This window comes from Cupriavidus oxalaticus (genome assembly GCF_016894385.1).
Lineage (GTDB): Bacteria > Pseudomonadota > Gammaproteobacteria > Burkholderiales > Burkholderiaceae > Cupriavidus > Cupriavidus oxalaticus.
Window position 1 is genome coordinate 334,633 of sequence record NZ_CP069812.1, and the last position, 55,978, is coordinate 390,610.

52 protein-coding genes (1 of these 52 cut by a window edge) are annotated in these 55,978 nt (G+C 67.5%); 37 read left to right on the forward strand and 15 right to left on the reverse strand.

Annotated elements, in window-relative coordinates; all coding sequences use genetic code 11:
* The 5 genes from JTE92_RS13905 to JTE92_RS13925 all read right to left on the reverse strand — a co-directional run.
* Positions 1-16, reverse strand: the start of a protein-coding gene (locus JTE92_RS13905; RefSeq protein WP_063236683.1) for an RNA polymerase factor sigma-54. Its footprint begins 1,463 nt before the window's first position; 16 of the gene's 1,479 nt are visible here — the first part of the coding sequence; the start codon lies at positions 14-16; its stop codon lies off the left edge, out of view.
* Between the two features lie 155 nt (positions 17-171).
* A complete protein-coding gene (lptB, locus tag JTE92_RS13910) occupies positions 172-972 on the reverse strand; it encodes an LPS export ABC transporter ATP-binding protein (protein ID WP_063236684.1) in 801 nt (266 codons plus the stop codon).
* A gap of 54 nt (positions 973-1,026) precedes the next feature.
* Positions 1,027-1,674 (reverse strand): lipopolysaccharide transport periplasmic protein LptA, encoded by a 648-nt coding sequence (gene lptA / locus JTE92_RS13915; protein WP_063236685.1) that lies wholly within the window; start codon positions 1,672-1,674, stop codon positions 1,027-1,029.
* Between the two features lie 120 nt (positions 1,675-1,794).
* Entirely contained in the window at positions 1,795-2,424 is a 630-nt protein-coding gene (gene lptC, locus JTE92_RS13920; RefSeq protein ID WP_063236686.1) for an LPS export ABC transporter periplasmic protein LptC, read from the reverse strand.
* 43 nt (positions 2,425-2,467) lie between these two features.
* The gene (locus JTE92_RS13925; protein WP_063236752.1) at positions 2,468-3,451 is read right to left on the reverse strand and encodes a KpsF/GutQ family sugar-phosphate isomerase; all 984 of its coding nucleotides are present in this window, start codon (positions 3,449-3,451) and stop codon (positions 2,468-2,470) included.
* Positions 3,452-3,624: 173 nt separating this feature from the next.
* Between JTE92_RS13925 and JTE92_RS13930 the strand changes: the two genes are divergently transcribed.
* Complete coding sequence (locus tag JTE92_RS13930) at positions 3,625-5,604, forward strand: monovalent cation:proton antiporter family protein (RefSeq protein ID WP_063236687.1); 1,980 nt, start codon at positions 3,625-3,627, stop codon at positions 5,602-5,604.
* Positions 5,605-5,648: 44 nt separating this feature from the next.
* Here JTE92_RS13930 and JTE92_RS13935 read toward each other — a convergent pair whose 3' ends face one another.
* Entirely contained in the window at positions 5,649-6,044 is a 396-nt protein-coding gene (locus JTE92_RS13935; protein ID WP_063236688.1) for a ribbon-helix-helix domain-containing protein, read from the reverse strand.
* 86 nt (positions 6,045-6,130) lie between these two features.
* Positions 6,131-6,709, reverse strand: coding sequence for a DJ-1/PfpI family protein (locus JTE92_RS13940; protein ID WP_063236689.1), 579 nt, complete (start codon positions 6,707-6,709; stop codon positions 6,131-6,133).
* 154 nt (positions 6,710-6,863) lie between these two features.
* Here JTE92_RS13940 and JTE92_RS13945 point away from each other — a divergent pair, with 154 nt between their 5' ends.
* The 3 genes from JTE92_RS13945 to JTE92_RS13955 all read left to right on the forward strand — a co-directional run bounded on the left by JTE92_RS13945 (position 6,864) and on the right by JTE92_RS13955 (position 9,966).
* Positions 6,864-7,436 carry an adenine phosphoribosyltransferase gene (locus JTE92_RS13945; RefSeq protein ID WP_063236690.1) on the forward strand — a complete coding sequence of 191 codons (573 nt, stop codon included), beginning with the start codon at positions 6,864-6,866 and terminating at the stop codon, positions 7,434-7,436.
* A gap of 70 nt (positions 7,437-7,506) precedes the next feature.
* Positions 7,507-8,118, forward strand: a complete 612-nt coding sequence (locus JTE92_RS13950) for a LysE family translocator (protein ID WP_063236691.1) — start codon at positions 7,507-7,509, stop codon at positions 8,116-8,118.
* A gap of 168 nt (positions 8,119-8,286) precedes the next feature.
* Positions 8,287-9,966 carry a Na/Pi cotransporter family protein gene (locus JTE92_RS13955; protein WP_063236692.1) on the forward strand — a complete coding sequence of 560 codons (1,680 nt, stop codon included), beginning with the start codon at positions 8,287-8,289 and terminating at the stop codon, positions 9,964-9,966.
* 9 nt (positions 9,967-9,975) lie between these two features.
* Here JTE92_RS13955 and JTE92_RS13960 read toward each other — a convergent pair whose 3' ends face one another.
* Positions 9,976-10,461, reverse strand: a complete 486-nt coding sequence (locus JTE92_RS13960; RefSeq protein ID WP_012351676.1) for an adenosine-specific kinase — start codon at positions 10,459-10,461, stop codon at positions 9,976-9,978.
* A gap of 114 nt (positions 10,462-10,575) precedes the next feature.
* Between JTE92_RS13960 and JTE92_RS13965 the strand changes: the two genes are divergently transcribed.
* Complete coding sequence (locus tag JTE92_RS13965; protein ID WP_063236693.1) at positions 10,576-11,166, forward strand: histidine phosphatase family protein; 591 nt, start codon at positions 10,576-10,578, stop codon at positions 11,164-11,166.
* A 27-nt stretch (positions 11,167-11,193) separates the two neighbouring features.
* Here the strand turns inward: JTE92_RS13965 and uvrA are convergent, their stop codons facing one another.
* Positions 11,194-14,058: an excinuclease ABC subunit UvrA gene (uvrA, locus tag JTE92_RS13970; RefSeq protein ID WP_063236694.1), complete on the reverse strand. Its 2,865-nt coding sequence runs from the start codon at positions 14,056-14,058 to the stop codon at positions 11,194-11,196.
* A 380-nt stretch (positions 14,059-14,438) separates the two neighbouring features.
* On the opposite strand from uvrA, the gene JTE92_RS13975 reads away from it, so the two are divergent.
* From JTE92_RS13975 to JTE92_RS30435, 3 genes are all read left to right on the forward strand, one after another.
* Positions 14,439-15,689, forward strand: a complete 1,251-nt coding sequence (locus tag JTE92_RS13975) for an MFS transporter (protein WP_063236695.1) — start codon at positions 14,439-14,441, stop codon at positions 15,687-15,689.
* 263 nt (positions 15,690-15,952) lie between these two features.
* On the forward strand, positions 15,953-16,507 hold the full coding sequence (locus tag JTE92_RS13980; RefSeq protein WP_063236696.1) for a single-stranded DNA-binding protein: 555 nt from the start codon (positions 15,953-15,955) through the stop codon (positions 16,505-16,507).
* A gap of 190 nt (positions 16,508-16,697) precedes the next feature.
* Positions 16,698-16,805, forward strand: a complete 108-nt coding sequence (locus tag JTE92_RS30435) for a hypothetical protein (RefSeq protein ID WP_232353340.1) — start codon at positions 16,698-16,700, stop codon at positions 16,803-16,805.
* Positions 16,806-16,840: 35 nt separating this feature from the next.
* Here JTE92_RS30435 and JTE92_RS13990 read toward each other — a convergent pair whose 3' ends face one another.
* On the reverse strand, positions 16,841-17,659 hold the full coding sequence (locus JTE92_RS13990; RefSeq protein WP_063236697.1) for an IclR family transcriptional regulator domain-containing protein: 819 nt from the start codon (positions 17,657-17,659) through the stop codon (positions 16,841-16,843).
* 134 nt (positions 17,660-17,793) lie between these two features.
* On the opposite strand from JTE92_RS13990, the gene JTE92_RS13995 reads away from it, so the two are divergent.
* The 13 genes from JTE92_RS13995 to JTE92_RS14055 all read left to right on the forward strand — a co-directional run bounded on the left by JTE92_RS13995 (position 17,794) and on the right by JTE92_RS14055 (position 34,492).
* Complete coding sequence (locus tag JTE92_RS13995; protein WP_116386745.1) at positions 17,794-18,780, forward strand: Bug family tripartite tricarboxylate transporter substrate binding protein; 987 nt, start codon at positions 17,794-17,796, stop codon at positions 18,778-18,780.
* A 50-nt stretch (positions 18,781-18,830) separates the two neighbouring features.
* On the forward strand, positions 18,831-19,745 hold the full coding sequence (locus tag JTE92_RS14000; RefSeq protein WP_063236698.1) for an SDR family NAD(P)-dependent oxidoreductase: 915 nt from the start codon (positions 18,831-18,833) through the stop codon (positions 19,743-19,745).
* Positions 19,746-19,764: 19 nt separating this feature from the next.
* Complete coding sequence (locus JTE92_RS14005) at positions 19,765-20,664, forward strand: MaoC/PaaZ C-terminal domain-containing protein (protein ID WP_063236699.1); 900 nt, start codon at positions 19,765-19,767, stop codon at positions 20,662-20,664.
* Positions 20,651-22,192, forward strand: coding sequence for an acyl-CoA synthetase (locus tag JTE92_RS14010; RefSeq protein ID WP_063236700.1), 1,542 nt, complete (start codon positions 20,651-20,653; stop codon positions 22,190-22,192). Before JTE92_RS14005 ends, JTE92_RS14010 begins: the two co-directional genes overlap by 14 nt.
* A gap of 14 nt (positions 22,193-22,206) precedes the next feature.
* Positions 22,207-23,367 (forward strand): acyl-CoA dehydrogenase family protein, encoded by a 1,161-nt coding sequence (locus tag JTE92_RS14015; protein WP_063236701.1) that lies wholly within the window; start codon positions 22,207-22,209, stop codon positions 23,365-23,367.
* An 8-nt stretch (positions 23,368-23,375) separates the two neighbouring features.
* Positions 23,376-24,536: an acetyl-CoA acetyltransferase gene (locus JTE92_RS14020; protein WP_063236702.1), complete on the forward strand. Its 1,161-nt coding sequence runs from the start codon at positions 23,376-23,378 to the stop codon at positions 24,534-24,536.
* Positions 24,537-24,539: 3 nt separating this feature from the next.
* Positions 24,540-24,950, forward strand: coding sequence for a Zn-ribbon domain-containing OB-fold protein (locus tag JTE92_RS14025; protein ID WP_063236703.1), 411 nt, complete (start codon positions 24,540-24,542; stop codon positions 24,948-24,950).
* A 56-nt stretch (positions 24,951-25,006) separates the two neighbouring features.
* Positions 25,007-26,122 carry a CaiB/BaiF CoA transferase family protein gene (locus JTE92_RS14030; protein WP_063236704.1) on the forward strand — a complete coding sequence of 372 codons (1,116 nt, stop codon included), beginning with the start codon at positions 25,007-25,009 and terminating at the stop codon, positions 26,120-26,122.
* A gap of 408 nt (positions 26,123-26,530) precedes the next feature.
* Positions 26,531-28,084: an acyl-CoA carboxylase subunit beta gene (locus JTE92_RS14035; protein WP_232353212.1), complete on the forward strand. Its 1,554-nt coding sequence runs from the start codon at positions 26,531-26,533 to the stop codon at positions 28,082-28,084.
* Positions 28,085-28,173: 89 nt separating this feature from the next.
* Positions 28,174-29,340: an acyl-CoA dehydrogenase family protein gene (locus JTE92_RS14040; RefSeq protein ID WP_063236705.1), complete on the forward strand. Its 1,167-nt coding sequence runs from the start codon at positions 28,174-28,176 to the stop codon at positions 29,338-29,340.
* A gap of 15 nt (positions 29,341-29,355) precedes the next feature.
* Positions 29,356-31,458: an acetyl/propionyl/methylcrotonyl-CoA carboxylase subunit alpha gene (locus JTE92_RS14045; RefSeq protein WP_063236706.1), complete on the forward strand. Its 2,103-nt coding sequence runs from the start codon at positions 29,356-29,358 to the stop codon at positions 31,456-31,458.
* A gap of 80 nt (positions 31,459-31,538) precedes the next feature.
* A complete protein-coding gene (locus JTE92_RS14050) occupies positions 31,539-33,392 on the forward strand; it encodes an acyclic terpene utilization AtuA family protein (RefSeq protein ID WP_063236707.1) in 1,854 nt (617 codons plus the stop codon).
* Between the two features lie 128 nt (positions 33,393-33,520).
* The gene (locus JTE92_RS14055; protein ID WP_232353214.1) at positions 33,521-34,492 is read left to right on the forward strand and encodes a Bug family tripartite tricarboxylate transporter substrate binding protein; all 972 of its coding nucleotides are present in this window, start codon (positions 33,521-33,523) and stop codon (positions 34,490-34,492) included.
* A 14-nt stretch (positions 34,493-34,506) separates the two neighbouring features.
* Here JTE92_RS14055 and JTE92_RS14060 read toward each other — a convergent pair whose 3' ends face one another.
* Positions 34,507-35,361, reverse strand: a complete 855-nt coding sequence (locus tag JTE92_RS14060; protein WP_063236709.1) for a LysR substrate-binding domain-containing protein — start codon at positions 35,359-35,361, stop codon at positions 34,507-34,509.
* 71 nt (positions 35,362-35,432) lie between these two features.
* On the opposite strand from JTE92_RS14060, the gene JTE92_RS14065 reads away from it, so the two are divergent.
* Positions 35,433-36,332, forward strand: a complete 900-nt coding sequence (locus JTE92_RS14065; protein ID WP_084254414.1) for an enoyl-CoA hydratase/isomerase family protein — start codon at positions 35,433-35,435, stop codon at positions 36,330-36,332.
* Positions 36,333-36,373: 41 nt separating this feature from the next.
* Positions 36,374-37,567, forward strand: a complete 1,194-nt coding sequence (locus JTE92_RS14070; protein ID WP_063236710.1) for a CaiB/BaiF CoA transferase family protein — start codon at positions 36,374-36,376, stop codon at positions 37,565-37,567.
* 77 nt (positions 37,568-37,644) lie between these two features.
* Here JTE92_RS14070 and JTE92_RS14075 read toward each other — a convergent pair whose 3' ends face one another.
* Positions 37,645-38,571 (reverse strand): LysR family transcriptional regulator, encoded by a 927-nt coding sequence (locus JTE92_RS14075; protein WP_063236711.1) that lies wholly within the window; start codon positions 38,569-38,571, stop codon positions 37,645-37,647.
* A gap of 102 nt (positions 38,572-38,673) precedes the next feature.
* On the opposite strand from JTE92_RS14075, the gene JTE92_RS14080 reads away from it, so the two are divergent.
* The 4 genes from JTE92_RS14080 to JTE92_RS14095 all read left to right on the forward strand — a co-directional run bounded on the left by JTE92_RS14080 (position 38,674) and on the right by JTE92_RS14095 (position 43,374).
* The gene (locus tag JTE92_RS14080; protein WP_063236712.1) at positions 38,674-39,648 is read left to right on the forward strand and encodes a tripartite tricarboxylate transporter substrate binding protein; all 975 of its coding nucleotides are present in this window, start codon (positions 38,674-38,676) and stop codon (positions 39,646-39,648) included.
* 39 nt (positions 39,649-39,687) lie between these two features.
* Positions 39,688-41,106 carry a 3-isopropylmalate dehydratase large subunit gene (gene leuC, locus JTE92_RS14085; RefSeq protein WP_063236713.1) on the forward strand — a complete coding sequence of 473 codons (1,419 nt, stop codon included), beginning with the start codon at positions 39,688-39,690 and terminating at the stop codon, positions 41,104-41,106.
* The gene (leuD, locus tag JTE92_RS14090; protein WP_063236714.1) at positions 41,099-41,743 is read left to right on the forward strand and encodes a 3-isopropylmalate dehydratase small subunit; all 645 of its coding nucleotides are present in this window, start codon (positions 41,099-41,101) and stop codon (positions 41,741-41,743) included. Before leuC ends, leuD begins: the two co-directional genes overlap by 8 nt.
* Positions 41,744-41,892: 149 nt before the next feature.
* On the forward strand, positions 41,893-43,374 hold the full coding sequence (locus tag JTE92_RS14095) for an ATP-binding protein (RefSeq protein ID WP_063236715.1): 1,482 nt from the start codon (positions 41,893-41,895) through the stop codon (positions 43,372-43,374).
* 95 nt (positions 43,375-43,469) lie between these two features.
* Here the strand turns inward: JTE92_RS14095 and JTE92_RS14100 are convergent, their stop codons facing one another.
* Positions 43,470-44,651, reverse strand: coding sequence for a GGDEF domain-containing protein (locus JTE92_RS14100; RefSeq protein ID WP_063236716.1), 1,182 nt, complete (start codon positions 44,649-44,651; stop codon positions 43,470-43,472).
* 358 nt (positions 44,652-45,009) lie between these two features.
* Here JTE92_RS14100 and JTE92_RS14105 point away from each other — a divergent pair, with 358 nt between their 5' ends.
* The gene (locus JTE92_RS14105; RefSeq protein ID WP_063236717.1) at positions 45,010-45,354 is read left to right on the forward strand and encodes an RcnB family protein; all 345 of its coding nucleotides are present in this window, start codon (positions 45,010-45,012) and stop codon (positions 45,352-45,354) included.
* Between the two features lie 93 nt (positions 45,355-45,447).
* Here the strand turns inward: JTE92_RS14105 and JTE92_RS14110 are convergent, their stop codons facing one another.
* A complete protein-coding gene (locus tag JTE92_RS14110; protein WP_063236718.1) occupies positions 45,448-45,696 on the reverse strand; it encodes a PA2433 domain-containing protein in 249 nt (82 codons plus the stop codon).
* Between the two features lie 182 nt (positions 45,697-45,878).
* Here JTE92_RS14110 and JTE92_RS14115 point away from each other — a divergent pair, with 182 nt between their 5' ends.
* The 3 genes from JTE92_RS14115 (at position 45,879) to JTE92_RS14125 (ending at position 48,187) form a co-directional block, all read left to right on the forward strand.
* Positions 45,879-46,373 (forward strand): ion channel, encoded by a 495-nt coding sequence (locus JTE92_RS14115; protein WP_063236719.1) that lies wholly within the window; start codon positions 45,879-45,881, stop codon positions 46,371-46,373.
* Between the two features lie 128 nt (positions 46,374-46,501).
* A complete protein-coding gene (locus JTE92_RS14120; protein ID WP_063236720.1) occupies positions 46,502-46,855 on the forward strand; it encodes a hypothetical protein in 354 nt (117 codons plus the stop codon).
* Between the two features lie 327 nt (positions 46,856-47,182).
* Positions 47,183-48,187, forward strand: coding sequence for a transporter substrate-binding domain-containing protein (locus tag JTE92_RS14125; protein WP_084254408.1), 1,005 nt, complete (start codon positions 47,183-47,185; stop codon positions 48,185-48,187).
* Positions 48,188-48,192: 5 nt separating this feature from the next.
* On the opposite strand, the gene JTE92_RS14130 is transcribed toward JTE92_RS14125, so the two are convergent.
* Positions 48,193-49,125, reverse strand: coding sequence for a MurR/RpiR family transcriptional regulator (locus JTE92_RS14130; protein ID WP_063236721.1), 933 nt, complete (start codon positions 49,123-49,125; stop codon positions 48,193-48,195).
* A 294-nt stretch (positions 49,126-49,419) separates the two neighbouring features.
* Between JTE92_RS14130 and JTE92_RS14135 the strand changes: the two genes are divergently transcribed.
* The 6 genes from JTE92_RS14135 to JTE92_RS14160 are packed head-to-tail and all read left to right on the forward strand — an operon-like array spanning position 49,420 to position 55,973.
* On the forward strand, positions 49,420-49,938 hold the full coding sequence (locus JTE92_RS14135) for a type IV pilin protein (protein ID WP_084254409.1): 519 nt from the start codon (positions 49,420-49,422) through the stop codon (positions 49,936-49,938).
* A gap of 2 nt (positions 49,939-49,940) precedes the next feature.
* Positions 49,941-50,438: a GspH/FimT family pseudopilin gene (locus tag JTE92_RS14140; RefSeq protein WP_063236723.1), complete on the forward strand. Its 498-nt coding sequence runs from the start codon at positions 49,941-49,943 to the stop codon at positions 50,436-50,438.
* Positions 50,435-51,064: a type IV pilus modification protein PilV gene (gene pilV / locus JTE92_RS14145; RefSeq protein WP_063236724.1), complete on the forward strand. Its 630-nt coding sequence runs from the start codon at positions 50,435-50,437 to the stop codon at positions 51,062-51,064. Before JTE92_RS14140 ends, pilV begins: the two co-directional genes overlap by 4 nt.
* A complete protein-coding gene (locus JTE92_RS14150; RefSeq protein ID WP_063236725.1) occupies positions 51,061-52,107 on the forward strand; it encodes a PilW family protein in 1,047 nt (348 codons plus the stop codon). The genes pilV and JTE92_RS14150 overlap by 4 nt, the downstream gene beginning before the upstream one ends.
* 23 nt (positions 52,108-52,130) lie before the next feature.
* Entirely contained in the window at positions 52,131-52,682 is a 552-nt protein-coding gene (locus tag JTE92_RS14155) for a pilus assembly PilX family protein (RefSeq protein ID WP_063236726.1), read from the forward strand.
* A 48-nt stretch (positions 52,683-52,730) separates the two neighbouring features.
* Positions 52,731-55,973, forward strand: coding sequence for a pilus assembly protein (locus tag JTE92_RS14160; protein ID WP_063236727.1), 3,243 nt, complete (start codon positions 52,731-52,733; stop codon positions 55,971-55,973).
* Positions 55,974-55,978 lie beyond the last annotated feature (5 nt).

The following is a 55,978-nucleotide window of genomic DNA, read 5'->3' on the forward strand; positions in this document are numbered from 1 at the left end:
GTAGCGACGGTTTCATGCGACCTATTTTATGCGCATCTTTCCGTCGTTGGAACGGAAATTGCTATCGATGTCGCGGCTTGATCGACGCCGGCAGTGGGCTGGCCCATATCGAGATCATGGGGCCGAAAGCGGGGAGAATCAATGGCCTGCCGCTGCGGGCAGGCGGGTACATCACATGCGGAAGTTTTCGCCCAGGTAGACGCGCCGCACCGATTCGTTGGCGATGATCTCTTCGGGCTGCCCGGCGGCCAGCACGGTGCCTTCGCTGATGATGTACGCGTGGTCGCAGATGCCAAGCGTTTCGCGCACGTTGTGGTCGGTGATCAGCACGCCGATGTTGCGCGCCTTCAGGAAGCTGACGATGCGCTGGATCTCGCCCACTGCGATCGGGTCCACGCCGGCGAACGGTTCATCCAGCAGGATGAAGCGCGGCGACGAGGCCAGCGCGCGCGCGATTTCCACGCGGCGGCGTTCGCCGCCGGACAGCGACAGCGCGGGGTTGTTGCGCAGGTGCGCAATCTGCAGGTCGTCGAGCAGCGCGTCGAGCCTGCGGTCGATCTCGGCCTTGGCCAGCGGTTTGCCGTTTTCCACCTGCAGCTCCAGCACGGCGCGGATGTTTTCCTCGACGTTGAGCTTGCGGAAGACCGATGCTTCCTGCGGCAGGTAGGACAGGCCCATGCGCGCGCGCTCGTGGATCGGCAGGCCGCTGATGTGGTCGCCGTCGAGCACGATATCGCCCTCGTCCAGGTTCACCAGCCCCACGATCATGTAGAACGAGGTGGTCTTGCCCGCGCCGTTGGGGCCGAGCAGGCCGACCACTTCGCCGCTCTTTACGTCCAGCGAGACATCCTTGACCACGGTGCGCGAGCCGTAGCGCTTCTTCAGGTGGCGCACGACCAGCGTGCTGCCGCCTTCGAGGACGGCCGTGGCTTGGACGGAGGGCTTTTCGGCGATGGTGGCGGTATCGGTCATTGGCACAGTCTGGCGTTCAGCGTTTCAGGCGAGGCAGCGAGCCCCCGCCCGGCGTCAGGGTTTGTTGGCGGGCGCGGGCGCCGGCTTCAGGTCCAGCGGCGAGCCGCTGGCCGAACCCTGCGCATTCGGGTCCTGCCGCGGCGACAGCACCGCGCGCACGCGGCCCGACGGATTGGCGGCCGAGGTGTTGTCGCCGCCGCCGGCAGCCGTGTAGAACTCCTTGCGGCTGTCGTAGGTCAGCACCGCGCCGCGGATCTCGTCGAGCATCTTGGCGCCCTGCAGGCGCGCCATGCGCGCATGGCCGATCAGCTTGGACAGCTCCTGCTTGCCGTCGTATTCGATGCGGTCGCCCCAGCCGTCGATGTACTCGTCGACGCCTTCGCGCTTCTGGCGGATATAGGCCTGCTTGCCCGGCTTGGAGGTGGCCACCGCGAACTGGTAGCCCTCGGGGTCGGTGCGCAGTTCGGCCGCATCCGACTTCAGGATCATCGTGCCCTTGGTCAGCACCACGTTGCCGGTCAGCGTATAGATCTGCTTGACGTCGTCGTAGCTGGCGTTGTCGGCCTCCAGCACCATCGGCTTGTCGCGGTCCGCGCGCTCGGCCAGCGCGGGCTGGGCCAGCAGCAGGCCGAAGGCCATGGCCGCGGCGAGCAGGGCCGGGGCGGCGTGTCGACGGGACGAAGTCGTCAGGGAAGCAGTCATGTTGGCAGCAGTGGCTAGAGGGCGTGGTGGTGCGGGTTATGCAGATCGGGCGGGTCGTGCGGGACGGGCAGGGCGCGCGGCGGCATGGCCGTTGCCGGCCGGGCGGCCGCGCGGACCGGGTCAGGGCCCCGGCGTACGGCCAGGGGATGGCCCGGTGACGATGGTGCCGCGAACGTTGCCGAGCAATTGTACTTCGCGGGTGACGTTGTTGAAGATCAGCCCGTTCGCGGTCATCACCGAGGGGCCGCGCGTCAGCTTCACCGGCTTGTCGGTCTTGACGATGTCGTCGTTGACCAGCAGCTGGAAATAGCTCGACGCGGCGGTCAGCTGCGGATCCTTGGACGGGTCGGCGCCTTGCTGGCGCAGGATATGACCGTTGCCGTACAGGTCGATCACAGAGCCTTCCGCATTCATGCGGCCCAGGTCGGCGCGTGCCGTCACCGGCGGCCTGTCCGGTTCGTAGGCGCGCAGTGCGGGGCGCGTGACCTCGTAGGTCTGGTCGTCCTCGAAGTGGACCATGCGCTCGCCCGTGAAGCGGATCTTGGTGCTGCCGTCCTGCGCCAGTTCCGTGGCCGAGAAGCGGTCCATGAAATAGTCCGGCTCGTGCTTCTTGGCCGCCTGCGTGTCCTGGCTTTCCCTGGGCGAGTTGATCTGCACCAGCCAGAAGGTGCTGCCGGCGACGATGGCCATCAGCAGCAGCGGCAGCAGCCGCATGACGATGCCACTGAGGGAGGCGATGAGTGCCTGCATGGTGTGCTTGTCGGTGTGCTTGTCGGTGCTTCTCGCGCCCCGTTCAGATAACCTTGGCGCGGGTCAGGTCGTGGATATGCAGCGCGCCGGCCAGGCGGCCGTCGTCGTCGACCACCAGCAACTGGTTGATGCGGTTGGCTTCCATGACCTGCACCGCCTCGACGGCGAGCTGGTTCTGGTTGACCACATGCGGGTTGCGGTGCATGACCTCGCCGATGGGAACGGTCTTCCAGTCGCGCGGGGTTTCCAGCAGGCGGCGCAGGTCGCCGTCGGTGAAGACGCCGATGGCATGGCCGTCGGGATCGACCACCGCGGTCATGGCCATGCCCTTGCGCGTGATTTCCATCAGCGCCTGGGCCAGCGGGGTGTTCTCGCGGACACTGGGGACTGCATTGCCGGTGCGCATGACGTCGTGCACATGGGTCAGCAGCTTGCGGCCGAGTGCGCCGCCCGGGTGCGAGCGGGCGAAGTCTTCCTCGCCGAAGCCGCGCGCGTCCAGCACCGCCACCGCCAGCGCATCGCCCAGCGCCAGCGCGGCGGTGGTGCTGGCCGTCGGTGCCAGGTTGAGCGGGCAGGCTTCCTTTTCCACGCCCGCGTCCAGGTGCGCGTCGGCCAGCTTGGCGAGGTTCGACTCAGGATTGCCGGTGACCGAGATCAGCCGCGCGCCGATGCGCTTGACGATCGGGATGATCGACAGCAGCTCGCCGGTCTCGCCGGAATTGGAGAAGGCGATCAGCACGTCGTCGCGCGTGACCATGCCCAGGTCGCCGTGGCTGGCCTCGGCCGGATGCACGAAGAACGCCGGGGTGCCGGTGGAGGCCAGCGTGGCCGCCACCTTGCGCCCGATATGGCCGGACTTGCCGATGCCGGAGACCACCACGCGCCCGCTGCATTGCAGGATCATCTGCACGGCGCGGGCAAAGTCGTCGGTCAGGCGGCCGGAAAGTGCGGAAACCGCATCGGCTTCGGTCTGGAGTGTGTCGCGGGCGAGCCGGAGTGCTCGATCCGCATCGAAATTGGCTATCATGGCGTCGAAGTATACCAACGAATGCGCTGGCGTCCGGGGCCGCCTCCAACTGCCCACGCGCCTGCCGCACTCACCGCGCCTGCCACGTTTCCCGGTCTGGTGCCCGTGCCGGGTCGGGCGCGCACCAGACCGCTCACCAGACCGCTCACCAGGCCGCTCACCCGACCATCCTGATGCATTCACCGCTGGAACTGACCCTGGTGCTGCTGGCCGCTGCCGTCTTCGGCGTGGTCGTTTTCCGCATGCTGCAGCTGCCGCCGATGCTTGGCTACCTCGCCGTTGGCATCCTGATCGGCCCGCATGCGCTGGGGCTGGCCAGCGACACCGCGCAGACCAAGTACCTGGCCGAGTTCGGCGTGGTGTTCCTGATGTTCTCGATCGGGCTGGAGTTCAGCCTGAGCAAGCTGCGCTCAATGAAGCGCCTGGTGTTCGGGCTGGGCGGCTCGCAGGTGGTGCTGTCGATGCTGTCGGTGGTGCCGGTCAGCTGGGCCTTCAACTGGCTGTTCCCGCTGTCGTGGCAGGCCTCGGTGGCGCTGGGCGGGGCGCTGGCGATGTCGTCCACGGCGATCGTCTCCAAGATGCTGTCCGAGCGCATGGAGCTGGAGAGCGAGCACGGCCGCAACATCATCAGCATCCTGCTGTTCCAGGACCTGGCGGTGGTGCCGCTGCTGATCGTGATCCCGGCGCTGTCGCGCGACCCCGGCGACCTGGTGGTGGCGCTGGGGCTGGCCACGGTCAAGATCGTGGTGGCGCTGGGCGCGATCTTCTTTCTCGGCCAGCGCCTGATGAGCCGCTGGTTCCACATCGTGGCGGCGCGCCGTTCGCAGGAACTGTTCATGCTGAACCTGCTGCTGGTGACGCTGGGCATGGCGGCGCTGACCGAGCGGCTGGGACTGTCGATGGCGCTGGGCGCGTTCCTGGCCGGCATGCTGATCTCCGAGACGCCGTACCGGCACCAGGTGGAAGAAGACATCAAGCCGTTCCGCGACGTGCTGCTGGGGCTGTTCTTCGTCACCATCGGCATGCTGCTCAATATCCGCGTGGTGCTGGACCACCTGTGGCTGGTGCTGGCGCTGCTGGTGGTGCCGATCCTGTTCAAGCTGGTGCTGATCGCGGTGCTGGCGCGGGTGTTCGGCTCGCGCCAGGGGGTGGCGATCCGTACCGGCCTGGGGCTGGCGCAGGCCGGCGAATTCGGCTTCGTGCTGCTGAACCAGATCGACGGCCTGAACCTGGTCGACCCGGTGCTGATCCAGGTGATCCTGGCCTCGATGCTGCTGTCGATGCTGGCCGCCCCGTTCCTGATCCAGTACAGCGACGCCATCGTGCTGCGTTTTGCCGCCAACGAATGGCTGATGCAGTCGCTGAACATGACCCGCATCGCCGCGCAGAGCCTGCAGACGGAAAAGCACGCCATCATCTGCGGCTTCGGCCGCAGCGGGCAGAACCTGGCGCACATGATGGAGCGCGAGGGCATCACCTATGTCGCGCTCGACCTCGATCCCGACCGCGTGCGCGAAGCCGCTGCCGCCGGCGACACCGTGGTCTACGGCGACGCCGGCCGGCGCGAGGCGCTGATCGCCGCCGGCATCCACCGCGCCGCGGCGCTGATCGTCACCTACGCCAACACGCCGTCGGCGCTCAAGGTGCTGCACCACGTGCAGGAACTGGCGCCGGCGCTGCCGGTGATCGTGCGCACCGTCGACGATTCGGAGCTGGACATCCTGCAAAAGGCCGGCGCCACCGAGGTGGTGCCCGAGATCATCGAGGGCAGCCTGATGCTGGCCTCGCACGCGCTGGTGCTGCTGGGCGTGCCGATGCGCCATGTGCTGCGCGGCGTGCAGGAGGCGCGCGACGCGCGCTACAGCCTGCTGCGCGGCTACTTCCACGGCAGCGACGACGATGAAGACATGGTCGAGCGCGATTCGGTGCGGCTGCATTCCGTGTCGCTGGGGCCGCAGTCCACCGCGGTCGGGCGGCGCCTGGGCATGCTCGGCCTGGAGCGGATCGGCGTGGAAGTGACCGCGGTGCGCCGGCGCGGCATCCGCGCCTTCGATCCGGAGCCCGAGACCGTGCTGGAACCGGGCGATATCGTCGTGCTGCGTGGCCAGCCGGAAGCATTGGAAGCCGCCGAGATGCGGATCCTGAACGGCTAGCCGCCGGGTCGGGGCAGCAGCCGGAGCATCAGTCGGGGTATCGATCAGTGGGAGTGGGAGAGCGCCTGCCGTGGGCGCGCTTCCACCCAGGACTCCGGCAGGTCGTTCAGCACCGCGCGCGCGTCCAGCGAGCGGATCGGCACCGACTGGTCCGCCGGGATCCGGCCCTCGCCCTGCAGCTTCAGGTAGCGCAGGCAGCACACCCGCAGGAAGGAGGAGAAGTTGCCCGCTACCGCTTCGCTGCCGCGGTGGGCGGTCAGCTCGTCATGCAGGCGCGTAATCAGCTGGTTGACGGTCATGCCGTCGCGCGTGGCCAGTTCTTCCAGCACTTCCCAGAACAGGCTCTCCAGGCGGATGCTGGTGGCCACGCCATGCAGCCGCAGCGACCGCGCCTGGGTCTGGTACGAGGCCGGGTTGGCGCGGATAAAGATCTCACACATCGAAGCTCTCCGTGCTGCGCCGCGAGCGGCGCGCGGGTGCATGCGGCGCCGCTCCGTGATGGCGCGGCGCCGCGTGGCGGAAGGCTCTAATGTACGATCCGCGTGCCCAGCACCGCAAGGAACTGCGCCAGCCATGCCGGGTGCGCGGGCCAGGCCGGCGCGGTGACCAGCTTGCCGTCGGTATGCGCCTGGTCGACCGGGATATCGACATAGGTGCCGCCGGCCAGCCTTACTTCCGGTGCGCATGCCGGGTAGGCCGAGCAGCCCTTGCCCTCCAGCACGCCGGCGGCGGCCAGCAGCTGGGCGCCGTGGCAGACCGCGGCGATCGGCTTGTCGGCCTGGGCGAAGTGGCGCACGATCTCCAGCACGCGGGCGTTCAGGCGCAGGTATTCGGGCGCGCGGCCGCCGGGAATCACCAGCGCGTCGTACCCGGCCGGGTCGATCTCGGCGAAGCTGGCGTTAAGCGTGAAGTTGTGGCCGCGCTTTTCGGTGTAGGTCTGGTCGCCCTCGAAGTCGTGGATCGCCGTGGCGCAGGCGGCGCCTGCCTGCTTGTCGGGACAGACGGCGTGGACGGTATGGCCGACCATCTGCAGTGCCTGGAACGGCACCATGGTCTCGTAGTCTTCGGCGTAGTCGCCGACCAGCATCAGTATCTTCTTCGCCATCGCGGTCTCCTGTATGGTTACGGGTGTCCGGCCGACAGCCGGCACGGCCATTGTGCTGGCCGGCCCGGCGGCGCGGGTGGTAACCCGTTACCGCGGCCGGCGCGGGCATGTATCCCCGGCGCGCGAGGCGCGCTTTCTGTTTTTTTCAGACCCTATGGCAGATTCCATCATCCAGTCCCCCGACCTCGGCGACGTCACCGGCTATCTGCGCGACCGCATCCGGACCGTGCCGGACTGGCCCATGCCGGGCGTGATGTTCCGCGACATCACGCCGCTCCTGCAGGACCCCAAGACGCTGCGCGTGCTGATCGACGTCTTCGTGCACCGCTACATGGACGCCGGGTTGGACCTCGTCGCCGGCATCGACGCGCGCGGCTTTATCCTGGGTGCGATCGTCGCGTACGAACTGAACCTGGGCTTCGTGCCGATCCGCAAGAAGGGCAAGCTGCCGTTCCAGACGGTGGCCGAGGAATACGAGCTGGAGTACGGCAGCGCGACCGTCGAGATCCACGCCGATGCCTGCAAGGCCGGCGACCGCGTGCTGCTGGTCGACGACCTGATCGCCACCGGCGGCACCATGATGGCGGGGCGCAAGCTGCTGGAGCGGCTGGGCGCCACGGTCGTGGAGGGTGCCGCCATCGTCGACCTGCCGGAGCTGGGCGGCTCGAGGCTGCTGCAGGACGGCGGGCTGCCGCTGTTCACGGTGTGCCGCTTCGACGGACACTGATCCACGCTTACCGACAGAACGACTCGGAGACCCACTCGGAGACCCACTCGGAGATCGACACGGAGACCATATGCCAGACCTGCTGCTGTTTCTGCTGACCTCGGTCGCGATCACCGTCGCGCCCGGCCCCGACAACCTGCAGGTGCTCGCGCGTGGCATGGCGCAGGGGCGGCGCGCGGGGCTGGTGGCGGCGCTGGGTTTCTCGGTCGGCTGCCTGTTCCATACCGTGATCGCGGCGGTCGGGCTGGCGGCGGTGCTGCGCTCGTCGCCGCTGGCGTTCCAGCTGATCAAGTATGCCGGTGCCGCCTACCTGATCTGGATCGGCATCCAGGCGCTGCGCGCCAGGGGCGGACTGGCGCAGGGCGGCGACCTCGACGCCGTGCCGCTGGGCCGCGTGTTCCGCCAGAGCGTGCTCGGCAACATCATGAACCCCAAGGTGACGCTGTTCTTCCTGGTGTTCCTGCCGCAGTTCGTGCGCGCCGACGCCGCGCATCCCGGGCTGCAGTTCCTGCTGCTGGGCGTGGTCTTCATGCTGCAGACCGCGGTGGTGTTCTCCCTGTTCGGCCTGTGCGCGGGCTGGCTGGGGGCATGGCTGCGGCGCCGTCCGGCCACGGGGCGCTGGCTCGACCGCGCAGCGGGGGCGATCTTCGTCGGGCTGGGGATCAAGGTCGCGCTGCCCTGAGCGCGGCCGCGGCCGCGCCGCGGCATGTGTTGCCGGTTGCCCGCACCCCTCGCCCGGTGCCGTTGCCGCTGCCCCATGACGGGCGCATAATGCCTCATTGACAACTACACGATGACCGGGCAGGGCCGCCTCCGGCAGTAATCCGGCACCGGTCACACGAGGCGCACAATGGGCGTACTTCTTCATCTGCTCTCGGGTGTTGCCCTGCTTGTATGGGGCACCAACATCGTCAAGGTCGGCATCCTGCGCGTCTACGGCGCCAACCTGCGCCACGTGCTGTCGACCAGCGTCTCCAACCGCTTCACCGCCTTCCTCGCCGGGCTCGGGGTCACCGGGCTGGTCCAGAGCAGCAACGCCACCGCGGTCATCGTCAGTTCCTTCGTCGGCCAGGGCCTGATCGCCGTGGCGCCGGCGCTGGCGATCATGCTGGGCGCCAACGTCGGCACCGCGCTGATGGTGCAGGTGTTCTCGCTGGACCTGTCGTGGCTGTCGCCGCTGCTGATCTTCGTCGGCGTGATCGGCCACCTGACCTGGAAGGGCAGCAAGCCGGGCCACGTCGGGCGCGTGCTGATCGGCCTGGGCCTGATCATCCTGGCGCTCGAACTGATCTCGACCGCCACGCGGCCGGTGGTGCAGGCCGCCGGCGTCAAGGTGCTGTTCGCCTCGCTGACCGGCGACTCGGGACTGGACATGCTGGTGGGCGCGTTGCTGACCATCCTGTGCTATTCCAGCCTGGCCGTGGTGCTGTTCTGCGGCGCGCTGGCCTCTGCCGGCGTGGTGTCGATCCACGTGGGGCTGGCGCTGGTGCTGGGGGCCAACCTGGGGTCGGGCATCTCGGCGTTGCTGACCACTTCGGGCAACAACCAGCCGGGCAAGCGCGTGACGCTCGGCAACCTGCTGTCGCGCCTGCTGGGATGCCTGGTGGCGCTGCCGCTGCTGAGCCAGGCCGAAGAGGTGCTGGCGCTGATCGACCATGACCCGCAGCGGCTGATCGTCAATTTCCACCTGCTGTTCAACGTCGCGCTGGCGGTGCTGCTGCTGGGCGCCACGGCGCCGCTGGCGCGGCTGTGCGAAAAGGTGCTGCCCGGGCGCAATACCGGCGACAGCCAGGTCACGCCGCGCCATCTCGACCCGGCCGCGCTGACCACGCCCACGCTGGCGCTGGCCAATGCCGCGCGCGAGGTGCTGCGCATCGGGGACCGCGTCGAGCAGATGCTCGACAACATGCTGCGCGTGATGCGGACCAACGATGCCAAGCTGGCCACCGCCACCTGCCGCATCGACAACGAGGTCGACGACCTCTACACCGCGATCAAGCTCTACCTGACCCGCATCAGCCTGGAAGCGCTGGACGAGCGCGACGGCCAGCGCTGGACCGAGATCATCTCGCTGACCATCAACCTGGAGCATGCCGGCGACATCATCGAGCGCATCCTGCTCGATACCAAGGACAAGAAGATTGCGCACAACCTGATGTTCTCCGAAGCGGGCATGGAGGAAATCGCCGAAATGCATGCGCGCCTGGTGGCCAACCTGCGGCTGGGTTTGTCGGTGTTCCTCAACGGCGACCTGAAGAGCGCGCAGGCGCTGATGGCGGAGAAGGCCAACTTCCGCGAACTGGAGCGCAAGTACGCGCATACCCACCTGCAGCGCGTGGCCGAGCAGACGGCGGAAAGCGTCGAGACCAGTTCGCTGCACCTGGATGTGATCAGCGAGCTGAAGCGGCTGAATTCGCTGTTCTGCGCGACGGCCTATCCGGTGCTGGAGCAGGCCGGCGTGCTGAATCGCAGCCGCATGAAGGAAGACGATGTGCCGCCCGTCACGCGGGTACAGGCGGCGCAGCACTGAGCGGCACGGCTACAGCTTGTAGCCAAACTTGCGCAGCAGCGCCTTGCGCTCCGCCACATCCGCCTCGGTCTCGATCCCCAGCGGCGAGGCGCCGTCGATCACGCCCACCACGCCGCGGCCGGCATCGGTCTGCGCGACGATCACCTGCGTCGGGTTCGCCGTCGCGCAGTAGATCCGGCACACCTCCGGCACCGCGCGCACCGCGCCCAGCACGTTGACCGGGAAGAACCCGTCGCCCAGGAAGATCAGGAAGCTGTGCCCCGCACCGATGGCGCGCGCGTTTTCGCAGGCCATGTCGATCAGGGGCTCGTCGGTGCCCGACCAGCGCACCAGCCGCTTGCCCGAGGCCTCGCAGAATGCGAGCCCAAAGCGGATGCCTGGCACCGTGCCCACCAGCGCCTCGTGCAGGTCTTCCACGGTCTTGATGAAATGCGACTGGCCAAAGATGAAGTTGGTGGCTTCCGGCTTGGTGACCGGTACGACCGTCAGTTCCATGGCGGGGCTCCTGTGCGATGCGTGTCGCCGTCCGGTTCATGGTAGGGCGCGAGGTGGCGAAAGCAAGCCAGCGCCTGCTATACCGGAGGGGTTGGCCCACCACCGGAGCAGCCGATGCCTGCCTTTTGCCGCTTGCTTGCCCTCTTTGCCGTGCCGGCGCTTGCCGCGGCGCAGGTCGCTCCGGCATCACAGGGCGAGATCGCGGTGAGCGAGCTGCAGCGCCCGCATGTCGTGGTGGTGCTGCGCCATGCCAGCGCGCCGGGCGTGGGCGACCCGCCCGGGTTCCGGCTGGCCGATTGCGCCACCCAGCGCAACCTCGACGCGCGCGGACGCGAGCAGGCAGCGCGGCTGGGGATTAGCTGGAAGGCGGCCGGCTTCCGGCCGACGCAGGTGTGGAGCAGCGCGTGGTGCCGCTGCCAGGACACGGCGCGGCTGATCGGCCTGGGGCCGGTACAGGTGCAGCCGCTGCTCAATTCGTTCTTCGGTGCGGACGCGCAGCGCCGCGACGCGCAGGTCGCGCAGCTGTCGCGCCTGATCGACGGGCTCGACCCGCACGGCGGGCCCTACCTGATGGTCACGCACCAGGTGGTGATCACCGCGTTGACCGGCCATGGCGCCGACAGCGGTGGCGGGGTGGCGATCGAGTTGCCGCAGGGCGGCACGGCGCGGCGCACGCGCGTGCTGCCGGCCGCCGGACTCGACTGAGCCGCGGCCTGTCGGCTGGCCGGCAGGTCAGCCGCGCTCGAGCAGCGGCGCCAGGTATTTGCCGGTGAAGCTGGCCTTGCTCTTTGCCACGGCCTCCGGCGTGCCGCGCGCGATCACCTGGCCGCCGCCGGCGCCACCCTCCGGACCCATGTCGATCAGCCAGTCGGCGGTCTTGATGACGTCCAGGTTGTGCTCGATGATCACCACGGTATTGCCCTGGTCGCGCAGCTTGTGAATGACCTTGAGCAGCAGCTCGATATCGTGGAAGTGCAGGCCCGTGGTGGGCTCGTCCAGGATATAGAGCGTGCGCCCGGTGTCGCGCTTGGACAGCTCCAGCGACAGCTTGACGCGCTGCGCCTCGCCGCCCGACAGCGTGGTCGCCGACTGCCCCAGCCGGATATAGCCCAGGCCCACGTCCAGCAGCGTCTGCAGCTTGCGCCGCACCACCGGCACCGCGCTGAAGAACTCATGCGCCTGCTCGACGGTCAGGTCCAGCACCTCGGAGATGTTCCTGCCCTTGTACAGCACCTCCAGCGTCTCGCGGTTGTAGCGCTTGCCGTGGCAGACGTCGCAGGGCACATACACGTCCGGCAGGAAGTGCATCTCGACCTTGAGCACGCCGTCGCCCTGGCACGACTCGCAGCGCCCGCCCTTGACGTTGAACGAGAAGCGGCCCGGATCGTAGCCCCGTTCCTTGGCCGCCGGCACGCCGGCGAACAGCTCGCGGATCGGCGTGAACAGGCCGGTGTAGGTGGCCGGGTTGGAACGCGGCGTGCGGCCGATCGGGCTCTGGTCGACGTTGATGACCTTGTCGAAATGCTCCAGCCCTTCGATGCGGTCGTGCTGCGCCGGCTCCGGCGTCGAGCCGTACAGGTGGCGCGCCACCGCGTGGTAGAGCGTGTCGTTGATCAGCGTCGACTTGCCCGAGCCCGATACGCCGGTGATGCAGGTGAGCAGGCCCACCGGCACTTCCGCGGTGACGTTGCGCAGGTTGTTGCCGCTGGCGTTGACGATGCGCAGCAGCCGCTCTTCGTCCGGGGCGGCACGCTGCTTCGGCACCTCGATGCGGCGCTGGCCGGACAGGTACTGCCCCGTCAGCGATGCCGGCGAATCCTCGATCTGCCGCGGCGTGCCCTCGGCCACGATCATGCCGCCGTGCACGCCCGCGCCCGGGCCGATGTCGACCACGTAGTCGCAGGCGCGGATCATGTCCTCGTCATGCTCCACCACCAGCACGGAATTGCCGATATCGCGCAGGTGCTTGAGCGTGCCGATCAGGCGGTCGTTGTCGCGCTGGTGCAGGCCGATCGAAGGCTCGTCCAGCACGTACATCACGCCGGTCAGGCCCGAGCCGATCTGCGACGCCAGCCGGATGCGCTGCGCCTCGCCCCCCGACAGCGTATCGGCGCTGCGTTCCAGCGACAGGTAGTCCAGCCCCACGTTGTTGAGGAAGTTCAGCCGCGCGGTGATCTCCTTGACGATCTTGTCGGCGATCTCGCGCTTGGCGCCGTGCATGTCCAGCGTCAGGAAGTAGGTCAGCGCGTCGCGCAGCGGCCAGCCGTTGATCTCATAGATCGCGCGCGCCTGCTCGTTCTCGCCCAGCTTGACGTGGCGCGCCTCGGTGCGCAGCCGGGTGCCGTGGCAGGCGGGGCAGGGCTGGTTGTTCTGGTACTTGGCCAGTTCCTCGCGCACGGCGACGGAATCGGTCTCGCGGTAGCGGCGCTCCAGGTTGGGGATGATCCCTTCGAACACATGCTCGCGCACCGTGGTGCGGCCGCGCTCGTTGATGTAGGTGAACGGGATCTCCTGCTCGCCCGAGCCGTGCAGCACCACCTGCTGGACGTTCTCCGGCAGCTCCTCGAACGCTGTCTCGGTGTCGAAGTCGTAGTACGCCGCCAGGCTCTGCAGCATCTGGAAGTAGAACTGGTTGCGCCGGTCCCAGCCCTTGATCGCGCCCGAGGCCAGCGACAGGTTGGGGAAGGCCACCACGCGCCTGGGATCGAAGAAGGTGATCTGGCCCAGCCCGTCGCAGCTCGGGCACGCGCCCATCGGGTTGTTGAACGAGAACAGCCGCGGCTCCAGTTCCTGCAGCGAGTACGAGCAGATCGGGCAGGCAAAGCGCGAGCTGAAGGTGTGCTCCTTGCCGCTGTCCATCTCCAGCGCCAGCGCGCGGCCGTCGGCCAGGCGCAGCGCGGTCTCGAACGATTCGGCCAGGCGCTGCTTGATGTCGGCGCGCACCTTTACGCGGTCGACCACCACGTCGATGCTGTGTTTCTCGGTCTTCTTCAGCTTGGGCAGCTGGTCGACTTCATAGACCTTCGCCTCGGCCTCGTGCGCGGTGCCGCCGCCCGAGCGGATGCGGAAGCGCACGAAGCCCTGCGCCTGCATGCTGTCGAACAGGTCCGAGTGCTCGCCCTTGCGGTCGACCACCACCGGCGCCAGGATCATCAGCCTGGTGTCTTCCGGCAGCGCCAGCGCCGCATCCACCATCTGCGACACGCTCTGCGCCTGCAGCGGCAGGTTGTGGTCGGGGCAGTAGGGCGTGCCGGCGCGCGCGTACAGCAGGCGCAGGTAGTCGTGGATCTCGGTGACGGTGCCGACGGTGGAGCGCGGATTGTGGCTGGTGGCCTTCTGCTCGATCGAGATTGCCGGCGACAGGCCTTCGATCAGGTCCACGTCCGGCTTTTCCATCAGCTGCAGGAACTGGCGGGCGTAGGCGGAGAGCGACTCCACGTAGCGGCGCTGGCCCTCGGCATAGAGCGTATCGAAGGCGAGCGAAGACTTGCCCGAGCCCGACAGGCCGGTGATCACGATCAGCCGGTTGCGCGGCAGGTCGAGATTGATGTTCTTCAGGTTGTGGGTACGCGCCCCACGGATCTTGATTTCTTCCATATGCCGAAAAGTCATCGCCAGGCAGGCCGCCCGGGCCGGGCTGGCCGAGGCTGTCTGAAGGAATGGCAAAACCCAGTGTCCAGGTGCGCTGGCTGGCACTTCCTGCCGCTGGCGACGGCGGAATGCGCATCCGGGCACACGCCCGGGGGCCGCCTGGCAAGGCCAGGTGACCCGGGAAGCGCGAAGGAGCAAACCTGTTAATATACCCAACTTCGGTTTCCGGGGTGGTCGACCCGGAACGGGCGCGTGCCGGGAACCCGGCGCGGAGCCGCCGCCGGCCCGATTCCCGGGCACACCCGGAAGGCGGGCGGACATCGGCTAAGGCCATACCGGCCGGCCCCACCCAGCCGACCCGCTTTCCAGAGATCCTCACGATCGCAATGCCGCCGATCCAGTCTTCTTCCCCGGACGCGAGCCCTGCCGGCGCGTCCCAGGCCCCCGCCCGCGAACGCATGACGCGCACCGAATTGCGCGCCAGCGTGTCGCTGGCCAGCATCTTTGCGCTGCGCATGCTGGGGCTGTTCCTGATCCTGCCCGTATTTGCCGAGTACGCCCGCACCCTGCCCGACGGGCATGACGCCCAGCGCGTCGGCCTGGCCATGGGTATCTATGGCCTGATGCAGGCCTTCCTGCATATCCCGCTGGGCTGGCTGTCCGACCGTATCGGGCGCAAGCCGGTGATGGTGGGCGGGCTGCTGCTGTTTATCGCCGGCGGCCTGGTGGCGGCGTTCTCCGATACCCTGACGGGCATCATCGCCGGCCGCGCGCTGCAGGGCATGGGCGCGATCTCCGCGGCCATCACCGCCTGCATCGCCGACCTCACGCGCGAGCGCCATCGCACCAAGGCGATGGCCATGGTCGGCGGCAGCATCGGCCTGACCTTTGCGCTGTCGCTGGTGATCGCCTCGCCGCTGCTGCACAGCATCGGCATGCCGGGCATCTTCAGCCTGATGTCGGTGCTGGGACTGGTGGCCATCGGCGTGACGCTGTTCCTGGTCCCGACGCCGCCCGCGCCGCACCCGGTGCGGCTGCCGTTCCGCAAGGTGCTGCTCAATGCCGACCTGGCGCGGCTGAATGTCGGCGTGCTGGCGCTCCATGCGTCGCAGGTGGCCATGTTCATGGTCGTGCCGGCGATGCTGACCGATGCCGGCATGCCGCTGGACCAGCACTGGAAGGTCTACCTGCCGGTGGTGCTGGTGTCGTTTGTGCTGATGCTGGGCCCGATGATGGCGGCCGAGCGCTACGGCCGCGTGCGCCCGGTGCTGCTCGGCGCGGTGGCGCTGATGACGGCGGTGCAGCTGCTGTTCGCAGCGGTGCATGGCCTGTGGGCCATCGTCGGCGTGCTGCTGCTGTTCTTTGTCGCGTTCAACGTGCTGGAGGCAATGCAGCCCTCGCTGGTGTCGCGTTACGCCGCGGCCGCGCGCGGCGCCGCGCTCGGCGTGTACAACACCACGCAGGCGCTGGGCCTCTTTCTGGGCGGTGCCGTCGGCGGCTGGCTGCTCAAGCACGAGGGCCGCAGCGCGGTGTTCGTCGGCTGTGCGGCCGTGCTGCTGGTCTGGCTTATAATCGCCTGGAGCATGAAGGCGCCCCCGGCCCGCGGGCAGGAAGCCGCACCGGCGCCGGCTGCATGAAGTTGCCTTGGCATCGCATCAATCCGTAACGCTTTCCGGGCCGGAAATGGCCTAGCATGATCGCGCCACCCGACACCGGCCGGGCGGCGCGATGTTCGTTTACGTTGCTGCGCCTTGGCGGCGCCGCAGTGACGGCGCAGTGCCGAACCAGGCAACCGGCCCTACGGTAGCCGCTGGCGCAGTATCGGATCACGCTATCAGCTTTACCCTTATCGTATTGCCACGCTTTTCAACGCAGCGCGTGGCTTTTGGAGAACATTCACATGGCCTCGGTCAACAAAGTCATTCTCGTCGGCAATCTCGGCGCCGACCCCGAAACCCGCTACATGCCCAGCGGCGACGCCGTCACCAACCTCCGCCTGGCAACCACCGATCGCTACAAGGACAAGCAGTCCGGCGAGATGAAGGAAGCCACCGAGTGGCACCGCGTTTCGATGTTCGGCAAGCTGGCCGAAATCGCCGGCCAGTACCTGCGCAAGGGCTCGTCGGTCTATATCGAAGGCCGCATCCGCACCCGCAAGTGGCAGGACCAGTCCGGCCAGGACAAGTACTCGACCGAAATCGTTGCCGACCAGATGCAGATGCTGGGTTCGCGCCAGGGTGGCGGCGGTGGTGGCGGCGATGAAGGCGGCTATGGCGGCGGCGGTGGCGGTGGCGGCTACAGCCGTGAATCGCAGGGCGGCGGCGGCGGTGGTTACGGCGGCGGCCGTGGCGGCCAGGGCGGCCAGGGCGGCGGCCAGAGTGGTGGCGGCGCTCGTCGTCCGCAGCAGGCGCCGTCGAATGGTTTCGAGGATATGGACGACGATATTCCGTTCTAATCTTGCGTAACCAATACCTGTAGAGATGAACCCCGCCGTTGCGCGGGGTTTTTTCTTTGTGTGCCCAGCATGGGCGCGATCTTGGAGGTGCAAGTCCTCCCGTGAGTTGACCATATCAAGGACATGATCGTGCTCAGGCAGGGAGCCAGCCGCAACCTTCGCGTCGATCCAGTCCCACTGCCGCGAACGTATTGCCAGCTACAAAGTCCCTCGCAGCGTCGAATTCGTGGCGGCGTTGCCTTTGTCTAGCGTCGGCAAGGTGCTCAAGCACGAACTTCGCAAGCAACACCGGAAGTAGGAGCTTGCCGGCAGGCGGCCTTGATCAGGGCCGCATCAGCTGATCGCTGCTTCGCGCTGCATTGGCACCACGACTGGGTTCAGGAATGCCGGCGCCAGGCCAGTCAACTGTTCGGCAGCGGCTCGCAAGGCGGGCAGGAAGCGCTTCACTGCTTCCTCCTGCGTGACTTCGCCCGAGGGCAGGTTGACGCTGATGGATGCCACCACGTTGTGGTGCTCATCGCGCACCGGTACTGCCAGACCTGCGATGTGCTGGTCGAATTCTCCATCCACCCATGCATAGCCATCGCGCCGCACGGCAGCAAGCGCTTCAAGCAATGCCGCCTTGTCATGCACGGTGCGGTCCGTGTAGGCCCGCAGGGACGCCTCGTCGAGAAACTGCGAGAGAAACTCCGCGGTCTGGAAGCCCAGTACCGCCCGGCCTGGCGCCGTGGCAAAGGCCGGTACATGGCTGCCAACGCCAAGTCCCAACGAGCGGATCTTGAGCGACGGAATGCGCAGGACGTACACCGCGTCGTGCCCGTCGAACACACACATGCCGCACGACTCAGTGACCTGCGTCCACAGGGTTTCCAGGGCGCGCTGCGCGTGGCCCCAGAAGGGCAGCGAGGTCAGGTAGGTCATGCCGAGGGTAAGGATCTTCGGCGTCAGGCGAAAGCCCCGCGTTTCGGATTCGGCCGCGTAGCCAAGCTCGCAGAGCGTGAGCAGGATTCGACGCACCACGGTTCGCGGCAAGCCGGTGGTTGCCGTGATGCTGGCAACGGTGTGCGTGCCGCTGCGCCCAAGTGCCTGGATAACGGCCAATCCGCGCGCAAAGGAGCGTACGAAGCCATCGTTGTTGTCTGTCTTGGTCATGGTTGTGCGGTCTTGTCCATCGGTCTGATTTCAGGTTGACATTGTAGCAAAATCGGAAGTAGAGTTTTGAAAAACGGACATAAATGACCGCACAGCGGACATGAAGATCCGAAAATCTACTACAGGAGACAACCATGAAGCGGCGTTTTCTTTGCCGGGCGCTAGCCTGCCTTGCTGTTGTGCCCACCGCGGGCCTGGCATTCGCCAACCCGTCGCCAGACGCCTTCCAGGCCAAACGTCCTTTGCGCCTGATCGCGCCCAGTTCGCCCGGCGGCATCCTTGACCTGACCAGCCGCCTGCTCGGCAAGACGCTGTCTGAGCAACTGGGGCAGCCCGTGGTCGTGGAGAACCTGCCGGGCGCGGGTGGCGTGATCGGGATGCAGGCCATGCTGCGCGCGGAACCGGACGGGCACACGCTGGTGATGGGCAGCCTTGGTCCCAACGCCGCCAACTATGCGTTGCACGACAAGTTGCCCTACAAGTTCGAGGACTTTGCGCCGGTGGCCCACGTGCTGACGATGCCGGACGTCGTGGTGGTCAACCCTAAGCTGCCGGTCAAGACCATCGCAGAACTGAAGGCCTATGCCAAAACGCGCCCCAACGGCTTGTCCATGGCAGTGTCGACAAGTGGCTCTTCCGGTCATCTCGCCGGTGACCTGCTGAAGCAGCGCGCCGGCATCAATGCCGTCGACGTGATCTATCGGGGTGCATCGCCGGCGCTGACCGACCTGGTGGCAGGGCAGGTCGATTTCATGGTGGACAACCTCGTCACCGCGCTCCCGCTGGTGCGTAGCGGCAAGCTGCGCGCGCTTGCGGTCACGACCAGCCAGCGTGCGCCGGAGCTTCCGGATACGCCGACCATGGCCGAGTCCGGCTACCGCGACTTCGACGTCTCGGTCTGGCTCGGCCTGTTCGTTTCGTCCAGGACGCCGCCCGCAGTGGTGCAGGCGTTGAACGCAGCCGTCAACAAGGCGCTGGCCGATCCCGCGCTGCGCGAGAAGCTGGCGCAGCAGGGCGGTACCGCGGCAGGCGGCTCGACGCAGCAGTTCGACAGCTTCGTGCGCGCCGAGAAGGCCCGCTGGGGACAGGTCATCAAGGACGGCAACATCAAGCCCGAATAGGCCGGAACAAGCGCGAACCAATCCACTATCTTCTTCCCTCAGGCAACACCATGCAAAACAGCTTCAAGGACAAAGCCATTGTCGTCACGGGAGCCGGCAACGGCATCGGCCGTGCCATTGCCATGCTGCTGGGCGCCCAGGGCGCCCGGGTCGTGGTCAACGACCTGGGCTCCAGCGGCAGCGGCGAGGGCCGGGACGCAGGGCCGGCGCAACAGGTGGTCGACCAGATCCGCAGCGCCGGCGGGACGGCCGTGGCGAACACCGATTCGGTAGCGACTGCCGAAAGCGCCCAGGCCATCATCGATACCGCCATTCGCGAGTTCGGCCGTATCGATGGCGTGATCAACAACGCCGGCATCCTGCGCGACCGCATCTTTCACAAGATGAGCACCGCAGAATGGCAGGCGGTACTGGATGTGCACCTGGGTGGCGCCTATTTTGTCAGCCGTGCTGCGGCGCCTTATTTCAAGGAGCAGCAAAGCGGCACGTTCGTCCACATGACCTCGAGCGCCGGCTTGGTCGGCAATTTCGGCCAGGCCAACTACGCGGCCGCCAAGCTTGGCATCGTGGCGCTGTCGAAGTCGATTGCCCTGGACATGGCACGCTTCAATGTCCGCTCCAACTGCATTGCGCCATTCGCGTGGAGCCGCCTGATCGGCACGCTCCCCAGCGAAACCGAGGCTGAAAAGAAGCGCCTTGAGCGGATGCAGGCGATGAAGCCCGAACAGGTGGCCCCGGTTGCCGTGTTCCTGTCCGGCGCCGCGTCGGCTGACGTCAACGGCCAGGTGCTGGCGGTGCGCGGCAATGAGCTGATCGTGATGAGCCAGCCGCGCCCGGTGGCATCGGTGCACTGCGCCGAAGGCTGGACGCTGGAGACGCTGGCGCAGCACGCCGTGCCGGCGGTGAGGCGCGCCTTCACGCCGCTGGAGCGCTCGCCCGAGGTGTTCTCCTGGGACCCGATCTGAAAACGGAGGCATCAGCGCGATGGCCATCGACTATCACCGCCTGCGGTCGTGGAGTTTCTTTGACCAGACTTCACCCTATGCCGCCACCGACAACATTCGCTATGCACTGAGCCTCGGCTTCGGCACCGATCCGATGGACGAGGCGGACCTGCCCTTCGTCTTCGAGGAAGGGCTGTGCGTGGTGCCTACCTTCCTTGCCACCGTCGGCGCGCCGGGTGCGTGGGCGAGCGATCCGGGCACCGGCATCGACTGGATGCAGATCCTGCACGGCGAGCACCGAATGCGCTTCTTTGCGATGCCTGCCGCATCTGGCGCGGTACGCAGCCGGACGCGCGTCAGCCGCGTGGTGGACAAGGGTGCCGGCAAGGGCGCGCTGGTGGTCACCGAGCGGCGCATCGAGGACCAGGCCAGCGGCGAGTTGCTGGCGAGCGTCGAGCATGTGTCGTTCTGCCGGGCGGACGGCGGCTTTGCCACCGCCGCCACGCCCGGCGACACGCCGCCCGAGCCGTTGCCGGCGGTGCCGGAGCGCGCGCCGGACATGACCATGTCGATGCCGACCTGGCCATCCGCGGCCCTGCTGTACCGCCTCAACGGCGATCGCAATCCCATCCACGCGCTGCCCGCCGCCGCCCGGCAGGCGGGCTTCGGGCGGCCGATACTGCATGGCCTCTGCACCTATGGCATGGCATGCCGGGCGCTGCTGAAACAAGCCTGCGGCGGGGATCCGTCGCGTCTGGCCAGTCTTTCGGTGCGCTTTTCATCGCCATTCGTGCCCGGTGAGACGCTGCGCGTGGAGATGTGGCGCGGCGAAGGGCAGGTCCATTTCCGTGCGCTCGCCGATGAGCGCAATGTGGTCGTGCTGAGCCACGGTGTCGCCGACCTGCATCCGTCATCAAGGAGCCAAGATGTCCGTGATTGAGGAATTCGCCCGCGCCACGCCCGACCGGGTGGCCTACCGCATGGTGCCGTCCGGCCAGGCGGTGACGTGGGCCGAACTGGAGCGGCGTTCGCGCCGGTGCGCTGCCGCACTGCTGGCCGCTGGACTACACGAGGGCGACGGTATCGCGGTGCTGCTGGAAAACCACGTCCGCTATTTCGAGATCCTTTGGGCCGCGCACCGCATCGGGTTGTACTACACCACCATCAGCCGTCACCTGAAAGCCGACGAGGTGGAGTACATCGTGCAGGACTGCGGCGCCCGGGTGCTGTTCTGTTCGGCGCAGACCCTTGGCGACCTGGCGCCCGGCGCGCTGGCATCGCTGCGGGTCACGCGGGTGCTGCTGGATGGCAGCGAGCCGGGCTACAGCAATTACGAAGCGTGGCTGGAGCAGATGCCGGCGGATATCACGCTGCCGCGCACGGTAGAGGGGACTGACTTTTCGTACTCGTCCGGCACCACAGGGCGGCCGAAGGGTATCAAGCGTCCGCTGCAAGGCGCAAATGGCTTCTTTCGCACCGGCGATGACCAGCGCCTGCGCTGGAAATCGTTGGACCGCGACACGGTCTATCTCTCCACCGCACCGTTCTACCATACCGCACCGGTGCGCTGGAACATCGCCACGATGATGGCCGGCGGCACATCGATCCTGATGGAGAAGTTCGAGCCGCTGGCGGCGCTTGATGCGATCGAGCGCTACGGCGTGACCCATAGCCAGTGGGTCCCCACGATGTTCGTGCGCCTGCTGCGCCTGAGCGCGGCGGAGCGCGACCGCTTCGACCTCTCGGCCATGCGCTATGCAATCCATGCTGCCGCGCCGTGTCCGGTTTCAGTCAAGCAGCAGATGATCGACTGGTGGGGGCCGATCCTCTATGAGTTCTACAGCGGCACCGAACTGGTGGGGCGCACGTCGCTGGACTCTGCGGAATGGCTCGCGCACAAGGGCTCGGTCGGTCGTCCCGAGTTCGGACAGGTACATATCGTCGGCGACGATGGCACGGAGGTACCGCAGGGCCAGACCGGGGTCGTCTACTTCTCCGGCGGCGGGCCCTTTACCTACCACAATGATCCCGAGAAGACCAGGCAGGCCTACAACAGTCGTGGTTGGGCCACCTATGGAGACATCGGCCATGTCGATGCCGACGGCTTCCTCTACCTGACGGACCGCCTTGCCAACACCATCGTCTCGGGCGGCGTCAACATCTATCCGCAGGAATCCGAGGACCTGCTGATGAGCCATCCGGCAGTCTTCGACGTGGCGGTGGTCGGCGTGCCGAACACCGAGTTTGGCGAGGAAGTGAAGGCGGTGGTCCAGCTGCACGAGCCCGGACGGGCGTCGCCGGCCCTTGCCGAAGAACTGATCGCGCTTTGCCGCAGCAGGATCTCGCCGATCAAATGCCCGCGCTCCGTCGACTTCGTCACGGCGCTGCCGCGCACCGAAACCGGCAAGCTGCTCAAGCGCGCCGTCAAGGCCAGCTACTGGCCAACCGAAAACCGAATCGCGCATTGAGCGCGCCCGATGCCATGTCCCGACAAGAATCCAGCTACCATGCGCCGCGCAAGATGTTCACGCCGGAGCACGAGATGTATCGCGACAGCGTCGCCCGTTTCCTGGCCGACAAGGTCATGCCCGACCACGCAACCTGGGAGGAGGCAGGCCTGGTGCCGCGCGACCTGTGGCGCGATGCCGGCGCCCATGGCCTGCTGTGCCCCGGCTTGCCCGAAGCCTGGGGCGGGGCCGGCGGCGACTTCCTGCACAGCGCCATCGTGGTCGAAGAAATCGCTCGGGCCCTGGCCAGCGGCGTGACCGGGTTCACCACGCACTCGGAGAACGTCGCGCCGTATTTGCTGGAGTTTGGCACCGAGGCGCAGAAGCGTGAGTTCCTGCCGCGCATGGCCAGCGGCGATGTAGTTGGCTCGATTGCGATGACTGAGCCGGGGGCGGGCAGCGACCTGAAGGCCATCCGTACCAGCGCCGTCAAGGTCGAAGGGGGGTACAGGGTCAACGGCCAGAAGACCTTTATCACCAACGGCTACCACGCCGACCGGGTGCTGGTGTTTGCCAAGACCGATCCTGCAGCCGGTGCGCGCGGCATCAGCCTGTTCTGGATCGACACTACCAGCCCAGGATTCAGCCGCGGCCGCTTGCTGGACAAGGTCGGCCAGAAGGCTCAGGACACCGCCGAACTTTTCTTCGAAGACGTCTATGTGCCGGACGACATGCTGGTCGGCGAGCGCAATGCCGGCTTTGGCTACGCCATGAGCGGCCTGGTGCGCGAGCGCCTGCTGATCGCCCTGCGTTGCGCCGTGGCGCTGGAGGTGGCGCTTGAATGGACCATCGCGCATGTCAAGGAACGCCGCGCCTTCGACAAGGCGTTGATCGAGAATCAGTTCATCCGCTTCCGCCTGGCCGAAATCAAGACGCATGCATGCGCCACGCGTGCTTTCGTCGATAGCTGCCTCGAACAATACCTCGCCGGCACGCTGACGCCGGATGGCGCCGCCATGGCCAAGTTCTGGGCTGGCGAGGCCACGCGCGCCATCGACGACCTGATGCAGTTCTTCGGCGGCTACGGCTATATGCGCGAGTACCCCATTGCCCGTGCCTACACCGACGTGCGCCCGAACCGCATCTACGGCGGTTCGGCCGAAATCATGCGTGAAGTCATTGCGCGTGCACTCTGAGACTCACCATGACCAAGAACCTTTCCCGCTCTGTCGCCATTGTCGGCGCCGCGGAATCCGACCTGGGCAAGGTGCCCGGCAAGACCGCGCTGGAATTGCAGGCGCAGGCCGCGCGGCTGGCCCTGCACGATGCGGGGCTGTCGCTGCGCGATGTCGATGCCGTCTTTGCCCACACCGATGACCGCTTTGCCACCGTGCAGCTGGCCGAGTACCTTGGTATCCGGCCAGGGTACGTCGATTCCAGCAATGTCGGCGGCATGTCCAACCTGATGCACATCCGCCACGCGATGGCGGCCATTGCCGCGGGCATGTGCTCGGTGGCACTGGTGACCTATGGCAGCACGCAACTGTCCGATGGCTCGCGCAAGAGCGGCGCCGTTGCGGCGGATACGGCGGACTCGCCGCGCGGCCAGTTCATCGCGCCTTATGGCCAGCTCAGCCCGATCGGCTACTACGCCATGGTGGCCCAGTTGCACATGCATCGCTACGGCACCACGTCCAGGGATCTGGCCGAGGTGGCAGTGGCGGCGCGCCGCTGGGCGCAGCTGAATCCGAAGGCGTACCGGCGCGAGGAAACCAGCATCGAGGAAGTCATGGCGTCGCCTGTGATTGCATCGCCGCTGCGTGCGCGCGACTGCTGTCTGGTCACGGATGGCGGCGGCGCGCTGGTCATCACCTCCGCCGATCGTGCCCGGGATCTGAAGTCGAAGCCGATCTATGTGATGGGCGCAGCCGAGACGTTCTCGCACCACTACACGCCGTTCAGTACGGCCGACTGGCTGGACACGCGCGTCGCCGAGACCGCGGACGAAGCATTCCACATGGCCGGTGTCACGCGCGCCGACATCGACGTGGTGCAGATCTATGACCACTTCACCATCGGTGTGATCCAGTCGCTGGAGGAGCTGGGCTTCTGCAAGCGGGGCGAGGGCGGCGCCTTCGTCGCCGACGGCGCACTGGGCCCGGGTGGCCGCTTCCCCATCAACACCTCGGGCGGCGGTCTCTCCTACGGCCATCCAGGCATGTTCGGCATGTTCGTGCTGATCGAGGCCGTGCGCCAGTTGCGCGGCGAATGCGGCGAGCGGCAATTGCCCGGCGCCGAGCTGGCGCTGTGCCATGCGCCCGGACTGGTCTTTTCCTGCAACACCACCATGATCCTCGGAGTCTGAAGCATGAGCGAAGCACAACGTCCCCTGCCGCGTCCCACCGAGATCACCGACGGCTACTGGCGGGCCGCCGCGCAGGGGCGGCTCGTAGTGCAGGGCTGTCGCGCCTGCGGCCACCGCCAGTTCTATCCGCGCACGCTGTGCCTTGCCTGCGAATCGGACCAGGTCGACTGGAGCGAGGTTTCCGGCTTCGGCTCGATCTACACCTTTACCATCAACCATCGCGCCCCCAATGCTTTCATGAAGGCGCGGCTGCCGTACGCCGTTGCCATTGTCGAACTGGATGAAGGGGTGCGCATGATGGCGAACATCCTCAATGCTCCGCCCGAGACAATCGCCATCGGCAAGCGGGTGCGCGTGGTGTTCGAGCAGGCTGGCGACGGGGTCAGCTTGCCGCAGTTCGAGCTGTTCGACTGACCATATCCTGCCATGGGGAACACCATGCCCGTCATGCCAAATCAGGGGAATCGTCCATGCTTTCCGGTGTAAAAGTTGTCGAGATTGGCGGAATCGGCCCAGGCCCGTTCTGTGCAATGCATCTTGCCGATCTCGGCGCCGATGTGATCGCCGTGGAACGCGCGGTGCCGGCCAACGGCGCACCGCCGTCCACGGAAGGCCATGTGCTGAACCGGGGCAAGCGCTCGGTGGTTGCCGACCTGAAGACGGCCGCGGGGCGCGAGCTGGTGCTGGCGCTGGTCCAGGATGCCGACGGCCTGATCGAAGGCATGCGCCCAGGCGTGATGGAGCGGCTGGGCCTGGGCCCCGAAGCCTGCCTGGCACGCAATCCCCGCCTGGTCTACGGGCGCATGACGGGCTGGGGGCAGAGCGGGCCGCTGGCGCGGGCCGCGGGACATGACAACAACTATATCTCGCTTTCCGGCGCGCTTTACTACCACGGCACGCCGGCAGAGCCGCCATCGTCGGCCATTACCGTGGTGGGCGACGTTGGCGGCGGGGCACTGTACCTGGCGGTGGGGCTGCTGTCGGGCATCCTTAACGCCCGCGTTACCGGCAAGGGTACCGTGGTCGACGCATCGATCGTCGACGGCTCGGCCCATATGATGCAGTTGCTGTTGTCCACGCGACGGAAGGGCTATATCAGCGGCGCGCGCGGCAACAATATCCACGATGCTTCGCACTTCTACTCGACCTACCGATGCGCGGACGGCGGCTTCGTCACGCTCGGCGCGATCGAGCCGCAGTTCTACGCGCTATTGCTGGAAAAGCTGGGCCTGGCGGAGGACCCGCGTTTTGCCCGGCAATGGGACCGGGAGCGTTGGCCGGAGCTGCATCGGCACTTCGAAGAACTCTTTGCCACCAGGACGCGCGCGCAATGGTGCTCGCTATTGGAGAACACCGACGTCTGCTTCGGTCCGGTGCTGAGCCCTGAAGAGGCTGCCGCGCATCCGCACCTGGCTGCGCGAGGCGTCTACTTCGAAGCGGAGGGCCAGCTGCAGGCCGCGCCCGCGCCGCGGTTCGACGGCAAGGCCAGGACGGTCGGCGCGATCCCGCTGCGGGGCCAGCACACCGGCGAGATCATGGCCGCGATAGACGCCGGCCACGCCGGCGGCGCCTGGAAGACTGCCTGACGCTTGCCGGTGCATTGGCGGCATTGCAGCAATCGCAATGCCGCTTGAGGCCGGGATCGTCTCCCGTCGCCGCTGTCCGGGCGATTCACTGCCTGCGTAGTTCCGCCTGCACACCACGAACACACCTTTCACGGCCACCTGAGCCGGCAGGAGGTGTGCGCCTGGTCGTCGCTCCCGGATATGGCGTCTACACATAAGAGTCTCTTATCAAATCCGGAGAGATTTCTAACTGGAACTGCCGGCGCGGGCAGGCCATCATCCAGCCATCAGACCGGCTTCGAACCCTCGTACCAGCCAGCAACAGCATGGCCATAAAGGCAGAAGATGGACGAAAACAATTTCACGCAAGAGGCAAGGATTCCGGGTGCACGTTCTACGGCATCCGCAACCGAACGTAACCGCGCGCACATGTTGGCGATGCTGAGCCAGGTGCGCGACCTGGAGCAACGCACGGTCAGCAAGTCGGCAACAGCGGCAGACGCATTCCATGCGCGCGGCAAGCTGCTGCCGCGGGAGCGGCTCGCGCACCTGCTGGACGCCGACCGTCCGTTCTTCGAACTCATGACCCTGTGCGGCTATTGCGGGATCGAGAATCCGGATCCGGCCACGAGCGTACCGGGTGCGGCACTCATTGTCGGCATCGGCTTCATCGAAGGCGTGCGTTGCATGATCGCCGTGAACGATTCCGGCATCAGCGCCGGTGCAATGCAGGCGCTGACCGGCCAGAAGCTGATTCGCGCGCAGGAAATTGCCCTCGCCCAGAAACTGCCTTTTGTCCAGTTGGTGGAAAGCGCGGGCGGCAACCTGCGCAAGTATCGGGTCGAACGCTTTGTCGTGGGTGGCGGTATGTTCTACAACCTGGCCCGGCTGTCCGCAGCCGGCGTTCCGGTCGTGTCGCTCATCCATGGATCTTCGGCCGCCGGGGGCGCCTACCTGCCGGGGCTGTCCGACCATGTCATCATGGTTCGGCGCCAGGCTCATGCGTACCTCGCCGGACCCTCACTGCTGCGCGCCGCGACAGGCGAAGAGGCCACCGACGAGGAGCTCGGTGGCGCCGACATGCACGCCAGCGTCTCGGGCCTCGCCGACCACGTGGCCGACAACGACCTCGATGGCATTGCCCGCCTGCGCGAAGTGATGGACACGATCGGCTGGCGCGAGGCACCGGGCGGCGAGAGCTGGGACGAGCCGCTCGAGCCTGCCGAGGATCTGCTGGAACTGATGCCGGCCGACACCCGGACGCCGGTCGACATGCGCGAAGTGATTGCGCGCATTGTCGATGGATCGCGCTTCAGGGAGTTCAAGGCGATGTATGGGGTCCATACGGTCTGCGGCCACGCCCGCATCCAGGGACACGACGTGGGGATTCTGACGAACAACGGGCCGCTCGACTGCGACGGATCCACCAAGGCGGCGCAATTCATCCAGTCGTGCGTCCAGTTGGGCCGGCCGCTTATCTTCCTGCAGAACATCACCGGCTTCATGGTCGGGCGCGAGCATGAGCAGGCAGGAATGATCAAGCACGGCGCGAAGCTGATCCAGGCGCTGTCCAATGCGCCGGTGCCGCGCCTGACCGTGTTGTGCGGCTCGTCCTTCGGTGCCGGCAACTATGGCATGTGCGGCCGCGCGTTTCGCCCGGACTTTCTTTTCTCGTGGCCGAATGCGCGCACTGCCGTCATGGGCGGCGAGCAGGCCGCCATGACCATGCGCCTGGTCGCCGAGAACGCCGCGCGCCGCAGCGGGCGCCCCGTCGACGAACCGGCGATAGCAGCCGAGAGCCGCGACATCGTCGCCACGTTTGAACGCCAGTCCAGTGCGATCCACACCAGCAGCATGCTGCTCGATGACGGGATCATCGACCCCAGGGACACGCGCTCGTGGCTGGGCATGGCGCTCGCCACGGTGGCACAGGCCAGGCACCGCGCCGTGCAGCCGATGCAGTTCGGCGTCGCCCGCCTCTAGCCACAACGGCGGCTGCGCGCCGCCTGTGGCCGCGTGCCTGGCAGGCTGCCTGCGCCCCATCCCTTCGACAACACAAGGAGACACCAACCATGATGACCCCCGAACACATCGCGCTGCAGGACAGCGTGCGCAGGCTGATCGACCGGGAGATCGAACCCTTTGTCGAGAAGTGGGAGGCTGACGAAATCTTCCCCGCGCACGAAGTGTTCAAGAAGCTCGGCTCGGCGGGCTATCTCGGCGTGAACAAGCCCGTGGAATTCGGCGGCATGGGGCTGGACTACTCCTACGAGATCGCATTCTGCGAGGCCATCGGCGGCATCAGCGCGGGCGGCGTCGGCATGGCCATCGCCGTGCAGACCGACATGGCCACGCCGGCGCTGGCACGATTCGGCTCGGACGAGTTGCGGGAGACCTTTCTCAAGCCAACCGTCGCGGGAGATTTCGTGGTGTGCCTGGGCGTGTCCGAAGCCGGGGCCGGTTCGGACGTGGCATCGCTGAAGACCACGGCGCGCAAGGATGGCTCCGACTATGTGATCAACGGCTCCAAGATGTGGATCACGAGCGGGCTGCAGGCCGACTGGATGTGCCTGCTGGCGAATACCAGCGAGGGCGATGTCCACCGCAACAAGTCGCTGATCTGCCTGCCGCTGAGGGAGAACGGTAAGCTGCGTCCCGGCATCACGATGAACAAGATCAAGAAGGTCGGCATGTGGTCTTCCGATACCGCCCAGGTATTCTTCGACGACGTCCGGGTGCCCCAGCGCTATCGCATCGGGGAAGAAGGCATGGGCTTCACCTACCAGATGCGCCAGTTCCAGGAAGAGCGCCTCAGCGGCGCCACCCGCCGGGTCACCGCGCTCACCAATGCGATCAACGAGACCATCGAGTACACGCGTGAGCGCAAGGCGTTCGGGCGTTCGATCCTGGACAACCAGGCGGTCCATTTCCGGCTGGCCGAGCTGAAGACGGAAGTCGAACTGCTGCGATCCGTCATCTACCGCGCGGCCCAGGTGCATATGTCCGGCGGCGACATGACCGAGCTGGCCTCCATGGCCAAGCTCAAGGCCGGCCGCCTGTGCCGGGAGGTGACCGACTCCTGCCTGCAGTACTGGGGAGGCATGGGTTTCACCTGGGACAACCGCGTGTCGCGCGCCTGGCGCGACCTGCGCCTGATCTCCATCGGCGGCGGCGCCGACGAGATCATGCTGACCATCATCTGCAAGCACATGGGAATCCTGCCGAAGCGATCGGCCTGATCAGGGGAGAATCACATGCGCTTCGACACATTGCTTGTCGCCAACCGGGGAGAAATCGCACTGCGGGTCCTGCGCAGCGCGCGCAAGCTCGGCTTGCGCACGGTTGCCGTCTATTCGGACGCCGATGCCGGCAGCCGTCACGTGCGCGAGGCCGATCTGGCCGTGCGCATCGGACCGGCCGACGCCGCCCGCAGCTATCGGCATGCCCATGCGCTGATCGAGGCATGCCGGCGCACCGGCGCCCAGGCGATACATCCGGGCTACGGATTCCTCTCCGAGAACGCGGAGTTCGCGCGGGCGGTCGCCGAGGCGGGCCTGACCTTCGTGGGACCCTCGGCAGACGTCATTGCGTTGATGGGCAACAAGGCACAGGCAAAGCTGGCCATGCAAAAGGCCGGGGTGCCGACTGTGCCGGGAGAACAGGGCTGTGCCACCGACGAGGCGGCCCTCGCCGCGGTCGAGCGCATCGGCTTCCCGGTCATCCTGAAGGCCGCGGCAGGCGGGGGCGGCCGTGGCATGCGGGTCGTCCGCGACGCCACGGCCTTGCCGGCGGCGCTGCAACAGGCGCGCTCCGAGGCGGCAGGCGCGTTCGGCTCTGACGAGCTTATCATCGAGCGCGCCATCGAACGCGGAAGACACATCGAGATCCAGGTGCTGTGCGACGAGCATGGCCGCTGCCTGCACCTCGGTGAGCGCGACTGTTCGACACAGCGGCGCTTCCAGAAGGTCATCGAGGAAGCGCCTTCGCCCGCGGTGAACGCCGAGCTGCGCCGGGAGATGGGAGAGGTCGCGGTGCGCGCCTGCGAGGCCATCGGCTACACCGGCGCCGGCACGCTCGAATTCCTGCTGGATGGAAAAGGCCGCTTCTATTTCATGGAGATGAACACGCGGCTGCAGGTCGAGCACGGCGTGACGGAGCTGGTCACCGGGCTTGACCTGGTGGAGCAGCAACTGCGCATCGCCCAGGGCGAGCCGCTCGCGTTCGGGCAGGAGGATGTGCGCATGCGCGGCCATGCCATCGAGGTACGGCTGTGTGCGGAGGATCCCGCGGCGGGCTTTCTGCCCCAGGTGGGCCGCGTCGATGTCTGGCGCCCGGCGCCCGACATCCGCGTCGACAGCGCGCTGCACGGAGGCATGGAGATCGGTTCCGACTACGACTCGATGGTCGCGAAGATCATGTCCTGGGGCGAGACGCGTGAACAAAGCATTCACCGCCTGGTCCGTGCCTGCGAGCGCACGGCGCTGCTGGGTGTCCGAACCAACCTTGGCCTGCTCTCGCGCTGTCTGCGCCATCCGCACTTCGTGGCCGGCGAGGTCACCACGGATTTCCTGGCTGGCGAAGACATGGGCAGCCCGGCGTGGCGCGCGCAGCCGTCGGTGCATGCACGCGCCGCGGCGGCCTTGCTGCTGTCGGGCGCGGTCGGCCGCGACGCGTCCGGCATGCAGCGGCTGCCGGCTGGCCCGGCGCAAACGCGGGCGCTGTGGCTCATGGATGCGACGCACACGAGCGGCGCAGGCGCCGCGGCGCAAGGGACGGCCAGCGCGGTGGAACTGCGGCCATCGGCGGACCGGGGCGAAGTCGTCATCCGCTCCCGGCCGGGCGAACCGATCCCCGCGCGCAACGCGACGGATGTGCCAGCGCGCGAGGCAGAGCCCGCCTGCAGCGTTGCCAATGTGCATTGGGAGCCGACCGGGAACTCGGCCGGCGGCTATGGCGGAACGCTCGGGCTTGCGGTCGATGGCGTGTACCGCCAGCTGATGTGCAGCTCGCCTCGACGCGACGAATGGTGGCTGCAGGATGGCGCGGACACGTTCGTGTTCCGGCGGCTGGCGCGCTTCGCTGCCAGCGACGGCGAATCCGTCGGCGGCAGCGTACGGGCGCCGATGAGCGGGCGCGTGGTTGCCGTCATGGTTGGCGAGGGCGACGCCGTCGAGCGCGGCCAGACTCTGGTCGTACTGGAGTCGATGAAGATGGAAATGCCCCTGGCAGCGCCGAGCACGGGGCGCATCGTGCGCCTGCTTGCCCGGGAGGGCATGCAGCTCAACGCGGGCCAGGTGCTGATCGAAGTCGGCGTGGGCGCCGAAGCGGGAAAGGTCGAAGCCGAGGGCGCGGCCTGACCGCGCGGAAGCCGGGATGCAGAGCGGACGCGCCGGGGCACGGCCACGGGCGCATCCAGACACACTACAGGAGAGCATGAATGGTCCAGAACGCAAAACCCGGCCGCGCGATCGTCATTGGTGGCGCATCGGGATTCTGGGGCGACTCGCAGATCGCCGTCCCGCAACTGCTGCAGGAGCCGGGACTGGGCTACCTCGTCTTCGACTACCTCGCCGAAACCACCATGGCGATCCTTCAGCGCGCGCGCCTTCGTGCGCCGGAGCTTGGCTACGCCACGGATTTCGTCAGCGCGGCGCTGAAGCCCAACCTGCAAGCGCTGAAGCAGCGTGGGGTGCGCCTGGTGTCCAACGCAGGCGGCCTTAACCCGGCGGGCTGCCGCGATGCCATCCTTGCCCTGGCGCGAGAGCAAGGGCTGGACCTGAAGGTCGCTATCGTGTCCGGCGACGACGTGCTGGCGCTTCAGGAAAGCTTCCTGCCCTGGCCCGGCGACGAGGCCGATGCCGGGCTTCCCCGGCTGATGTCAGCCAACGCCTACCTCGGCGCCCTGCCCATTGCACAGGCACTGGACGCCGGCGCGGACATCGTCGTCACCGGCCGTTGCGTGGATAGCGCCGCGCTGCTCGGGATCGCCATCCACGAGTTCGGGTGGTCAATGCAGGACTACGACCGGCTGGCGCAGGGCAGCCTTGCCGGCCATCTGGTTGAGTGCGGCGCGCAGGCCACGGGTGGGCTGTTCACGGACTGGGAGCGCGTGCCGGACTGGACCAACATCGGATATCCGCTGGTGCGCATGACCGCCGACGGCGTGTTCGAACTCTACCAGCCGGGCGACGCGGGCGGGCTGGTGACGCGCCAGACCGTGGGCGAGCAATTGCTCTACGAGATCGGTGACCCGAAGGCGTATGCGCTGCCCGATGTCGTTTGCGACTTCTCCGAGGTCCGGATCGAGGACCTGCCGGGCTTCGAGGCCAGCGGCGGGCGGGTGCGCGTCAGCGGCGCACGGGGAAGGGCGCCCAGCGATTGCTACAAGGTGACCGCCACTTACCAGCAGGGTTACCAGATTGCGCTGATGATGGCGATTCGCGGACAGCGGGCGCTGGAGAAGGCCGAACGCACGGCGCAGGCCCTGCTTGCGCGCAGCCGCACCCTGATGGCCAGGAGCGGCCACGCCGACTACAGCGACACCCTGGTGGAACTGCTGGGCGCGGAATCCATGTACGGGCCGCACCGCCGCGTGCGGGACAGCCGCGAAGTGGTGCTGCGCATTGCCGCCCAGCACGATGACAGGCAGGCGTTGGCTTTCCTGCAGAAGGAGGCGGCGTCAGCCGGCACATCGATGGGGCCGGGCACGCGCAGCCATTTCGGCGGACGTTCGGATATCCAGAGCGTGATCCGCACGGTCTCGTTCCTGCTTCCCAAGCAGGAAGTGACGGTGCAATGGAAGATGGCCGACGAGCCGGCGACAACCGTGGAGGTGCCAGCGGGTGGCGCGTCCTCGGAGCGGCCGGCAATCACCGCGCACGTGCCCGGCACATTCGCTGGGGATGCACAACGACCGGACGTGCGCTGCGTGGTGCGTATTCCGCTCGGCACGCTGGCGGTCGGGCGCAGCGGTGACAAAGGCAACGACGCCAATATCGGATTGATGGTGCGGGACCCGGCCTGGCTGCCGGTGGTCAGCGCGCAGGCGACGGCGGAGCGGGTACGCGACTACTTTGCGCACCTGGTTGAAGGGCCGGTGAGACGGTACGAACTGCCGGAAATCGGCGCCTTCAACTTCGTACTGGAAAAGGCACTGGGCGGCGGTGGCTCCTGCAGCCTGCGTTCCGATCCGCTGGGAAAGTGCTACGCACAGATGCTGCTGGACATGGAAATCGAATGCCCCGCAGAGCTGTTGCCCGAAGGGAGCCGGGAAGCAGCCGCCGCTCGCTGACCGGGTGGCAGGGCACTTCGCGACACACAACGAACCAGGAGACACGAGTGATGCAAGCGATTTACCCATCAGCCTGCCAGGCTCAGAGCAGCGCGCGGCGGCGTCCCCCGCGACGGTATGGCGCGGCCGTGGCGATCGGCCTGGCTGCCCTCCTGTGGGGCGCCGCAGCCATTGCCCAGCCATCGCCCGCTGCCGGCACCGAACGCCTCGACAAGCCCGTGCGCATCATTGTTGCCTATGGCGCGGGCGGGGCATCGGACAGCATCGCCCGTTTCGTGGGCGACGGACTCTCCAGGCGTGCCGGAAAGCCCGTGATCGTAGAGAACAAGGCCGGTGCCGACGGCAACATCGCTGCCGAGTCCGCAGTCCGAGCCGCCACCGACGCATATACGCTGCTGGTGTCCGGTTCATCGACGCACGCGGCAAATGCCACCATCTACCGCAGACTTCCCTACGATCCTGAGGCGGACTTTACGCCGCTGGCGACAATGGCCAGCACACCGTTCGTGTTGCTCGTGAATCCCAGGCGCGTGCACGCCGCGACGTTCAGGGAGTTCCTGGCATGGGCCAGGAAGGAGAACAGTTCACTGTCCTTTGCCAGCGCCAACGTGGGCGGCCGTATCAGCGGTGAACTGTTCAAGCAACGAGCGGGCGTCAAGGCGGTCAACGTTCCTTACAAGAACAGCAGCCAGGCCATGACGGACCTGATCGGCGGCCAGTTCGACTACTACCTGTGCGACATGGTCACGGCGCTGCCGCAGATCCAGGCTGGCACGGTGCGTGCGCTGGCGATCTCCAGCGCCGAACGCGCGCCGTCGTTACCCGATGTGCCGACGCTGGCGGAAAGCGGCTTCCCGGACTTCGACGTCAGTTCGTGGATCGCCATCTGGAGCGCCAACGCGTCGACCCCCCAGCCTGTGGCCAGGCTGTTGTCGCGCTGGATCGCGGAGACGCTCGACTCGTCCGGTGGGCGCCAGTTCCTGGTGGGCAAGGGGCTGATTCCGGCCAAGGTCGCGCCGACGCATCTGCAGGAGCTGCAGCGGCGCGACACCAGGCTTTGGGGGAAAATCATCGTCGACGCGGGGATGCAGCAGCCATGAAGAGCGTGGCGCGTTCAGCGCGGCGAAATCAGGCGGCTGATGCCCAGCGCGCTCTCGCCGAGCTTGTCGGTGCGGGCATAGAGCCGGTAGCTGATGGTCGGCAGCGCTGGCATGCCGGCGTGAGGGTCCAGGACCTTCAGGTCGGGGGCCAGCATCTCCACGGTGCGCGGCGTGACCCCCATGCCCGCCCGCAATGCAGCCCGGATACCCGCCAGCGTCGAGGTCTGGAAGGCAACCCGCCAGGGGATGCCGGCTTCCGACAGGGACTTGATCGCCATGCTGTGGAACGGGCAGGCGCCTTCGATGAGCACAAGCGGCACCGGCGCGCCGGGCTGATGGTGGTACCGCGCGCCTGCGATCCAGGTGACAGGCGAGGTGCGCAGCACGACCTGATCGAACTCCGGGTTCGGCACAGGGTCAAGCATGACGACCAGGTCGATATCGCCGCGGCGCAGGGACGAGGTCAGCCAACGGCGGCGGCCAACCTGGATGTCCACGCGCAGGCCGGGAAAGGCCTCGGCACACATCTTCAGGTACTCGGGAATCAGCGAGTCGACGGCGTCAGCGCAAGCCCCGACTTTCACGGGCTCGTCGAAGCCCTTCTGGGTCATGGCGCGATAGGCCTCGTCGTTAAGGCCTACGATGCGGCGCGCATAGTCGAGGAGTCGGCTGCCCGCCATGGTCAGACGCTTGCTGCGGCCGACGCGCTCGAACAATTCACAGCCGAGCGCCGCCTCCAGTTTCTGCATCTGCTGGGACACGGCGGCCTGGGTGCGGAAGACCTGTTCCGCCGCCACAGCGAAGTTTTCCTTTTCCGCCACGGCAACAAAGGTGCGAAGCAGGCCGATGTCAAGGTTGCGAAAGCTCATGTCGAATAGCGTTGCGGCCGCTGCTTGCAAGAGGCGGTGATTTCCAACATTAACCCTCGGGATTGACCAGCATGACTTCCAGCGTATCGCCCACACTCATCGAAACTGCGGCCCCGACCGCCACTGCGGAGGCGCCGTTCGTTCGCACTGCCATTGACGGCGCGGTTTTTCGCATTGAGCTTAACCGATCCGACGCGAGGAATCCACTGAGCGCCGAGATGGTTACGGCATTGTCAAAGGCAGTGGATCGGGCCGAGCAGATGGATGACGTGCGCGTCATTCTTTTCACCGCGGCAGGCAAGGCCTTCAGTGCCGGCGGAGACCTTGGCAATATCACTGACCGCCTGGCAGTCAAGCCCGGCGCGGATGGCCGGGACCCCATCGCGGTAGGCAACCGGCGCTATGGCGAGTTCCTGTCCCGGCTCGCGCAATCGCCGAAGGTTACGGTAGCCTGCGTGAACGGGGCTGCCATGGGCGGTGGCGCCGGCCTGGTATGCGCGGTGGATATCGCCGTGGGCTCCCCGGCGGCACGGTTCGGCTTTCCGGAGGCCGGCATCGGCCTGGTGCCAGGGCAAATCCTCCCTTTCGTCAGCGCACGCGTGGGCGACCAGGTGGCGCGCCGGCTCATGCTCACCGGCGAACGGATCAATGGCGTAGAGGCGCACCGTATCGGCTTGCTGGATTACCTTGCCCAATCCGAGGAGGCACTGCCAGTGCGCGTGCAGGAAGTTCTGGAATTCGTCGTGGCCACGGCACCCGCGGCCAGCGTCGCGACCAAGTCCCTGCTGGCACAGGCCCGCCCGCTGTCAGCCCAGCCGCACGAGGCATTGAAAAACTACCTGGATGCAGCCTCCGTGAAGTTTGCGCAGCAGATGCGCTCCGAGGCGGTGGAAGGTGTAACCGCCGCGCGGGAGCGCCGGCCGGCGCGCTGGAACGTGGGTGCCGGACTGCCGCCGCTGGCGGCCAACTGAACAGCAAGCTTCGCACGTCAACATTCTGGAGGAAACGAGCAATGGCATCACTGGACGGCTTGAAGGTCGTGGACCTGTCCCGGGTACTTGGCGGTCCGCTGTGTGGGCAGATTCTCGGCGATCATGGTGCCAACGTGATCAAGGTAGAGGGTCCGATGGGCGATGAGACGCGTACCTGGGGGCCGCCCTTCAATGAGGCGGGCATGGCCTCGTACTTCGCCGGCATCAATCGCAACAAGCGCACCGTATGCCTCGACCTCGCGTTGCCCGAGGGACGCGCAGTGCTGATGCAATTGCTTGCCGACGCGGATGTGCTGATCGAGAACTTCAAGGTTGGCACGCTGGAGCGTTGGGAGATGGGCTATGACGACGTGCTCTCCACACGCTTTCCGAGGCTCATCCATTGCCGTGTCACCGGCTTCGGTGCGACGGGGCCGCTCGGCGGGCTGCCCGGCTACGACGCTGCGGTGCAGGCGCTCGGTGGCATCATGAGCATCAATGGCGATCCGGATGGCATGGCTACGCGTGTCGGCGTGCCGATCGTGGATGTGACGACCGGATTGAGCGCCGTCATCGGCGTCTTGCTGGCCTTGCACGAGCGCGAGCGCAGCGGCAGGGGGCAATCCATCGAGTCGGCCCTGTACGACAACGCGCTGTTTTCGCTATACCCGCACTCCATCAACACACTATTCACCGGCAAGGCTCCAATGAGGTCCGGCAATGGCCATCCGAACATCGCGCCCTACGATACCTATGCGACGGCCACCGAGCCCATCTATCTCGCGGTCGGCAACAACGGCCAGTTTCAGCGGCTGTGCGAAGCGGTGGAGCGCACGGAACTGGCGGCCGATGCGCGCTACGTGACCAATGCCCAGCGCGCCGTGCATCGCTTCGAGCTCAAGCGCGATCTCGAGGCGGCCTTCAGCCGCTTCGAAGCGCAGTCGCTGTTCGAGCGCCTGGTGGCGGCTGGCGTGCCGTGCGGTGTCATCCACAACGTCGTCGAGGCACTGAACCACCCGCATACCGCGCACCGTGGCATGGTGGCAGAAATCGGCAACTTCAAGTCGGTCGCTTCCCCCGTCAAACTCAGCCGCACACCGGCAACGTACCGTGAGGCGCCGCAACAGATTGGCGCCAGCACGGTGGAGGTGCTGCGCGAGGCAGGCCTTACCGATTCACAAATTGAAAGGCTAATTGACCAGGGCGTGGCGCTTCAGCGAAGGCAGGTTTCGTAATGCGGCAACAATTTTCTTAACCAACACAAGGGTGATCCCCCAGCCCTGCGCGTCGCGGACGCATCGCATATCCGCCGCTACCACGCGCTGTCCGCACCGCCCGGGCCGCGGGTGCGGTGGCCGGCAAACCGCTCGAGCATGAAATCCACCAGCGCCCGCACCTTGTCGGGCCGGTGGTTGCGCGCCGGGAACACCAGGTAGATGTCCGCCGGCGCCAGTTGCCACTGCGGCAGCACGCGGCGCAGCGCGCCGCTGCGCAGGTGCTCGGCCACGTCCCATTCGGAGCGCACCAGCAGCCCTTGCCCGTCGAGTGCCCATGCCAGCGCCGATTCGCCGTCGTTGGTGCTCATGGTGCCGCGCACCTTGACCGTTTCCTGCTGCGCGCCGCTGCGCAGGTGCCAGGTGCCGAAGGTCTCGTCGGCCTCGCGGATAAAGATGCAGTTGTGCCGCGCCAGCTCGCGCGGATTCGCCGGCTCGCCGGCGGCCTGCAGGTAGGACGGCGCGGCGCATAGCAGGCGGCGGTTATTGGCGAGCAGCCGCGCGGTGAGCCGCACGTCGGGCAGCTCGCCGAAATGGATCAGCGCGTCCAGGCCCTGTTCGACCAGGTTGAGCGGCCGGTCGCTCAGGTGCAGCTGCACCTCGATCCTGGGAAACGCGCGCGCGAATGCCGACAGCGCCGGCGCGATATGGCGGCGGCCGAAACCCAGCGTTGCCCCGATCTTCAGCAGGCCGTGCGGCGTGCCGCTGCTGCCGGCGATGGCGCGTTCCAGCGCTTCCATTTCCGCCAGGATGCGCGCACCTTCGACCAGGTAGCTTTCGCCCTCCGGCGTCAGGCTGATGCGGCGCGTGGTCCGGTGCAGCAGCCGCACGCCCAGCCGTGCCTCCAGCGCGGCCAGGCGCTTGCTGACCGCGGGCGGCGTCACGCCCAGTTCCTGCGCGGCCGCGGCCAGGCTGCCGTGCTTGTTGATGCACTGGAAGAAGGCGAGGTCGGAGAAGTTGTCCATTGGTGAATTGCATGAACTAAAGAAGTAACGGTACCTGAATTATGTTTCTGTCAGGCAATGATACGATCGTTTCCACAACAATTCATCCCACAGGAGACGCCCGTGAAACTTGTCCGCCTGACTGCCTTGCTGGCCTGTGCCGCAGCTTGCGCCGCCATTGCCGGCACCGCCGCCGCCCAGTCCTATCCCCAGCGCCCGGTCCGCCTGATCGTGCCCTATGCCCCCGGCGGCAGCGCCGACATCGCCGCGCGCCTGGTCGCCGATGCCTGGGCCAGGAGCATGGGCGGCACCATCGTGGTGGAGAACCGCGCCGGCGCGGGCGGCAACATCGGCGTCGACGCGGTCGCCAAGGCGCCCGCCGATGGCTACACCGTCGGCCTGCAGACGGTGTCGCTGGCCATCAATCCCGGCCTGTTCCCGCGCATGCCGTACGACACGCTGAAGGATCTCGCGCCGATCGGCATGGTCGCCAGCTCGCAGCACGTGCTGGTGGTCAACAACAACATCCCGGCGAAAACGCTGCCGGAACTGATCGCCGCGGCCAAGGCCCAGCCGGGCAAGCTGACCTACGGCTCGGCCGGCAATGGCAGCACCTTCCATATGTCGGCCGAGCTGTTCAAGTCCGTGGCCAACGTGCAGATCGTCCACGTGCCGTACCGCGGCGGCGGCCCGGCGCTGGTCGACACCATTGCCGGCCAGGTCGACATGAGCTTCCCGGTGGTGTCCGCGGCCCAGCAGCATGTGCAGGGCGGCAAGCTCAAGGCGCTGGCCGTGACCGGTTCGAAGCGCTCCGCCCAGCTGCCGAACGTGCCGACGGCGGCGGAGGCCGGCCTGCCGGGCTACAGCTTCGAAACCTGGTTCATGGTGTTCGCGCCCACGGGCACGCCCAAGCCGGTCATCGACAAACTCAACACCGCGCTGAACGCCGCGCTGGCGACGCCGGCCACGCGGGACCGGATGCTCAGGGAAGGCTTCGAGCCGACGCCGGGCACGCCCGCGGCCGCCCGGCAGCGGCTGGAAAAAGAAATGCCCCTGTGGGCCGACCTGATCAAGCAGCGCGGCATCACCGCGGAATGACCGCGGAATGACCGTCATACCGTTACCAAGGCTTGTGCCATGACACCCCGGACCCTGTACCAGAAGCTGGTCGACTCCCATACCGTCGCCAGCATCGACGACGACAACGTGCTGTTGTATTGCGACCTGCACCTGATGAACGAATACACCAGCCCGCAGGCCTTCGCCGGCCTGCATGAGCAGGGGCGCGGCGTACTGGTGCCGGGGCAGAACGTGGCCGTGGTCAGCCATATCATTCCCACCCACCCCGGCGCGATCCGCGTGATCGCCGATCCGGCGTCGGCGCTGCAGGCCACCAACCTGCACGCCAATTGCGAGCGGCACGCGATCCCGCTGTTCGACACCAACGACGCGCTGCAGGGCATCGAGCACGTGGTGGCGCCCGAGCACGGCATGATCCGCCCGGGCATGGTGGTGATCTGCGGCGACAGCCACACCACCACCTACGGTGCGCTCGGCGCGCTGGGCTTCGGCATCGGCACGTCGGAGGTCGAACACGTGCTGGCCACGCAGACGCTGGTCTACCGGATGGCAAAGACCATGCGCATCCGCTTGGACGGCAAGCTGCCGGTCGGGACCACCGCCAAGGACCTGATCCTGCGCATCATCGGGGCGATCGGCGCACAGGGTGCGCGCGGCTACGTGGTGGAGTACTGCGGGTCGGCCATCCGCGAGCTGAGCATCGAAGCCCGCTTCACGCTGTGCAACATGACGGTCGAGGCCGCCGCGCGCGGCGCGCTGATTGCGCCGGACGAGGCCGCCATCGACTACGTGCTGCGCCGCGCGCCGGATATCGCTGGTGCCCAGCGCGACGCCGCGCTGCAGTACTGGCAGACGCTGCACAGCGACGCCGGCGCGCAGTTCGACATGGAATACGCGTTCGACGCCAGCCAGGTCGAGCCGCACGTGACCTGGGGCACCAGCCCCGACCAGGTGCTGCCGGTGTCGGGCCAGGTGCCGTTTCCCGAAGACCAGATCGACGAGGCGGCGCAGCGCTCGGTCGAGCGCGCGCTGGCCTACACGCACCTGCAGCCGGGCGCGACGCTGGCCGGTACGCCGATCCAGCACGTCTTCATCGGCTCATGCACCAACGGCCGCATCGAAGACCTGCGCGCGGTCGCCAGCGTGGTGCGCGGCAAGACCGTTGCCGCGGGCGTGCGTGCCATGGTCGTGCCGGGATCGGGCGCGGTAAAAGCGCAGGCCGAGCGCGAAGGGCTGGCCGACATCCTCACCGCGGCGGGTTTCGAATGGCGCCAGCCCGGCTGCTCGATGTGCCTGGCCATGAATGACGACGTGCTCGCCGACGGCGTGCGCTGCGCCTCCACCACCAACCGCAATTTCGAAGGCCGGCAGGGGCGGGGTGCCATCACCCACCTGATGAGCCCGGCCATGGCGGCCGCGGCGGCCATTACCGGCGCGATCACCGACGTCCGCCAGCTGGAGCTGTCCCATGCCTGAACTTTCCTGCCTCACCGGCAAAGCCGCCGCGCTCCGTTTCGAGAACCTCGACACCGACCAGATCATTCCGAAGCAGTTCCTGCGCGGCATCGACAAGTCCGGGCTGGCCGAAGGCATTCTCTATGACCACCGCTTCGACGCCACCGGCGCGCAACGCCCGGAGTTCGTGCTGAACCGGCCGGAGTACGCCGATACGAGCATCCTGATCGGTGGCGCCAACTTCGGCTGCGGCTCCAGCCGCGAGCATGCCGTGTGGGGCCTGCAGCAGTTCGGCATCCGCGCGGTGATCGCGCCCAGCTTCGGCGAGATCTTCTACTCGAATGCGATGAACAACCGGCTGCTGCTGGTGATGCTGCCGCGCGAGGTGATCGAGCGGCTGATGGGCGCGGCAGATGCCGACAGCGCCAATGAGATCCGCATCGATGTCGAGGCCATGCAGGTGCGCACACCGGCAGGCGACTTCCCGTTCGAACTGTCGGCGCGGCATCGCCGCATGTTTCTCGAGGGACTCGACATGATCGGGCTGTCGCTGAAGCAGCGCGACGAGATCGAGCAGTTTGCGCGGCGCTACTGGGATACGTTCCCGTGGGCGAAGGATGTCGCCCGGCGCACCCGCGACCGGCTGGGCACGACCTGAGCCCTCCGCTGCCGCGCCAGCCTTGCTGGCGGGCAGTAGTTCGACATCGACAGCGCTCGATGCGAATTCCATGCATCCGCGGCCGCGCGTGGCTATGCTTGGCATATCTCCGCCACCTTCGGGCAGGCATGCAGCCCCGGACAAATGCCATGACGACGAACGACGACAGCGCGGGCCCGGCGCCGGCCGACGCGGCCCGGACCGCCGGCGCGCGCCTGCTGGCCGCGATGAGCCACGAGATCCGCACGCCGCTGTACGGCATGCTCGGCACGCTGGAACTGCTGTCGATGAGCGAGCTGGACGCAGGGCAGCGCCAGCAGGTGGCGACCATTACCGAGTCGTCGCGGGTGCTGCTGCAGATGCTCGATGACCTGCTCGACTTCTCGCGCATCGAAGCCGGCCAGATCAGACTGGACGCGGTGCCGTTCGATCCGGTGGCGCTGGCCGAAACCGTGGCGCGCGCGCAGGAGCCGCTGGCCCTGCACAAGGGCGTGGCCCTGGACTGCGACCTGCAGCCGGGCCTGCCGTGGCTGCTGGGCGATCCGCTGCGCGTGCGGCAGGTGCTGGCCAACCTGTTGCGCAATGCGATCAAGTTCACCGCGCAAGGGCGCGTCACGCTGCGCATGTGGCAGGAACCGCAGCCCTCGGCGGACCAGGTCACGCTGATGCTGGAAGTGGCCGACACCGGCCCCGGCATCGATGGCGCGCTGCTGCCGCACCTGTTCGAGCCCTTCACGCAGGGCGATGCCACGCGCGCGGCCGAACCCGGCGGCGCCGGGCTCGGGCTGACCGTCTGCAGGAAACTGGCCCGGCTGATGGGCGGCGACATCACCGCCGACAGCTCGCCGGGCCAGGGCAGCCGCTTTACCGTTGCGTTGCAGCTGCCTGTCACCGCCTCACGGCCGGCGCCCGGCGCCGCCGGTGCCGGTGCGGCGCCAGCGATGCCGGTGCTGCCGCAGCTCGGGCTGCGCGTGCTGGTCGTGGAGGATCATCCGCACAACCGGCTATTGCTGCGTGGCCAGCTGGAGCGGCTTGGCTGCGCGGTGCAACTGGCGGGCGACGGCGCGCAGGGGCTGGCGGCATGCACGGCAGGGGCCTTCGACGTCGTGCTGACCGATGTGCAGATGCCGGTCATGGATGGCTACGCGCTCAGCCGCCGGCTGCGCGCGGCGGGCAACCCGGTGCGCATCGTCGCGCTGACCGCCAACGCCGGCGCCGGCGAAGCCGATCGCTGCCATGACGCCGGCATGGACCGCTGCCTCGTCAAGCCCGTGCTGCTGCAGGAGCTGGCGGCGTGCCTGCAAGCGCTGATGCCGGGGCGCGCTCAGGCGTCGCCGTGCGTTAGCGCCGACGCCGATGCCGCGCTGCTGGCGCGGAGCGTGCATGCCGATTTCGATGCCTTGCTTGCCGCTGCCGCCAGCGGCGACCTGGGCGCGGTACAGGCGCACGCGCAGCGCATGCGCGGCGCGCTCGCGCAGGTCGATGCCGCGCGCGACGCGGCGGAGCTGTGCCGCGAACTGGAGGCCGGCGCCGCGTGGGCCGTGCAGGCGACGCAGGACCGCATCGGCGAACTCGGCCTGATCCTGGATGCCTGCCTGCCCGGCTACCGCCATTCACGCTTGTCGCCATGATCCGGGCCGGATCGCGGACGCCCACCCGGTCATCGTCATCGGGATCCTGCGCGGGATCCTGCGCGCGCCCGCGGTGATCTACCTGCGGCCCCGCCTCACGCAAGGGCGCCGGGCGCCTGCAAGGCTTCGTCCCGCTCCCACGCGACGCAGTTGCGGCCGCGGTTCTTGGCCGCGTAGAGCACGTGGTCGGCGCGCATCAGCAGCGTATCCAGGTCTTCGCCGGGCCGCAGCGTCGCCACGCCGAAGCTGGCGGTCACGCGGTGCACGCCGGGCAGTACCGTCATCGGCGTGTGTTCGAGCGTATGGCGCAGGCGCTCGGCCAGTTGCAGCGCGGCGTCGGGCGCGGTATCGGGCAGCAGCACGACAAACTCTTCGCCGCCCAGCCGCGCCGCGATATCGCGCCGGCGGATGCCGCCGGCGATGATCTGGCCGAACTGCGCCAGCACCGCGTCGCCGGCGCTGTGGCCGTAGTTGTCGTTGATGAACTTGAAGAAGTCGAGGTCGCACACCAGCAGGCTGAGCGGCTGCCCGGGCGGCGGCGGGATCTGTTGCACGGCGAGCGCGGCCAGGCCGCGGCGGGTATGCAGCAGCGTCAGCGGGTCGGTGTCGCGCTCGTGCCGCAGGCCGACGATGATGTCCTGCACCGCCGCGGCCAGCAACGCCAGGGCCAGCGCCATCAGCAGCAGCGCCAGCGTGGCCTGCAGCCACAGCCAGTAGGCCGATCGGATAAAGGTGGCCGGATCGTGCGATGCGGCCGGGATCACGGTCAGCACGGTGCGCGGCAGGAAATGCAGCGAGAACAGCAGGTAGACCCAGAACAGCACGCGGTCCGCCAGGCGCCCGGCGCGCAGCCGGGCCAGCGCCGGCATGCCCAGCAGCAGGATCATGGCGATGCCGACGTTCAGGATGTAGATGCGCGCCACCAGCCGCGGCTGCACCAGGTCGAACCACGCGATCGCGCCGAGCAGTGCGAGCGGCAATGCCACCTGCGTGCAGGTATCGACCCGCGCACCGATGCGCGCCAGCATGCCGCGCAGCAACAGCACCCCGCTGCCCAGGTACAGCAGGCCGGTCACCGTGGCCTGTCCGCCGCCGGGCCGCGGCGGCCAGACGATCTGCAGGGTGATGGCGATCGCGTACATGCCGTACGCTGCGGCCGGCAGCAACAGGTAATGCCGGGTGCGCTCATAGCGCCAGGCCAGCACGAAGCACAGCGAGAATGCGATGGCGATGGCGGGATTGACCAGTGCCAGGAATCGACCAGCGTCTTGCAACACGAGAGTCCCCTGTTTTTGTCGTTCTCTGGCAGGGGTGGTTGCAAGCCGCGGCGAGGGCGCGCATGCGCTGTGGCATCGCGCGGCCGAAGGGCATGGCCAGGGAACATGATGGGACGCATGCGCGCCCTGGGCAGGTGCGGCGCTTGCCGCGGCCTGCCGCGTGTTTCCGTCAGGTCGCATTTTAGCCACCACCACGGCACCCGGCACATGGCGCCTGCTGCCGCCGGGCAAACAATTGTGAACGCCGGGACGTGGCTGCCGGGCCACGGTTGCCACGGTTTTCCGCTTTTGTGACTAATCTGGTAGATGCTGTCCGGATCCTCCGGCAGTTCGGTTTTCCGTACGCAAGGAGATCACGATGAATATCAAGAAAGCGATGCCTGTCCTGCTGCTGGCGGCAAGCGTGCTGGCGGCGCCGTTTGCCATGGCGCAAGGCAGTGGCCAGACCACCCGGCCGATGACAGAACCCGCTGGGGCAGCGCCGCCGCCAGCTCCGCAAAGCTCGCCGTATATGCAGGTGCAGCAATGGAAGAAAGGCGACCGCCTGCCGACCGAGTTCAGGGACCGCCAGTATGTGATCGACGATTACAAGCAATACAACCTGCCCGCGCCGCGCAAGGGCACGCGCTGGGTAGGCGTTGGCGCCGAGTATTACCTGGTGGCGCCGAACGGCGTCATCCAGCAGGTGGGGTCGGGCTCCTGATCCACACGTCCGGGGCGTCTCGCCCCGGGGCAATGCAGCAAAGCAAAGCCGCCGCGCGGGGTTGCGCAGCGGCTCTTTTTTCAGCGTCCCGCTTCAGATGCCAAGTATCTTCTTGGCCTCGAGCAGCGACTTCATCGATTCGTCATGCTTGCCGGCCTTGTGGTAGGCCTCGCCGTCCGCACGCAGCTTGGCCACCTTGGCGGCATCGTCGGACGACAGCGCGGGCTTGGTCTTGAGCTTGGCGTCGATGTCCTTCATCTCGTTGGGGCAGTTGTGGGCGAGCGCCAGGCCGCTGGCGCCGCACAACACCAGCGCCGCGAGGATCGGAATGGATTTACGCACGTCGGCCTCCGCTTGGGGATGGTGGGATTTCAAGCATAGTGCATGGCCCGCGTGGCGGACATGCCCGCTGCCGGCCGGCAGTTCCCGTGCCGGTTTTCCCGCGCGCTTTCCGATGTTATGTTGGAGGGCGTCTGCTTTTGCCCGCCCGGAGCCGGACGCCTCAGCCCCTCGACCGGTTGCGCATGGAAAACTCTGCCGAGAATTTTTTGCTGGCCCTGCTGTGCGCCGCGGTGCTGACCGTGACCGTGGTGGGCATCCACTACGAAGCGCTGCGTCTGCTGTCGTCGCTGCATCCGCGGCGCTGGAGCGGGCGCGTCAATATCGGCGTGCTGATCGTCTGCATCATCCTGGTCCACTGCCTGGAGGCGATGGTGTTCGCGTTCGGCTTCTGGTTTGCCGACAACGAGCTCGGCCTCGGCTGGCTGGCGGGATCGACCGCGCCCGGCATGCCGACCCGCCACGGCCAGCCGTCGCTGCTGGTCTACGCCTACTTTGCGCTGGAGACCTTTACCACGCAGAGCCTGGGCGACCTCTACCCGGTCGGCGCGACCCGGCTGATCGCGACCATCGAGCCGCTGGTGGGCCTGATCCTGATCGGCTGGTCCGCATCCTTTACCTATGTGGTGATGCGGCGCGACTGGCTGCTCGACGAAGAGGGCGAGCACCGCGGGCGCTAGCGCATGCCGCCGCCCGCGCCGGCAACAAATGCCGGAAGTGCCGCAGATGCCGCTAGTGCCAGACAAGCCGTGAACGTTTAAGCTGGCGACTCCTGCAAAGCAACGAGCCATATTTCCGAGGAGACACCATGCCCAGCCGCCAGCGCATCCTGATCCGCCTAGCCGCACTTGCCACCCTTGTCGTGGCCTGCAGCGCCCAGGCGCAGAAGCAGGACGGCCAGGGCGCCGCCGCAGCTGCCATCAACGAGGCAGTCCAGCAGGGCACCACGCCCTACCGCCCCGATCCGGACGCGACGCCGGCCAGCATCGAGTCGGCGGAATGCCGCGAACTCGCCGCGCAGATCGCCGTCGCGCCCAAGCGCGAGTACCGCGCCACCGACTCGACCATCGAGACCGCGCAAGGGCGGCAGGTGCCCGAGCTGGAACGCGAGCGCCCGCGCAAGTCGTTGCAGCAGGCGTACCAGGAGAAGTGCATCCGGTAAGCCGGTTCCACGGCGGACGGTCGCGCCAGGCGCGCCATCCGCTGCTGCCCTTCCGCCATCCACCGCCTCGCGCGGTTCCGCGCCTGATTCCCCGCCTCCTTGCCAGTGTCCATGCTGCGCCGCCGCACGGATCTGGCGCGCCAATGCACCACGTTCGCGCACATTTTCCCGCAGTCCCAACAGCTGTTTCGCCGCGCCCGTTAAAAATACATATGTTTCATGGTTATCCATGATGGAACACTTGTTGCTGATTGCATAGCATTCCCGATGCGATGGTGCATCGCTGAACGGCACCCATGCCAACCAAGCTATCCAAGGAGAGCCTGTATGAAAGCAGCAGAAGTCACGCGTCCGTGCGGCGGTTCACCGACCCCGCGCCGGTTCACGGCTGCCGCGGCCGCCGCCGCGGCGCTGGTGCTCTGCAGCGGCACGGCCGGCACGGCGCATGCTGCCGGTGTTGCCGCAGGTGTTGCCGCCGGTGTCGCCGCCGGTGTCACCGATTCCGCCGCCAGCCCGACCCTCGGCAAGATCAAGTCCTCAGGCACGATCTCCATCGGCCATCGCACCGCGTCGATCCCGTTCTCCTACTACGACGCCAACCAGAAGGTGATCGGCTTCTCGCAGGACATCTGCGACCGGGTGATCGATGCGGTGAAGCGCGAGACCGGCGTGCCCGCGCTGCAGGTGCGCATGGTGCCGGTGACCTCGCAGAACCGGATCTCGCTGGTGCAGAACGGCACCGTCGACCTGGAGTGCGGCGTCACCACCAACCTGAAATCGCGCCAGCAGCAGGTGGCGTTCTCGACCACGTTCTTCGTCGCCGGCACGCGGCTGCTGGTGAAGAAGGGCAGCCCGGTGCGCGACTTCGGCGACCTCTCGGGCAAGGCGGTGGTGACCAATGCCGGCACCACGTCGGAGCGCATCCTGCGCCGGCTCAACGACGAGAAGCAGGCCAACATCACCATCCAAAGCGCCAAGGACTATGGCGAGTCGTTCCTGATCCTGCAGTCAGGGCGGGTGGCCGCGTTCATGATGGACGACGTGCTGCTGTCGGGCGCGCGCACGCTGGCGCCCAATCCCGCCGACTGGACCGTGGTGGGCACGCCGCAGTCGTTCGAGGCCTATGCGTTCATGCTGCGCAAGGACGATCCCGGCTTCAAGCAGGTGGTCGACGGTGCCATCGGCGGGCTGATCCGCAGCGGCGAGATCAACAAGCTCTACAGCAAGTGGTTTGCCGCGCCGGTGCCGCCCAAGCAGGTCAATTTCGAGCTGCCGATGAGCGAGCCGCTGAAGAAGGCCTACGCCAGCCCCAACGACGAGGCCTTCGAGTAGTCCGCTCAGCCGCGGCCGGCGGGCACGTAGGCGCCGGCGCGGTGCAGCTCGCCTTCGGCCTGCTCGAGCGCGCGGATCGCGCCCTTGCCCTTGCGCGCCAGCAACTGCTCGACCAGCGCCTCGACCATGGCCACGCCGGCCGTGATCGACGGGAAGAACGACGGGCTCTCGACCGAGAACAGCAGCGTGCAGTCGGCCGCCAGCGCGATCGGCGCCACGGTGCTGTCGGTCAGGGCGATCACCTTGCAGCCGCACTCGCGCGCGGCCGCCGCCACGCGGATGCTTTCCTGCGAATACGGGGCAAAGCTGGCCACCACCACGGCGTCCTTGGGTGCAAGCCCGCGCAGCTCCATTTCCAGCGTGCCGGCATCGGCGCGGATCAGCTGCACCGAGCTGCGGAACAGCCGGTAGACATAGTGGAAGGTGAACGCGATCGGGAAGCACGAGCGGAAGCCCGCCACGTGCACGTTCTGCGCCTGCGACAGCAGCTCCGCCGCCTGCTGCAGCGTCTTGTCGTTGTTGGCCGCAATCAGGTCGAGGTTGTGGTGCTGGGCGTCGAGCATCTCGCCCAGCATGCGGCTGGCGCTGCTTTCGCGCACCACCTTGCGCGCGCGGCGCGCATAGGGCTGGCTGCCGCCGCGCAGCGCATCGACAAAGAGTTCGCGCAGGCCCTGCCAGCCCTCGAAGCCAAGGTGCTGTGACAGCCGGACCAGCGTGGCGGGCTGCACGCCGGCGCTGGCGGCGATCTTGCGCATCGACAGCACCGGCACGTCCTGCGGGTGGTCGAGCAGGTAGCGCGCGCCGCTCTGGAACTGCGTGCTCAGGCTTGGGAAGCTGGCGCGCAGCAAGGCCAGCAGCGCGTCGAGGTCCTGGGGCGGCGCCGGCGTGGGATTGGCCTGGGGAGGTTGCGGCGGATGGGTGGGGCTGTCGGACGGCATGGGCACTCCGGATTCGTGGTTGTAACGATTGTTGCACAGCCGCGCACGGGAGCGCGCCGCGCGGTGGCGCTCGGGACACATCGTCGCGTCGAAAGCCCGTCGAAAGCTGTTAACGTCCGGCGGCCGCCAAGCTGTACCCAAGGGATTTGGCAAGCCCCCCGATTGTCGGATTGCCGCAACGCCGGCGCACTGTCATCAGAATTTTCTTACCCACTTAAGGGGCAGTGACTTACACTCCGCGCCATAACCTCCGGAAATCGGTCAACCGGAACATAATTGGTACGGAGCGCGAGCATGGGACATAGAAGCCCTGCAGTGCGACACGGCGGCATGGTCACGCCGCCGTTTCGGGTCAAGGGTCAAATCGGGGCAGGAACAGACGCGGCGGGCGCCATGCCAGGCCGCGGCGCGCACGCGCGCGGCTTCACGCTGGTCGAGCTGATGATCGCCGTCGCGATCATCGCCATCCTGGCCGCCGTCGCCATCCCCAACTACAGCCGCCATGTGGTGCGATCGCACCGCGCCGCGATCGAGTCGTTCATGCTCGAAGTCTCCGGCGCGCAGGAGCGGTTTCTCGTCGACAACCGCGCCTATGCCGCCAGTCTCGGCGCGCTCGGCATGTCGGTGCCGGCCGCGCAGGGCACGCGCTACGACGTCACCGTCACCCCCAATGCCGCGCTGCCGCCGGGCTACAGCATCGTGGCCACGCCCAAGGGCAGCCAGCTGAGCGCCGACACCGGCTGCGGCACGCTGACGCTGACCAGCGCCGGCGCCAAGTCGGCGTCCGGTGGCGGTACCGATTGCTGGAACTGACCATGGCAGCCACCTACCGGCTTCGCCTGTGCCGCCCGCAGCCGCGGGCGCTGCACGGCTTCACCCTGGTCGAACTGATGTGCACGCTGGCCGTGCTGGCGATCCTGGCGTTCGCCGCCGCGCCCTCGTTTGCCTCGCTGATGGCGGGGCAGCGCGTGCGCAGCGCCTCGCTCGACCTGAGCTCGGCACTGCTGCTGGCGCGCAGCGAGGCGGTCAAGCGCAATGCCACCGTGACGCTGGCGCCCACCGGGGCGGCGTGGACCGCGGGCTGGACCGTCAGCGCTGGTGCGGAAACGGTGCGCACCTTCGGGCCCTACGGCGGGCTCGCCATCACCTCCAGCGCCGCCGGCGCGGTGGTGCTCGGCAACGACGGCCGGCTTGCCGGCGCGGCCATGCGCTTCGAGCTTGCGCCCGCCAATGACACCTCCGCCGCGCTGCGCGCGTGCGTGCAGGTCAGCGAGACCGGCCGCGTTGCGTCCGACACCGGAGCCTGCCCATGACCCGAACGCTTTCACGGCCGCGACGGCCGCGCGCGCGGCCAGGCCGCCGCGCCAGGCAGGGCGGCTTCCTGCTGATCGAAGTGCTGGTGGCGGTGGTGATCCTGCTCGTCGCGCTGCTCGGCACGGCCGGGCTGGTGGCGCGCTCGGGACAGACCGAGATGGAGTCGTACCAGCGGGTGCAGGCGCTGGCGCTGCTGCAGGACATGACAACGCGCATCAATGCCAACCGCCAGGTGGCGCCGTGCTATGCCGACGGCGCCAACGGCATGCGCCTGGGCACCGGCAGCGCGGCGCCGGCAGCGTGCACCCTGGGCACTGATGCGCAGAACGCCACCGCCAACGGCGACCTGCAGGCCTGGAACGCAGCATTGCTGGGCAGCGCCGAAGTCAGCCCGGGCGCCGCCGGCGTCGCGGCGCAGGCCGTCGGTGCGATGATCGGCGCGCGCGGCTGCATCGACACCGTCGACGCGGCCGCCAGCATCTACCGCATCACCGTGGCCTGGCAGGGCCTGGCCGCCACCGGCGCCCCCGCGCTCGGCTGCGGCCAGGACCAGTACGGCACCGATGCCCACCGCCGCGCGGTCAGCACGCAGATCCGCATCGGCTCGCTGGGGACCGTGTCATGACGGCAGCACTGCGGATTGCCCGGGGCCGGCTGCGGCGGCGCCAGCGCGGCGTGTCGCTGGTCGAACTGATGATCGGCATCACCATCGGCCTGGTGCTGCTGACCGCGCTGGCCAGCCTCTATTACGCCAACAGCTTGTCGCGCACCGAGTTCGTCAAGTCGGCCGAGCAGGTCGAGAACGGCCGCTATGCGCTGGACCAGATCCGGCGCGAAGTGGAACTCGCGGGATTTTTCGGGACGGGCAGCATCGCGCGGGGCGCCACGGTTGCCGGCCCGGCGCTGTGCGCGACGGATCCCGCGGCGCTCGGCTTCACCGCCGGCGGCACCGTCCCGCTGCCTCTGGCCGGCTATGCCGCCGGCGTGGCCGCACCCTGCCTGCCGGACCTTGCCGCCACCTCGGAGGTGCTGGTGGTGCGGCGCGTGTCGACCACGCCGGTGGCGGCCCCGATGCCTGGCGTGCCTTACCTGCAGGTGTCGGCCTGCCCGAACGACAGCACTGCCTTTGTCTTCGATGCCAGCGCGGCGGCGGCTTTCCCGCTGCGCACCAAGGCTTGCGATGCGGCGGTGCCGGCAGCGCTGCGCGAGGCGGTGGTGCGCGCGTTCTATCTCGCGCCGTGCGACCGCTGCAGCAACGGCGGGGACGGCATCCCCACGCTGAAGATGGCCGAGCTGGTCAACGGCGCATTCCAGTCGCGTTCGCTGGCGCAAGGCATACAGGACATGCACCTGGCGTACGGCGTGGACCTGGACAGCAACGGCTCCGCCGACTGCTATGTGGACGATCCCGGCGCCAACAACGCCGCTGCCTGCCCCATCGTGCCGGGCTACGACTGGACCGATGCGCTGGCCAACTGGAGCAATGTGACCACCGTGCGCGTGAACCTGCTGGCACGCACGCTGCGGACCTCCGGCGGCCAGGTGGACACCCGCACCTATGACCTGGGGCGCGCCGCCGCCAGCGGCCCGTTCAATGACGGCTACAAGCGCCATGTCTACGCCCAGGTGGCGCGGCTGGTCAATGTGGCAGGACTGCGTGAGCAATGACGCGATACCGCGAAGGGCGAGCAATGAAGAGGTCATCCGGCAGTCCGCTGCGCCGCAGGCAGACCGGGGTCACGCTGGTCGTGACCCTGGTGTTCATGGTCCTGTTCCTGCTGATCGCCGTGGCACTGGTCAACTCGGGCCTGATCAATGTCAAGGTCGCGGCCAACCAGCAGCATACCGCCGAAGCGCGTGACGTCGCGCAGCAGTCGATCGAGCAGGTGATCTCCGACGACTTCACCAAGGCACCGGCAGCCATCAGCGTGGCGGTGGATGTCAGCGGCGACGGCAAGGCCGACTACGTGGCCCAGGTCGCCACGCCGGAATGCGTGGCGAGCAAGCCCATCAAGAACGTCGAGCTCGACCTGAAGGATCCCGACGATGTCTCGTGCATGATCGGAAGCGGTGTGCAGAACACCGGCATCGTCACGGCCGGCAACAACGCGGGCAACTCGCTGTGCAACGCCACCCAGTGGGACGTGTCCGCCACGGTCGACGACAGCGCCGGCACCGGCGCCGTGGCAACGGTCCACCAGGGCGTGGCGGTGCGCATGCCGACCGGCTCGGCCTGCCCCTGACCGCACGGGCATTGCCACCTATTCACCATTGATCGCACAGGAACCCGGATGACGAGCCCAGCCCGCCGGAATCGGCGCCATGCCGCCTTCGCCGCAGCCCTGCTTGCCCTGGCCGGATGGCAGGGCGCGCATGCGGAAGACATCGACCTGTTCACCGGCCTGCAGAACAATGCCGGCACCAAGCCCAATGTGTTGTTGCTGCTGGACAATGCGTCCACGTGGAATGCGGCCACGACCATCCGTGGTTGCGATGTCCCCGATGTCGTCAGCGCCAACAATGCCGGCACCGACGTCGGCGCGATCCAGTGCGCACTTTACCGGGCGGTGAATACGCTCGTGACCAACGAGCAACTGGCCGGCAACATCAACATGGGGCTGATGATGTTCGGCACCGGCACCAACCCCGGCGGCAAGTTCCGCTACCCGTCGGCTGCGCCGTACACGTTGCCGCTGATGGACCTCGAAAACGGCGGCAAATTCCTGGAGTACATCAAGAGCATCGACCGCCAGGCCGACAACTCGAACAACTCCCAGGTGGGCGGCGGCATGCAGGAGGCCTGGGCATTCTTCAGCGGCAAGAAGGGCTTGTCGGGCACGCAGTACGCGTCGCCGATCACCAACCCGTGCCAGAAGAACTTCGTCATCTACATTGCCAACGCGGTCAACAACGGCAAGCCGCAGGACACCGGCACCGAGGCCAGGGACGCACTTGCCGCGGCCGGTGCAAGCGCCAGGCAGCTGACCCAGCTCAAGCTCGACACGGCGGCCAACAAGTATGAAAGCAACTGGGGCGACGAGTGGGCGCGGTTCATGTACGAAACCGACGTGAACGGCAATCTCGACAATAACCAGAACATCATCACCTATACCATTGCCGTCACGGACGACAGGAACCCCGACTATGTCGAGTCGACCCGCAGCATGGCCGACAACGCCGGCGGCAAGCGCTATGTGGTCAGCCTGGGCGACGTGGATGCGCTGGTGAACGCGCTGCTGCAGATCTTCAACGAGATGCAGGCGGTCAACAACGTGTTCTCGTCGGTGAGCCTGCCGGTCAGCGTGAACGGGCAGGGTTCGTACCTGAACCAGATCTACATCGGCATGTTCCGGCCCGACGCCACCGCGGCGCCGCGCTGGATGGGCAACCTGAAGCAGTACAAGCTAGGCTACGACAACAAGAACCAGATCGTGGTGCTGGACGCCAACCCCAGCGGCCCCAACCAGCAGAGTGCGATCAGCAACGCCGGCACGGGCTTTATCTCGCCTAACGCCAAGAGTTTCTGGACCGCCGAGCCGCCGCTGGGGTTCAGTGGCTCGAGCTATACCGGCAGTCCGGCAAGCGGCTGGCCTGCCAAGGGATTCTGGGTCAACAGCCCCTCCGGGGCCGCCGGTGCGCTGGATTCTGCCGACGGCGTGGCGGGTGTGGTCGGCGGCGACGGCGAGATCGTCGAGAAGGGCGGCGCCGGCGAAATGCTGCGCGCGCAGTTCACCACCGACCAGAGCGGACGCAAGCTCTACACCTGCCCGTCCGGGGTATGCAGCGGCAAGACGCTGGCTTCATTCGATACGTCCAACGGCTGGCTGGCCGGCACCGGCGGGCAGGCTGCGCTCAACGCCACCGCGGCCGACGTCAGCAACCTGATCAGGTGGGTGCGTGGCCGCGACGTGCGGGCGCTGGGCGACAGCGCGATCGCCGGCGCGGAGCAGCAGAAGGGTCCTGGGGGCAGCGTCACCGTGCGCGGCTCGGTGCATGGCGACGTGCTGCATTCGCGCCCGGTGGTGATCAACTACGGCGGCACGACCGGCGTGGTGGTGTTCTATGGCGCCAACGACGGCGTCTTCCATGCGGTCAACGGCAACCAGGACATCGGCATCGGCGGCGTGCGGCCGGGCGGGGAACTGTGGGGCTTCATTCCGCCTGAGTTCTACGGCAAGCTCGGCCGGCTCTATACCAACCAGCCCGAAGTGCAGCTGAGCGGATCGCCCACGGGCTCGGGTGCGAAGCCGCGCGACTATTTCTTTGATGGCACCACCACGGTGTTCCAGGACCTGCGCGACCCGGCCAAGCCGCGCGTGGTGATCTACCTGACCGCGCGCCGCGGCGGGCGCCTGACCTATGCGCTGGATGTGACCGATCCGCTGGCGCCGGAATTCCTGTGGAAGGCCGACAGCACCAGCATCCCGGAGCTTGGCCAGACCTGGTCGCAGCCGCGCGTGATCCGCGTCAAGGGGTATGCCAACCCGCTGGTGGTGATGGGCGCCGGCTACGACCCCGCCGAGGACGCCGAGCCTTCGCAGGGCGGCAGCGGTTCGGGGCAAGGACGTGGCGTGATCGTGTTCGATGCCTTCGAGGGCAAAGTGGTGCGCGCATGGCTGGCAGACTGCACCGGCCTTGCCGCCACGGTGTGCACGACGCCCGCCGGCTTGAACCGCGCGATCCCGTCCGACGTGGCGGTGGTGGACCGCAACGGCGACGGGCTGGTCGACAAGGGCTATGTCGGCGATGTTGGCGGCAATGTCTGGCGGCTGGACTTCGAGACCGCGGCCGGCATCGGGTCGGATGCCTGGACGTTGCAGAAGTTCGCGTCGCTGGGCGGCGCGCAGGCCACCAACGATGCGCGCAAGTTCATGTATCCGCCGGACGTCATCACCACCGGCAACTACGATGCGGTGATGATCGGCAGCGGCGACCGCGAGCATCCGCTGTACACCACCAGCACCACGCCGGGCCTGGCCTATAACGTCAGCAACCGCTTCTACATGCTGAAGGACACGGTGCTCACCGGCGGGCTGCCGTCGACATGGACGGCGCTGACCGAGGCCGACCTGTTCGACGCGACTTCGACCGCGTACACCGACACGACCGCCGGCAAGGGCTTCTACCTGGTGCTGGGCACCGGCGAGAAGGTGGTCAACGCGCCGCTGACCGTGGCCGGCTACACCTACTTCGGCACCAACCAGCCGAGCGTGCCCAAGTCGGGCGTGTGCTATCCGGACCTGGGCATTGCGCGCGGCTATGCGGTTTCGTTCCTGACCGGCAAGGGCCTGAACAACAACCGCCATGTCGTGTTCAACAACGGTGGCCTGCCGCCGTCGCCGGTGTTCGGGGTGGTTGCCGTCACGGATGCGGCAGGCAACACCAGCAACGTGCCGGTGCTGATCGGCGGCGGCAACCAGACCGGTCCCGGCGGCGGCGACAATACTTCGTCGCTGGGCGCGCAGAAGATCTCGCCGCCGGGGATCGGCAAGCGCAAGCGCACTTACTGGTACACGCAGACCGACCGGAAGTGACCGGC

Excerpts from the sequence above, each read along its gene's own strand:
- lptB (WP_063236684.1), bottom strand. The coding sequence starts at position 972 with ATGACCGATACCGCCACCATCGCCGAAAAGCCCTCCGTCCAAGCCACG.
- lptA (WP_063236685.1), bottom strand. The coding sequence starts at position 1,674 with ATGACTGCTTCCCTGACGACTTCGTCCCGTCGACACGCCGCCCCGGCC.
- lptC (WP_063236686.1), bottom strand. The coding sequence starts at position 2,424 with ATGCAGGCACTCATCGCCTCCCTCAGTGGCATCGTCATGCGGCTGCTG.
- JTE92_RS13925 (WP_063236752.1), bottom strand. The coding sequence starts at position 3,451 with ATGATAGCCAATTTCGATGCGGATCGAGCACTCCGGCTCGCCCGCGAC.
- JTE92_RS13930 (WP_063236687.1), top strand. The coding sequence starts at position 3,625 with ATGCATTCACCGCTGGAACTGACCCTGGTGCTGCTGGCCGCTGCCGTC.
- JTE92_RS13935 (WP_063236688.1), bottom strand. The coding sequence starts at position 6,044 with ATGTGTGAGATCTTTATCCGCGCCAACCCGGCCTCGTACCAGACCCAG.
- JTE92_RS13940 (WP_063236689.1), bottom strand. The coding sequence starts at position 6,709 with ATGGCGAAGAAGATACTGATGCTGGTCGGCGACTACGCCGAAGACTAC.
- JTE92_RS13945 (WP_063236690.1), top strand. The coding sequence starts at position 6,864 with ATGGCAGATTCCATCATCCAGTCCCCCGACCTCGGCGACGTCACCGGC.
- JTE92_RS13950 (WP_063236691.1), top strand. The coding sequence starts at position 7,507 with ATGCCAGACCTGCTGCTGTTTCTGCTGACCTCGGTCGCGATCACCGTC.
- JTE92_RS13955 (WP_063236692.1), top strand. The coding sequence starts at position 8,287 with ATGGGCGTACTTCTTCATCTGCTCTCGGGTGTTGCCCTGCTTGTATGG.
- JTE92_RS13960 (WP_012351676.1), bottom strand. The coding sequence starts at position 10,461 with ATGGAACTGACGGTCGTACCGGTCACCAAGCCGGAAGCCACCAACTTC.
- JTE92_RS13965 (WP_063236693.1), top strand. The coding sequence starts at position 10,576 with ATGCCTGCCTTTTGCCGCTTGCTTGCCCTCTTTGCCGTGCCGGCGCTT.
- uvrA (WP_063236694.1), bottom strand. The coding sequence starts at position 14,058 with ATGGAAGAAATCAAGATCCGTGGGGCGCGTACCCACAACCTGAAGAAC.
- JTE92_RS13975 (WP_063236695.1), top strand. The coding sequence starts at position 14,439 with ATGCCGCCGATCCAGTCTTCTTCCCCGGACGCGAGCCCTGCCGGCGCG.
- JTE92_RS13980 (WP_063236696.1), top strand. The coding sequence starts at position 15,953 with ATGGCCTCGGTCAACAAAGTCATTCTCGTCGGCAATCTCGGCGCCGAC.
- JTE92_RS13990 (WP_063236697.1), bottom strand. The coding sequence starts at position 17,659 with ATGACCAAGACAGACAACAACGATGGCTTCGTACGCTCCTTTGCGCGC.
- JTE92_RS13995 (WP_116386745.1), top strand. The coding sequence starts at position 17,794 with ATGAAGCGGCGTTTTCTTTGCCGGGCGCTAGCCTGCCTTGCTGTTGTG.
- JTE92_RS14000 (WP_063236698.1), top strand. The coding sequence starts at position 18,831 with ATGCAAAACAGCTTCAAGGACAAAGCCATTGTCGTCACGGGAGCCGGC.
- JTE92_RS14005 (WP_063236699.1), top strand. The coding sequence starts at position 19,765 with ATGGCCATCGACTATCACCGCCTGCGGTCGTGGAGTTTCTTTGACCAG.
- JTE92_RS14010 (WP_063236700.1), top strand. The coding sequence starts at position 20,651 with ATGTCCGTGATTGAGGAATTCGCCCGCGCCACGCCCGACCGGGTGGCC.
- JTE92_RS14015 (WP_063236701.1), top strand. The coding sequence starts at position 22,207 with ATGTCCCGACAAGAATCCAGCTACCATGCGCCGCGCAAGATGTTCACG.
- JTE92_RS14020 (WP_063236702.1), top strand. The coding sequence starts at position 23,376 with ATGACCAAGAACCTTTCCCGCTCTGTCGCCATTGTCGGCGCCGCGGAA.
- JTE92_RS14025 (WP_063236703.1), top strand. The coding sequence starts at position 24,540 with ATGAGCGAAGCACAACGTCCCCTGCCGCGTCCCACCGAGATCACCGAC.
- JTE92_RS14030 (WP_063236704.1), top strand. The coding sequence starts at position 25,007 with ATGCTTTCCGGTGTAAAAGTTGTCGAGATTGGCGGAATCGGCCCAGGC.
- JTE92_RS14035 (WP_232353212.1), top strand. The coding sequence starts at position 26,531 with ATGTTGGCGATGCTGAGCCAGGTGCGCGACCTGGAGCAACGCACGGTC.
- JTE92_RS14040 (WP_063236705.1), top strand. The coding sequence starts at position 28,174 with ATGATGACCCCCGAACACATCGCGCTGCAGGACAGCGTGCGCAGGCTG.
- JTE92_RS14045 (WP_063236706.1), top strand. The coding sequence starts at position 29,356 with ATGCGCTTCGACACATTGCTTGTCGCCAACCGGGGAGAAATCGCACTG.
- JTE92_RS14050 (WP_063236707.1), top strand. The coding sequence starts at position 31,539 with ATGGTCCAGAACGCAAAACCCGGCCGCGCGATCGTCATTGGTGGCGCA.
- JTE92_RS14060 (WP_063236709.1), bottom strand. The coding sequence starts at position 35,361 with ATGAGCTTTCGCAACCTTGACATCGGCCTGCTTCGCACCTTTGTTGCC.
- JTE92_RS14065 (WP_084254414.1), top strand. The coding sequence starts at position 35,433 with ATGACTTCCAGCGTATCGCCCACACTCATCGAAACTGCGGCCCCGACC.
- JTE92_RS14070 (WP_063236710.1), top strand. The coding sequence starts at position 36,374 with ATGGCATCACTGGACGGCTTGAAGGTCGTGGACCTGTCCCGGGTACTT.
- JTE92_RS14075 (WP_063236711.1), bottom strand. The coding sequence starts at position 38,571 with ATGGACAACTTCTCCGACCTCGCCTTCTTCCAGTGCATCAACAAGCAC.
- leuC (WP_063236713.1), top strand. The coding sequence starts at position 39,688 with ATGACACCCCGGACCCTGTACCAGAAGCTGGTCGACTCCCATACCGTC.
- leuD (WP_063236714.1), top strand. The coding sequence starts at position 41,099 with ATGCCTGAACTTTCCTGCCTCACCGGCAAAGCCGCCGCGCTCCGTTTC.
- JTE92_RS14095 (WP_063236715.1), top strand. The coding sequence starts at position 41,893 with ATGACGACGAACGACGACAGCGCGGGCCCGGCGCCGGCCGACGCGGCC.
- JTE92_RS14105 (WP_063236717.1), top strand. The coding sequence starts at position 45,010 with ATGAATATCAAGAAAGCGATGCCTGTCCTGCTGCTGGCGGCAAGCGTG.
- JTE92_RS14115 (WP_063236719.1), top strand. The coding sequence starts at position 45,879 with ATGGAAAACTCTGCCGAGAATTTTTTGCTGGCCCTGCTGTGCGCCGCG.
- JTE92_RS14120 (WP_063236720.1), top strand. The coding sequence starts at position 46,502 with ATGCCCAGCCGCCAGCGCATCCTGATCCGCCTAGCCGCACTTGCCACC.
- JTE92_RS14125 (WP_084254408.1), top strand. The coding sequence starts at position 47,183 with ATGAAAGCAGCAGAAGTCACGCGTCCGTGCGGCGGTTCACCGACCCCG.
- JTE92_RS14130 (WP_063236721.1), bottom strand. The coding sequence starts at position 49,125 with ATGCCGTCCGACAGCCCCACCCATCCGCCGCAACCTCCCCAGGCCAAT.
- JTE92_RS14135 (WP_084254409.1), top strand. The coding sequence starts at position 49,420 with ATGGGACATAGAAGCCCTGCAGTGCGACACGGCGGCATGGTCACGCCG.
- JTE92_RS14140 (WP_063236723.1), top strand. The coding sequence starts at position 49,941 with ATGGCAGCCACCTACCGGCTTCGCCTGTGCCGCCCGCAGCCGCGGGCG.
- pilV (WP_063236724.1), top strand. The coding sequence starts at position 50,435 with ATGACCCGAACGCTTTCACGGCCGCGACGGCCGCGCGCGCGGCCAGGC.
- JTE92_RS14150 (WP_063236725.1), top strand. The coding sequence starts at position 51,061 with ATGACGGCAGCACTGCGGATTGCCCGGGGCCGGCTGCGGCGGCGCCAG.
- JTE92_RS14155 (WP_063236726.1), top strand. The coding sequence starts at position 52,131 with ATGAAGAGGTCATCCGGCAGTCCGCTGCGCCGCAGGCAGACCGGGGTC.
- JTE92_RS14160 (WP_063236727.1), top strand. The coding sequence starts at position 52,731 with ATGACGAGCCCAGCCCGCCGGAATCGGCGCCATGCCGCCTTCGCCGCA.